This is a genomic window from Pseudomonas sp. BE134, assembly GCF_031456105.1.
Lineage (GTDB): Bacteria > Pseudomonadota > Gammaproteobacteria > Pseudomonadales > Pseudomonadaceae > Aquipseudomonas.
On record NZ_JAVDUA010000014.1, the window covers coordinates 114,763 to 157,082 of the forward strand.

The 42,320-nt window shown below is 57.6% G+C and carries 34 protein-coding genes and 1 pseudogene (1 of these 35 running past the window's edge); 20 read left to right on the forward strand and 15 right to left on the reverse strand.

Annotated elements, in window-relative coordinates:
- Together J2Y56_RS13845 and J2Y56_RS13850 are read right to left on the reverse strand one after the other, a co-directional pair.
- A protein-coding gene (locus J2Y56_RS13845; protein ID WP_007944545.1) for a hypothetical protein crosses the window boundary here: on the reverse strand, positions 1-78 show its 5' end (the start). It extends 627 nt beyond the left edge of the window; the window shows 78 of its 705 coding nt (coding positions 1-78); its start codon is at positions 76-78; its stop codon lies beyond the left edge, outside the window.
- Between the two features lie 312 nt (positions 79-390).
- A complete protein-coding gene (locus J2Y56_RS13850) occupies positions 391-732 on the reverse strand; it encodes a hypothetical protein (RefSeq protein WP_310350715.1) in 342 nt (113 codons plus the stop codon).
- Between the two features lie 177 nt (positions 733-909).
- Between J2Y56_RS13850 and J2Y56_RS13855 the strand changes: the two genes are divergently transcribed.
- The 5 genes from J2Y56_RS13855 to J2Y56_RS13875 all read left to right on the forward strand — a co-directional run bounded on the left by J2Y56_RS13855 (position 910) and on the right by J2Y56_RS13875 (position 5,813).
- The gene (locus J2Y56_RS13855; RefSeq protein ID WP_007944542.1) at positions 910-1,146 is read left to right on the forward strand and encodes a hypothetical protein; all 237 of its coding nucleotides are present in this window, start codon (positions 910-912) and stop codon (positions 1,144-1,146) included.
- Between the two features lie 277 nt (positions 1,147-1,423).
- Positions 1,424-2,275 carry a TIM barrel protein gene (locus J2Y56_RS13860; RefSeq protein ID WP_310350717.1) on the forward strand — a complete coding sequence of 284 codons (852 nt, stop codon included), beginning with the start codon at positions 1,424-1,426 and terminating at the stop codon, positions 2,273-2,275.
- Positions 2,276-2,289: 14 nt separating this feature from the next.
- On the forward strand, positions 2,290-3,360 hold the full coding sequence (locus tag J2Y56_RS13865) for a 2-oxoglutarate and iron-dependent oxygenase domain-containing protein (RefSeq protein WP_310350719.1): 1,071 nt from the start codon (positions 2,290-2,292) through the stop codon (positions 3,358-3,360).
- A gap of 46 nt (positions 3,361-3,406) precedes the next feature.
- Positions 3,407-4,201, forward strand: coding sequence for an ABC transporter substrate-binding protein (locus J2Y56_RS13870; RefSeq protein WP_310350721.1), 795 nt, complete (start codon positions 3,407-3,409; stop codon positions 4,199-4,201).
- Between the two features lie 64 nt (positions 4,202-4,265).
- The gene (locus J2Y56_RS13875; RefSeq protein WP_310350723.1) at positions 4,266-5,813 is read left to right on the forward strand and encodes an amino acid ABC transporter permease/ATP-binding protein; all 1,548 of its coding nucleotides are present in this window, start codon (positions 4,266-4,268) and stop codon (positions 5,811-5,813) included.
- A gap of 233 nt (positions 5,814-6,046) precedes the next feature.
- Here J2Y56_RS13875 and J2Y56_RS13880 read toward each other — a convergent pair whose 3' ends face one another.
- Together J2Y56_RS13880 and J2Y56_RS13885 are read right to left on the reverse strand one after the other, a co-directional pair.
- Positions 6,047-6,172: a hypothetical protein gene (locus tag J2Y56_RS13880; RefSeq protein WP_007944537.1), complete on the reverse strand. Its 126-nt coding sequence runs from the start codon at positions 6,170-6,172 to the stop codon at positions 6,047-6,049.
- 351 nt (positions 6,173-6,523) lie between these two features.
- Positions 6,524-6,934: a VOC family protein gene (locus J2Y56_RS13885; protein WP_310350725.1), complete on the reverse strand. Its 411-nt coding sequence runs from the start codon at positions 6,932-6,934 to the stop codon at positions 6,524-6,526.
- A 118-nt stretch (positions 6,935-7,052) separates the two neighbouring features.
- Here J2Y56_RS13885 and J2Y56_RS13890 point away from each other — a divergent pair, with 118 nt between their 5' ends.
- The 4 genes from J2Y56_RS13890 to J2Y56_RS13905 all read left to right on the forward strand — a co-directional run bounded on the left by J2Y56_RS13890 (position 7,053) and on the right by J2Y56_RS13905 (position 10,156).
- Positions 7,053-8,135: a methylated-DNA--[protein]-cysteine S-methyltransferase gene (locus tag J2Y56_RS13890; RefSeq protein ID WP_310350727.1), complete on the forward strand. Its 1,083-nt coding sequence runs from the start codon at positions 7,053-7,055 to the stop codon at positions 8,133-8,135.
- Positions 8,136-8,166: 31 nt separating this feature from the next.
- Positions 8,167-8,970, forward strand: coding sequence for an isocitrate lyase/phosphoenolpyruvate mutase family protein (locus J2Y56_RS13895; RefSeq protein ID WP_007944534.1), 804 nt, complete (start codon positions 8,167-8,169; stop codon positions 8,968-8,970).
- Between the two features lie 5 nt (positions 8,971-8,975).
- Entirely contained in the window at positions 8,976-9,593 is a 618-nt protein-coding gene (locus J2Y56_RS13900) for a DNA-3-methyladenine glycosylase (RefSeq protein WP_310350729.1), read from the forward strand.
- A gap of 77 nt (positions 9,594-9,670) precedes the next feature.
- Positions 9,671-10,156: a GFA family protein gene (locus J2Y56_RS13905; protein WP_310350730.1), complete on the forward strand. Its 486-nt coding sequence runs from the start codon at positions 9,671-9,673 to the stop codon at positions 10,154-10,156.
- 13 nt (positions 10,157-10,169) lie between these two features.
- Here J2Y56_RS13905 and J2Y56_RS13910 read toward each other — a convergent pair whose 3' ends face one another.
- Positions 10,170-10,778: a tRNA-(ms[2]io[6]A)-hydroxylase gene (locus J2Y56_RS13910; protein WP_007944531.1), complete on the reverse strand. Its 609-nt coding sequence runs from the start codon at positions 10,776-10,778 to the stop codon at positions 10,170-10,172.
- Positions 10,779-10,947: 169 nt separating this feature from the next.
- On the opposite strand from J2Y56_RS13910, the gene J2Y56_RS13915 reads away from it, so the two are divergent.
- Positions 10,948-11,808, forward strand: coding sequence for a universal stress protein (locus J2Y56_RS13915; protein ID WP_007944530.1), 861 nt, complete (start codon positions 10,948-10,950; stop codon positions 11,806-11,808).
- 113 nt (positions 11,809-11,921) lie between these two features.
- Here the strand turns inward: J2Y56_RS13915 and J2Y56_RS13920 are convergent, their stop codons facing one another.
- Complete coding sequence (locus J2Y56_RS13920; protein WP_007944528.1) at positions 11,922-12,392, reverse strand: DUF1289 domain-containing protein; 471 nt, start codon at positions 12,390-12,392, stop codon at positions 11,922-11,924.
- A gap of 406 nt (positions 12,393-12,798) precedes the next feature.
- Between J2Y56_RS13920 and acnB the strand changes: the two genes are divergently transcribed.
- Positions 12,799-15,399, forward strand: a complete 2,601-nt coding sequence (acnB, locus tag J2Y56_RS13925) for a bifunctional aconitate hydratase 2/2-methylisocitrate dehydratase (RefSeq protein WP_310350758.1) — start codon at positions 12,799-12,801, stop codon at positions 15,397-15,399.
- 113 nt (positions 15,400-15,512) lie between these two features.
- Here the strand turns inward: acnB and J2Y56_RS13930 are convergent, their stop codons facing one another.
- Complete coding sequence (locus J2Y56_RS13930; protein WP_310350731.1) at positions 15,513-17,165, reverse strand: SulP family inorganic anion transporter; 1,653 nt, start codon at positions 17,163-17,165, stop codon at positions 15,513-15,515.
- A 94-nt stretch (positions 17,166-17,259) separates the two neighbouring features.
- The gene (locus J2Y56_RS13935; RefSeq protein ID WP_310350733.1) at positions 17,260-18,540 is read right to left on the reverse strand and encodes a serine/threonine transporter; all 1,281 of its coding nucleotides are present in this window, start codon (positions 18,538-18,540) and stop codon (positions 17,260-17,262) included.
- Positions 18,541-19,444: 904 nt separating this feature from the next.
- Between J2Y56_RS13935 and J2Y56_RS13940 the strand changes: the two genes are divergently transcribed.
- The 5 genes from J2Y56_RS13940 (at position 19,445) to J2Y56_RS13960 (ending at position 23,568) form a co-directional block, all read left to right on the forward strand.
- Entirely contained in the window at positions 19,445-19,828 is a 384-nt protein-coding gene (locus J2Y56_RS13940) for a tautomerase family protein (protein ID WP_310350736.1), read from the forward strand.
- A 29-nt stretch (positions 19,829-19,857) separates the two neighbouring features.
- Positions 19,858-20,457 (forward strand): TetR/AcrR family transcriptional regulator, encoded by a 600-nt coding sequence (locus J2Y56_RS13945; protein ID WP_310350739.1) that lies wholly within the window; start codon positions 19,858-19,860, stop codon positions 20,455-20,457.
- Between the two features lie 103 nt (positions 20,458-20,560).
- A complete protein-coding gene (locus J2Y56_RS13950) occupies positions 20,561-21,526 on the forward strand; it encodes a 2-hydroxyacid dehydrogenase (RefSeq protein ID WP_310338063.1) in 966 nt (321 codons plus the stop codon).
- 144 nt (positions 21,527-21,670) lie between these two features.
- Entirely contained in the window at positions 21,671-22,738 is a 1,068-nt protein-coding gene (locus tag J2Y56_RS13955) for a phosphotransferase family protein (RefSeq protein ID WP_310338061.1), read from the forward strand.
- 62 nt (positions 22,739-22,800) lie between these two features.
- Positions 22,801-23,568 carry an SDR family oxidoreductase gene (locus J2Y56_RS13960; protein WP_007948679.1) on the forward strand — a complete coding sequence of 256 codons (768 nt, stop codon included), beginning with the start codon at positions 22,801-22,803 and terminating at the stop codon, positions 23,566-23,568.
- 678 nt (positions 23,569-24,246) lie between these two features.
- Here J2Y56_RS13960 and J2Y56_RS13965 read toward each other — a convergent pair.
- The 6 genes and pseudogenes from J2Y56_RS13965 to J2Y56_RS13990 all read right to left on the reverse strand — a co-directional run bounded on the left by J2Y56_RS13965 (position 24,247) and on the right by J2Y56_RS13990 (position 36,106).
- Positions 24,247-24,498 carry a DUF1652 domain-containing protein gene (locus J2Y56_RS13965; RefSeq protein ID WP_007948688.1) on the reverse strand — a complete coding sequence of 84 codons (252 nt, stop codon included), beginning with the start codon at positions 24,496-24,498 and terminating at the stop codon, positions 24,247-24,249.
- 196 nt (positions 24,499-24,694) lie between these two features.
- Positions 24,695-26,170, reverse strand: a complete 1,476-nt coding sequence (locus J2Y56_RS13970; protein ID WP_007948687.1) for a helix-turn-helix transcriptional regulator — start codon at positions 26,168-26,170, stop codon at positions 24,695-24,697.
- 194 nt (positions 26,171-26,364) lie between these two features.
- Positions 26,365-26,879 (reverse strand): annotated as a pseudogene (locus J2Y56_RS13975) (RNA polymerase subunit sigma-24); the annotation flags it as partial.
- Positions 26,880-26,934: 55 nt separating this feature from the next.
- Positions 26,935-32,784, reverse strand: coding sequence for a DUF3320 domain-containing protein (locus tag J2Y56_RS13980; RefSeq protein WP_310350743.1), 5,850 nt, complete (start codon positions 32,782-32,784; stop codon positions 26,935-26,937).
- Between the two features lie 417 nt (positions 32,785-33,201).
- Entirely contained in the window at positions 33,202-34,485 is a 1,284-nt protein-coding gene (locus J2Y56_RS13985; RefSeq protein WP_310350745.1) for a Zn-dependent hydrolase, read from the reverse strand.
- Between the two features lie 136 nt (positions 34,486-34,621).
- On the reverse strand, positions 34,622-36,106 hold the full coding sequence (locus J2Y56_RS13990; RefSeq protein WP_310350747.1) for an NCS1 family nucleobase:cation symporter-1: 1,485 nt from the start codon (positions 36,104-36,106) through the stop codon (positions 34,622-34,624).
- 540 nt (positions 36,107-36,646) lie between these two features.
- Between J2Y56_RS13990 and hydA the strand changes: the two genes are divergently transcribed.
- From hydA to preA, 3 genes are all read left to right on the forward strand, one after another.
- Positions 36,647-38,086, forward strand: coding sequence for a dihydropyrimidinase (gene hydA, locus J2Y56_RS13995; protein ID WP_007948684.1), 1,440 nt, complete (start codon positions 36,647-36,649; stop codon positions 38,084-38,086).
- A gap of 154 nt (positions 38,087-38,240) precedes the next feature.
- Complete coding sequence (locus J2Y56_RS14000) at positions 38,241-39,608, forward strand: NAD(P)-dependent oxidoreductase (protein ID WP_007948683.1); 1,368 nt, start codon at positions 38,241-38,243, stop codon at positions 39,606-39,608.
- Positions 39,609-40,883: an NAD-dependent dihydropyrimidine dehydrogenase subunit PreA gene (gene preA / locus J2Y56_RS14005; protein ID WP_310338049.1), complete on the forward strand. Its 1,275-nt coding sequence runs from the start codon at positions 39,609-39,611 to the stop codon at positions 40,881-40,883.
- A gap of 106 nt (positions 40,884-40,989) precedes the next feature.
- Here the strand turns inward: preA and J2Y56_RS14010 are convergent, their stop codons facing one another.
- Positions 40,990-41,610, reverse strand: a complete 621-nt coding sequence (locus J2Y56_RS14010) for a TetR/AcrR family transcriptional regulator (protein ID WP_007948681.1) — start codon at positions 41,608-41,610, stop codon at positions 40,990-40,992.
- A 365-nt stretch (positions 41,611-41,975) separates the two neighbouring features.
- Here J2Y56_RS14010 and J2Y56_RS14015 point away from each other — a divergent pair.
- Positions 41,976-42,320, forward strand: a 345-nt coding sequence (locus J2Y56_RS14015) for an OprD family outer membrane porin (protein ID WP_310350752.1), incomplete at its 3' end; no start/stop codon positions are given.

Genomic DNA, 42,320 nt, shown 5'->3' on the forward strand with positions numbered 1-42,320 from the left:
TGGCATTTCAATGTTTAGAGCATCATCAGCATTTGACAACTGGACTACTGATCGCATATTCGATACTGAATTCAGCATGGGATACTCCATCTACTTTTGAAATTGAAACCCATAGGGATGCATTTCAAGTAATCAATCGTTCACGGCACATGTTTAGCGTTAAGGATGAAAACGAGAAGCGGTGAGATGTTACGGGCTGAGCTTGGGCGAATCCTGCGCAAATTATTGGGTCTTCGACAGCCCATCGACCCGGTTTGACCGCACTACTGAAAACATCATTGACAAACTGCCAGCAGAAAAAAAGCCCCGCAACCGAAAGCGGTGCGGGGCAAAAAATTGGTTGGTTGCGGCCAACCAAAGGAGCTCAGTAAAAGCGCTTGCGAGCCGGGGTCAGATGCATTCCTGTGCGGCGCGCTCAAAGGCCGAAGGCAGGAAGTTCGAGGCCAGCAATTGGCGCTCGTAGATGAACACCTTGCCACCCTTCCCGGCCTTGTAGGCTTCCAGTACGTTGTCCGTCGAGACTTTGCTCGGCACCACGATCCGGTAGCTGCGTGAGGTTTGCGAGACAGTCGGGCTCAACGCACTGCCCTGCAATTTAGGCACGACACAGTCGGCGTATTGGGCAGGCGTCTTGCTGGTCTGCAAGGTCAGAGTCGGGTCGTTCGGCGCAGAGGCACAACCGGCGAGCAACACTAAGGCAAATGCCATGGCAGGCACGAATAAAGGGCGCATGCGTTTCATCCAAAAAATAAACGGTCCGGTTCATCAATGGCGGCGATTTTCCGACTATTGTCGATAAAGTAGAAACTGCCTTTCGTAATGGTCACTATTACGCCTAGCAATAGTTGCGCGCCGTGCAGGTGGATAAACACTCAATCACCACCAGAACAGATTGATGAGGATCTCCCCTTGAGAACTTTTGACCTGATCCGTGACGCCGTTTTGCCCGATTTCCGTGACCGGGTGGCCGAGTACCTGGTCGAGTACGAAACCGTACTGATGGGCGAAAACACATCCGACTCGGCACTTGTGCAGGCCACCGCCAATCAGTTGCGCGGTTATTTGCGCGGTTTGAACACCATGCGAGTGCTGGGTATGGCGGACTGGGAGGAACTGGATCGTCGGGTGGTGAATACGTGGCTTTAGCGCCCTGGCGTTGGATGTTGTTTGGATGTATCACAATGATTTCACAATAATGGCACCGCTCGCTGATCGTCAGCGTAGGCGCCTCCTCGCCTATAAAACGCTCCCGCCATCCCAAGATAAATAGCTAGCTATTCGTTGATGAAAGTCTGAAGTATTCATTTGAACTTTCAGATTCTTTCACGCCTCAGCCTGTGCCTAACATCGGCACCACAGCGAACCCGCCACGGCATCGCTGGGTGGGGATCAGGTTGCGCCAGGATTTTATTGAGGATTACCGATGAAGCTGGAAATATTCCGCACGCTGTGGGGTTACACCGCGAGCAAGGCCCAAGCGTTGGAGGAGCTGCTGCAAGCGGGCTTTGATGGCATGGAAGCACGCCTGCCCCTGGACGCCCGTGAGCGCGTTGAGTTCGGCGCCTTCCTCCAGGCCAATCGCCTGGGCTATATCAGCACAGTCTTCACCGCGTACGACGTGTTGCCAGACCAGTCGGCAACGCCTGTCGTTCACCTCATTGACCTTGACCAGAAACTCGCCTGGGCCGCCGAGCTCGGCCCGCGCTTCGTCAACGTGCTGGCGGGCAATGATCGCTGGTCCCTGCCACAACAAGTGGAATTCTTTGGCCAAGCGCTGGAACTGACGCGCAAACATGGCCAGGTCTGCAGTTTCGAAACCCATCGTTCGCGGTCGCTGTTCAACCCGTGGGTGACGCTGGAGTTGATCCGCCAGCTACCCGATCTGTTGTTCACCAGTGACATCAGCCATTGGGTCGTGACCTGCGAGCGCCTGTTGAACGACCCGGCCGATGACCTGAGCGCTTTCATCGAGCGGGTTCACCATATCCAGGCTCGGGTCGGTTACGACCAGGGCCCGCAGGTTCCGCACCCGGCGGCGCCCGAATATGCAAAAGAACTGGCCTTCCATCAGCAGCACTGGGAAAGCATTTGGCGCTCGCAGCAGGACCGCGGTTACCAGGTCAGCACCCTGACCCCGGAATTCGGCGCCGACGGCTACCTGCATCATTTGCCGTTCACCAATGTACCGGTTGCTGACCTGTGGTCATTGAACGTGTGGATGGGCCAGACCGAGCGCAAACACTTCGACCGTTTCCACCACTCAAGCAATCCTTAGGGAGCCGATGCGTCATGCCTGACAATAAAAACAACAGCGCCAGCACTGACACACATAAAGCCAATTTCAACAGCATCCCGGTGGTCAACATCGCCGGTCTGTTCAGCTTTGAGCTGGAACACCGCCTGGCCGTGGCCGAACAATTGGGGCGCGCTGCCAGCGAGGTCGGGTTCCTCTATATCACCGATCACGGTATCGACCCGCAGCTGATCGCCAACCTGCGCAAGGCTGCCAAGGACTTTTTCGACCAGCCCCTCGACACCAAGATGCGGCACTACATCGGCACTTCGCAAACCCACAAGGGCTTTGTACCTGAAGGCGAAGAGGTCTATTCCAAAGGCAAGCCGGACCACAAGGAGGCCTTCGACGTCGGCTTCGAAGTCCCGGCCGATGACCCGCTGGTGCTGGCCAACACTCCATTGCTGGGGCCTAATGACTGGCCACAGCTGGCGGATTTCAAGACATCGGTTCAGGCCTACTATGAAGCGATCTTTGCCTTGGGCCGGCGCCTGTTCGGCGGCTTTGCCCTGACCCTGGGCCTGGAGGAAAACTATTTCGACAGCCTGGTCACCCGTCCGCCCTCCAAGCTGCGCCTGATCCACTACCCCTTCGACGGTGCCGCCCATGACGCACCGGGGCTTGGAGCCCATACTGATTACGAGTGCTTCACCATCCTCCTGGCCGACAAACCAGGCCTTGAGGTGATGAACAATCTTGGGCAATGGATCGATGCCCCACCGATTGCCGATGCCTTTGTGGTCAACATCGGCGACATGCTGGAAGTGATGACAGCAGGCGCATTCGTTGCCACTGCACACCGGGTTCGCAGCGTGCGCGAGGAGCGTTACTCCTTTCCATTGTTTTATGCCTGCGACTACCACACCCAGATCAAACCGCTGCCCGGGTTCGCCCAGCCAGGCAACGTCTACGAAGAAATCACGATCGGCGAACACATGTATGGCCAGGCACTGCAGACGTATCAATATCTGCGCGCGAGGGTGGCCAATGGGGAAGTTCAACTGCCAGGCAAGGCACGCAAGCCCGCCAGTTTCGGACATTTGAAAAATCAGGCTCAACCGTCCTGATTGAAGTTTTCAGCTACCCCCTTACCTACGCCGGAGTCAGTACGAAATGAAAAACAATAAAAAGAACCTGTTGAGCTTGGCTATATTGGCAGCCGGTATGCTCGGTGCCTCGTTGGGCATGGCCGCGTCAGACACGCTCAAGGTCGGCATGGAAATCACCTACCCTCCCTTCGAGTCCTATGACAAGGATAAAAACGTCGTCGGTTCGGACCCCGAGCTGGCCGCCGCATTGGCCAGGCACATGAACGCCAAGGTGGAGTTCGTCGACACCAAGTTCCCGAGCTTGATCCTGGGCCTGAACTCCGGCAAATACGACGCGGTTATTTCCGGCATGTACATCACGCCAGAGCGCCAGACTCAAGCCCAGACCATCGCCTATGCCAACACTGGTGCCGCGGTCATGGTGCCCAAAGGCAGCGAGATCAATGCGAAAAAACCTGAAGACCTGTGTGGCTTGAAACTGGGCCTGGAACAGGGCACGACCTGGGTCAAGGAATTCAGGAAGCTGTCCGATGAATATTGCGTGCCGAACAACAAAGGCGCCATCACCGTCAGCGAATATCCCTCGGCGCCCGAAGTGACCCAGGCCCTGCTGTCCAAGAACATTCAGGCCCAGGTTGAAATCGCCGGTGCCGCAAAACTGATCGCGGAAAAGACCAACGGCCGGGTAGTGATCACCACCGATCACCCGATCTATCAGCAAACCCTGGGCATCTTCGTCAAGAAAGGTAACGAAGAAACCTTCCAGGCGGTGCAAAAGGCCTTCGAGGAGACCAAGAAGAGTGGTGAGTACGCCGCTATTCTCAAGAAATACGCCTTGGAAGAACCGACTGCCAACTAAGAACGTGTCCTTGTAGTCTGGTCATCTGCCGCCCCTGCATCGGGGCGGCAGAGTGAGGTGCCCTATGCAATTCGATTGGTCGTATTTCTTCTCCCTGTTCTCCCTGCCAGACTTCTGGAATGCCTGCGTCACGGTGGTCCAGCTCAGTGCCCTGGCCTGGTTCATCGGCATGCTGCTGGGGTTTCTCCTGGCCACGGCCAAGCTGTCCCAGTCACCCTTGCTGCGCATTCCCGCAGCGGTCTACATTTGGTTCTTCCGCAGCATCCCGTTGCTGGTGCTGGTGGTCTTCGTCTACAACCTGCCGCAATTGTTTCCCGGCAGCGGCCCGATCCTGTCCAACCCCTTCTACTCCGGTTTGCTGGCCCTGGTGGTCACCGAAGCGGCGTACATGGCGGAAATCCACCGTGGCGGTCTGATCTCCGTGGCCAAGGGCCAGAAAGAAGCCGGGCGCGCGTTGGGTGTCGGCCTGTTCGGCATGCAGCGCTTGATCGTGATCCCTCAGGCTTTCCGTATTTCGCTGCCCACGTTGATCAATGAATACATCACGGTGGTCAAACTGACCTCGCTGGTCTCGGTGATCTCGCTCACGGAAATTCTTACGGTCGGCCAGCGCCTCTACGCCACCAACTTCCTGGTCATGGAAACCCTGGCGGCGGTAGGCGTCTACTACGTGTTGATCGTCACCGTGTTTGGTTTTTTCCTGCAGCGCCTGGAGCGCTACCTGGACCTGAACTTCCGCAAGCCGCAAACGCTCGACGCACCCGCCGTAGCCAAGCTCAAGGCCTGCGCCGAAGCCTTGCCCGACAGCACACGCAAAGCAGCGGGCAACAACCTGACGCCTATCCTGCAACTGAAGAACATCCAGAAGAGTTATGGCACGCACAAAGTGCTGTTGGGGATCGACCTGAAGGTCGAATACGGCCAGGTGGTCTCGATCATTGGCCCCTCCGGTTCCGGTAAAACTTCGCTGATCCGCACGGTCAACGGCCTGGAAACCATCGATACCGGCGACATTCTGTTGTTCGGCGAACAATTCATCGAAGCGTCGGACAAACCCAATAGCTCGCGCTTGCGCAAAGGGGTGCGCCACATTGGCATGGTGTTCCAGAACTTCAACCTGTTCCCCCACCGCACCATTCTCGACAACGTCACGCTGGCGCCGCGTTACCACGGCCAGCCGGGCGAACTGAGTGAACATCGCGCTTATGCGCTGCTGGACAAGGTCGGCCTGCTGGCCCATGCCCACAAGTACCCGCATCAACTGTCCGGCGGGCAGCAACAGCGCGTGGCGATTGCGCGGGCCCTGGCGATGGAACCGCAGATCATGCTGTTCGACGAGCCGACTTCGGCCCTCGACCCGGAACTGGTCAACGACGTGCTGAACGTGATTCGTGATCTGGCCAAGGAAGGCATGACCATGCTGATCGTGACCCACGAAATGGACTTCGCCATGTCGATTTCCGACCGGGTGATCTTCATGGAGAACGGCAATATTCAACTCGATGCCGCGCCTGAAACCATACGCTGCGATGCCGAAGGAGAACGAGTGCGGCGCTTTATGGGGATCGATGTTCCATTGCCAAACCGTTCTGCAACGGTGGATCTGGCATGAACAGGCACCCCCTTTCTTTGAGCTTCCCACTTTCAGGAAAACACCGATGAATCTTGGAATTGCGGGACGCTGGTTTGCGCCGCCAGCAAGGGTCTAGGGGGCGTTCTGAATTAGTTTCCCCGCTGCGTTGTCGGCCTTAAAGCGGGCCAGGCAAGGCGCAGGCTGCTGGGAATCGTGTGCCCCTTCCAAGGCAGCGACCGGCCTGCAGTCAACAAGGCAGGTCGCTGGCCGAGTTAGCTCAGGCGGTGCAAAAGTATCCCGTACTCATCCCACCAGAAGACCAGGGACAACAACGCTAACCCGCAGGTGCCGGTCATGACTGTGCGCACCCAATCTGCCACCGTCATTTGGAGATCCATAATCCGTCCTCCTTCTGGGTGGAAGATTTACCAGGACGCTGGGTTGGTTCGACGAGTTTATCGTCGGAACCTTCGGCAAGGACCGAATGTTCTACGCACATATTATTGTTCTCTTCAGGACTGATCGTCATACGGCCTGGCATTGCAAGCTGCCCAATTGCCGGGCTTGCAGCGCACACCATGAGAAGGAGTTTATCGACGGTGGGACTGCCAATCTTTCATTTGGCGACAGCGCGTTGTCATTTCATGACAGCTCATGACCGTTGATCCGGGATGGTTTTAAGCCTTTGGTGCAAGCAAACGCTCAAGCTGACGGAACCTCAATCCAAAGCTCCGTCAGCTACCCCGCTGTTACCTTGACGGCCCTTTGAGCTCGACCTGATTGCCATCCGGATCAAAGCAATAAAGCGACAAGCCATAACCTTCGGCGCCGAAGCGCCTGGCCGCTTTCTCGGGCGTCAGACCAAAGGACCGCAAGTGGCTGATGAGTGCCTCCTCGTCGAAGGGCTCGATGCGCAGGCAGACATGGTCGAGGTTACGCCCCTCTTGCCCGGCGGCGGCACCGCCCTTGCGCCCGAGCTCACCGTCCAGGCTGACCAGGTCGATCATGGAAGTCCCGGCGCGCAGATGCACCAGCCCCAGATTGTCTTGGCGTTTGACCAACTCAGCGCCGAATACCTGCGCGTAGAACGTGATGCTTCGCTCCAGGTCCTTGACGCGCAGCACGATGTGATCGATGTGTTGAATCGTAAACGGTTGCATGAAATCACTCCCTGTTTGACTGCCTGATCAGTAACCCGACCACTGTAGTCCAGAGTCACAAAAATTCATTGTCGATTTTCCGGTGGAGACACTGCCCACAGGGTTTTATGCTCGACCCATGAACATACAGACCGCACTACTGCCGCCCCACGCCGAAATGGTTCGCGCCATGCTCGAACGCGACACTGCCTATGAGGGGGTGTTCTTCACGGCCGTGAAAACCACCGGGATTTTTTGCCGCCCCGGCTGTACGGCACGCTCGCCGAAACCAGAGAACGTCGAGTTCTTTGCGCACGCCGATGAATGCCTGGCGGCGGGTTATCGCGCGTGTCTGCGCTGCAAGCCGCTGGACGCTGCGGCCATCGCGCCCGACTGGGTGCAGAGGTTGCTGAGGTCGGTGAACGCCGATCCCGAGCAACGCTGGACCGACGCCCAGTTGCTGGCCGAAGGCATCGAGCCGTTGAAACTGCGGCGCTGGTTCAAGCAGCATCTGGGCATGACCTTTCACGCCTGGCTGCGCACCCGTCGCCTCGGCATGGCACTGGGCGGGATCAAACAGGGCGATTCCATCGACAGCGCGGCATTCGACTCGGGTTATGAATCCCTCAGTGGTTTTCGTGACGCCTTTCAAAAGTCGTTCCACATCACCCCGGGCCGAGCTGCGCAGAGTGAACCCTTGCTCTTCACTCGGCTGACCACGCCACTGGGGCCGATGATCGCCATGGCCGAGCGCCGTGGGCTGGTACTGCTGGAATTCCTCGACCGTCCGGCGTTGACCTGCGAAGTCGAAGAACTGCAGAACCGGTATGGCTACGCGGTCGCGCCGGGACACAACGCGCATCTGCAACAGATCGAGGTTGAACTGGCACAGTACTTCGCCGGCAAACTCAGCGAATTCAGCGTTGCACTGTACCTGCCCGGCAGTGAGTTTTCCCGGCAGGTCTGGGCCGAATTGGCGAAGATCCCGTACGGCAAGACCAGCACCTACGGCAGCATCGCCAGGCAATTGGGCAAGCCCGGTGCCAGTCGCGCCGTGGGCTTGGCCAACGGGCACAACCGGCTGTCCATCGTGGTGCCCTGCCACCGGGTCATCGGTGCGGATGGCTCGCTGACCGGCTATGGTGGAGGACAACCGCGCAAGGCATTTCTGCTACGGCTGGAAAGCGCGGCATTACAGGTCACCCAACCACTCGCGTTCTGATTACCTCAACTGTCATAAGGAAGGACATTCGATGGACAGACAATTCCACCAATTGCACCACGAAGGCTTGCTGATCCTCACTAACGTCGCGGATGCCACCGGGGCCCGTATCGTCGAGCAACTGGGCTGCAAAGCTGTGGCCACCAGCAGCGCGGCGGTGGCCTGGGCTCATGGTTACGCGGACGGCAACGCCCTGCCCCTCGAACGTCTGGTATCAACCGTCGAATCCATCGCCCGCGTGATTTCGCTGCCGTTGACCGTGGACGTCGAGGCCGGCTATTCCGATGATCTGACGCGGGTTGCCCAAGTGATTGAAGCGGTGATTGCGGCCGGGGCGGTCGGGATCAATATCGAGGACGGCGCTTCTGCGCCCGAGTTGCTGGTGCGCAAGATCGAAGTGGCCCGCAAGGTGGCCGATCAGCGCAATGTGAAGCTGTTCATCAATGCCCGCACCGATGTGTACCTGCGAGGATTGGTACCGGCCGAAGATCGCGTCGCTGAAACCCTCAAGCGTGCTGCTCTGTACCAAGCGGCAGGTGCCGATGGGCTGTTTGCGGCGGGTGTCTCGGCGGAGTATGAAATCGCTGCGCTGTGCCACGGCACGACGTTGCCGGTGAATGTGCTGGGCCTGTCGGGGTTGCCATCGCTTGAAGCATTGAAAGCACTGGGCGTGCGACGTTTGAGTGCCGGTTCGGGCATCGCCGAGTTTTTGTATGGCGCCATGGCCGGGTTGACCCAAAGCTTTCTGGAAACCGGCAAACTCGACAGCAGTCACCTCAAGGCTCTTACTTACGGTGAAGTTAACGCCTTGCTGAAAACAACCGGAAACCCTTAATCGTCATGCCCGATCCCTATCTGCCGGCGACCCGGTTTTTAGCGTCTCTCGACGCAGACTGGGCGCGCCACATCGCCGCCATCGGCCCGTGCCTGCACCAGCCCCATGCGGCTCGCGATCCGTACGAGTCGCTGGTACGGGCGATTGCCTATCAGCAACTGCACGCCAAGGCCGGGGATGCGATTGTCGGGCGATTGCTGGCGTTGTTTCCGTCGGTGGCATTCCCACGACCGGAACAGATTCTGGCGGCAGGGTTCGATCAACTGCGCAGTTGCGGGTTTTCGGCGGGCAAGATCGCAACCATTCAGGGGATTGCCCAAGCCACACTGGACGGCGTGGTGCCGGAGTATGCGACGGCGTTGGCGATGGCGGATGAGGCCCTGATCGAGCGCTTGATCACCTTGCGCGGGGTCGGCCGCTGGACGGTTGAGATGTTGCTGATTTACAGCCTCGAACGCCCGGATATCTTGCCCGCCGATGACTTTGGCGTGCGTGAAGGCTATCGCCGGCTGAAGGGGTTGGAGGTGCAGCCGACGCGTAAGCAGATGGTAGAGATCGGGTTGGCGTGGAGCCCGTATCGGACGGTGGCGGCTTGGTATTTGTGGCGGGTGCCCAGCAAGTAGACCGCGTTATCGTTCATCGCGAGCAGGCTTGCCCGGGCCCTGAAGGCGGAGAAGCCCAATACTTGAGGGAGACAACCATGCAGCTAGAAGGCTCCTGCCATTGTGGCGCGGTATCGTTCAGCCTGAACAGCGCCCACCCCTACCCTTATCAGCGTTGCTACTGCTCGATCTGCCGCAAGACTCAAGGCGGCGGTTATGCGATCAATCTCGGCGGCGATGCCAAGAGCCTCAAGGTGCGCGGTCGCAAGCACATCGCGATTTACCATGCACGCCTCAAGGCTGAAGGCGATAAACGGGCGCACAGCAGCAGCGCCGAACGGCATTTCTGCTCCCTTTGCGGTACGGGACTGTGGCTGTTCAGCCCTGAATGGCCTGAACTGATCCACCCGTTTGCATCCGCCATAGACACCCCGTTACCGGTGCCGCCAGAACACACGCACTTGATGCTCGGTTCAAAAGCGCCATGGGTGGAAGTCGAGGCGCATTCCGGCGATCAGCAATTCGAGGTCTATCCCGAAGAGTCCATCGCCGACTGGCACGAACGCCTCGGCTTGAGCCGCTAAAGCGTTTTAAACGTCAGGCCGCAACGGGCACGCCGCTGTGGAAACGGAATTCCACGTCCGGCGACTCGATCAGCTCCTGCTCGGCCGCGCGCACCTTATCGATCACTTGCGCGATGTCCTTGGCGTCGCCGTACTGGTAAGCCAGTTTCAGGTAACCCTGGAAATGCCGGGCCTCGCTTTTCAGCAGCCCGAAGTAGAACTTGCCCAGTTCTTCATCCAGATGCGGCACCAGCGCCTCGAAACGCTCGCAGCTGCGGGCTTCGATGAAGGCCCCTACCACCAGCGTATCCACCAGTTTCACCGGTTCATGGCTGCGCACCACTTTGCGCAGGCCCGAGGCGTAGCGACCAGCGGACAATTGGCGCAGCTCGATCTTGCGCTTTTTCATCAGGCGCATGACTTGCTCATGGTGCACCAGTTCTTCCCGGGCCAGGCGCGACATCAGGTTGATCAGGTCGACGTGGGAGTGGTACTTGGCAATCAGGCTCAGCGCCGTGCTGGCCGCTTTGAATTCGCAGTTCTTGTGGTCGATCAGCAACGTTTCCTGATCGGCCAGCGCGGCCTGCACCCAGCCGTCAGGGGTACGGCAGCCGAGGAACTCGTGAATTTCGGGAAGGATCATGGGGCTCACGGATAAAGGGTTCAAAATCGAAGGGCGCCGATTATACCGGCCTGCGGGCAGACCACCAGTCGCCAACCGTTGATATGCATCAAGTACCTGGTTGGCGAGCAGCAACTATAGTTGTGCAACGCCGTGCTTTTTTACCCGTTTTTTTATGGAGATCCCGATCATGCAAGCCATTCGCAGCATTCTGGTGGTCATAGAACCGGAACATTCGGAGAGCCTGGCGCTCAAACGGGCCAAATTGATTGCCGGTGTGACCCAGGCCCACCTGCACCTGCTGGTTGGTGATCCCAAGCATGATCACAACGGCATGTTGGGAGTGCTCAAGGCTGCGCTTGTAGCCGACGGCTACAGCGTCACGACCGAGCAAGCCTGGAATCAGAGCCTGCACCAAACCATCATCGACGTGCAGCAAGCCGAGGGCTGCGGGCTGGTGGTCAAGCAGCATTACCAGGACAACCCGCTGAAAAAGGCCTTGCTGACCCCGGATGACTGGAAACTGCTGCGTGAATGCCCGACACCGGTGTTGCTGGTAAAAACGTCCGGCTCCTGGAGAGACAAAGTCATCCTGGCCGCCATCGACGTGGGCAATAGCGATGGCGAACACCGCCACCTGCACAACACCATCATTGATTACGGCTATGACATCGCCAGCCTGGCCAAGGCGCATTTACACGTCATCAGTGCGCATCCGTCGCCGATGCTGTCATCGGCCGACCCGACCTTCCAGCTCAAGGAAACCATCGAGGCGCGCTATCGCGAGCAGTGCCGGGCGTTCCAGGCGGAATTCGACATCGACGATGACCATTTGCATATCGAGGAAGGCCCGGCGGATGTGTTGATTCCATTCATGGTGCACAAACTGCAAGCGGCAGTGACCGTGATCGGCACCGTGGCGCGGTCCGGTTTGTCGGGGGCTTTGATCGGTAATACGGCGGAAGTGGTGCTGGACAAGGTGGAAAGCGATGTACTGGTGCTCAAGCCGCAGGAGATTGAGGATCACCTTGAGGAATTGGCTCAGCATTGAAATCTATGGCGTCTGGTCGGACGCCATCGCGAGCAGGCTCGCTCCCACAGGGGATTTTTTTGAACACTGGAGATCAAGTGTGGGAGCGAGCCTGCTCGCGAAGCTTTTAAGATTTAACCGCCAAAGGCGTCTTTTAAGAAGCCCGGTGCAATGTAACGCTGGTAATGCGCTTCAGACAGCAAGAAAAATTCTCGATCAATGGCATCACGCAATTCCGGCAGGTTCCAGTCGCGAAACTCCGGCATCAGCACCATCCCGTAGGCCTCCAGGTTATTGATCACCCGCGCCCCACGGGCAATCAGCTGATACGCCCAGCAATACTCCGACTGATGCGGCACAAAACGAATTTTGCGTTGCTCCAGTTGCAAACGCAGACGCTGAGGGTCGAAAACCTCCAGCTTGCTGGCCATCACCTGGGACAGCAATAGCTCAAGACGCAGCCATACCGCGCGCTTTTCCTCCTCGTTGTAACCATTCCAGCTGATCACTTCGTGGTGGAAACGCTTGCAGCCACGGCACACCAAGTCACCGTAAACAGTGGAGCAAAGGCCGACGCAGGGGGTCTTGATGGTCTGATTGGGCATAGGTAGGCAAAACACGGAAAAGCAGAACAGGCGCGCATGTTAGCCCTTTGTCTAACATTCATCACCCCTCAAAGTTAAAGGCCTAACTTACCTTTAATTTCTTTTTGCCGTAGAATCAGCCAGCCTTTTAAGGCGCCAATGTCCGTTAGAAGCTGTTTTCAAAGCGTCACGAGCACAGTCGTTCCTTCAGAGCGGTGTTGGCGAAGGGTTTTTCCAGCGGGGAAAAGCTCAGCGCCAACCCTCATCAGCTCCCGTTCTGCAGGCGTAAAACTTTGAAAGCAGCTTCTGTAAGGAATTGTCGGTAATTCTGGCTAAATGGCTCACAACGCCATGCAGCGCATGAGTACGGCAATTCGGGATGAGCGTCCCGGACACCCATTTGGGACCACTGATGAGGGTAATAACTGTGCTTGAAGCCTACCGCAAACATATCGAAGAGCGTGCAGCACTGGGTATCGTTCCCCAGCCGCTTAACGCCGAACAAACTGCAGGCCTGATCGAGCTGCTGAAGAATCCCCCGGCTGGCGAAGAAGCTTTCCTCGTTGACCTGATCACCAATCGCGTTCCACCTGGAGTGGACGAAGCAGCCTATGTAAAGGCCGGCTTCCTGTCCGCCCTCGCCAAAGGCGAAGCCAATTCCCCTCTGATCGACAAGAAGCGCGCAGTTGAACTGCTTGGCACCATGCAGGGCGGCTACAACATCGTCACGCTGGTCAACCTGCTTGACGACGCCGAACTGGCCCCGGTCGCTGCCGAAGAACTCAAGCACACCCTGCTGATGTTCGACGCTTTCCACGACGTCGCTGAACGCGCCAAGAACGGTAACGTTCACGCCAAAGGCGTGCTGCAATCCTGGGCTGACGGCGAGTGGTTCAAAAACCGCCCTGTACTGGCCGACAAGATCAGCCTGCGCGTGTTCAAGGTCACCGGCGAAACCAACACCGACGACCTGTCCCCTGCCCCGGACGCCTGGTCCCGCCCGGACATCCCGCTGCACGCCCTGGCCATGCTGAAAATGGCTCGCGACGGCATCGTGCCTGACGTCCAGGGCGTCACCGGTCCGATGAAGCAGATCGAAGAAATGCGCGGCCAAGGCTTCCCGATCGCTTACGTCGGTGACGTGGTCGGTACCGGTTCTTCGCGTAAATCCGCCACCAACTCGGTGCTGTGGTTCTTCGGCGATGACGTGCCTTACGTGCCGAACAAGCGCGCTGGCGGTTTCTGCTTCGGCAACAAGATTGCTCCGATCTTCTACAACACCATGGAAGATGCCGGCGCACTGCCAATCGAATTCGACGTCACCAACATGAACATGGGCGACGTGATCGACCTGTACCCGCACGCTGGCAAAGTCTGCAAGCACGGTACCGACGAAGTCATCACCACCTTCGAAATGAAGACCCCTGTGCTGTTGGACGAAGTCCGTGCCGGCGGTCGTATCCCGCTGATCATTGGCCGTGGCCTGACCGACAAGGCTCGCGCCGAACTGGGTCTGCCAGCGTTCGACCTGTTCAAGAAACCGGATGCCCCGATCGAAAGCACCAAGGGTTTCACCCTGGCGCAGAAAATGGTCGGCAAGGCGTGCGGCGTAGCCGGTGTGCGTCCAGGCACCTACTGCGAACCGAAGATGACCACCGTCGGTTCCCAGGACACCACCGGTCCGATGACCCGTGACGAACTGAAAGACCTGGCGTGCCTGGGCTTCTCCGCTGATCTGGTGATGCAGTCCTTCTGCCACACCGCGGCTTACCCCAAGCCGATCGACGTGACCACCCACCACACCCTGCCAGACTTCATCATGACCCGCGGCGGCGTTTCCCTGCGTCCGGGCGACGGCATCATCCACAGCTGGCTGAACCGCATGCTGCTGCCGGACACCGTCGGTACCGGTGGTGACTCGCACACCCGTTTCCCGATGGGCATTTCGTTCCCGGCCGGTTCCGGTCTGGTTGCGTTTGCTGCAGCCACCGGCGTTATGCCGCTGGACATGCCGGAATCGATCCTGGTGCGCTTCAAAGGCAAAATGCAACCGGGCGTCACCCTGCGTGACCTGGTTCACGCCATTCCTTACTTCGCGATTCAGGCTGGCCTGTTGACCGTTGAAAAGAAAGGCAAGAAGAACGCCTTCTCCGGCCGCATCCTGGAAATCGAAGGCCTGGACAACCTGAGCATCGAACAGGCTTTCGAGCTGTCCGACGCCTCGGCTGAACGTTCGGCTGCCGGTTGCACCATCAAGCTGTCGAAAGAATCGATCACCGAGTACCTGAGCTCCAACATCACCCTGCTGCGCTGGATGATCGGCGAAGGCTACGGCGATGCGCGCACTCTGGAACGTCGTGCTCAAGCGATGGAAGCCTGGATCGCCAACCCTGAGTTGATGGTTGCCGATGCTGACGCCGAATACGCTGAAATCATCGAAATCGACCTGGCCGACATCAAAGAGCCTGTGCTCTGCGCGCCAAACGATCCGGACGACGCCCGTCTGCTGTCCAGCGTTGCTGGCGAGAAAATCGACGAAGTGTTCATCGGTTCGTGCATGACCAACATCGGTCACTTCCGCGCTGCCGGCAAGTTGCTGGATCAGGTCAAAGGTCAGCTGCCAACCCGTCTGTGGCTGTCGCCGCCGACCAAGATGGACGCTCACCAGCTGACCGAAGAAGGCTACTACGGCATCTACGGCAAAGCCGGCGCACGCATGGAAATGCCGGGCTGCTCGCTGTGCATGGGTAACCAGGCACGTGTAGAGCCGAACTCCACCGTGGTGTCGACGTCGACCCGTAACTTCCCGAACCGTCTGGGTGACGGCGCGAACGTCTACCTGGCCTCGGCCGAGCTGGCGTCTGTTGCTTCCATCCTGGGTCGCCTGCCGACCGTCGAGGAGTACATGGAATACGCGGGCAAGATCGACAGCATGGCGGCCGATGTCTACCGCTACCTGTCCTTCGACCAGATCGCCGAGTTCCGTGAAGCTGCAGCGAACGCCAACATTCCGGTCGTTCAAGCCTAACGTTACAACGCCATAGAAAACGCCGCCCATCGTGAGATGTGCGGCGTTTTTTTATGCCTGCTGAATAGGCATGCACAACACAATCCATGTGGGAGCGGGCTTGCTCCCACAGGTCACTCGTATGCCTTCAAGATCTGCTGTACCGCGCCATCCACGCTCAAGTCGCTGAGGATCACCTGTGTACCCGCCACCTCGGGCAACACCGCCAACGCGCTTTGCGCCGAATCCTTGAGCCGCGCCAGTACCAACTGCGTTCCTCCCCCCCGCACCCGCACAAAAAACTCCTGCAATGCCTCAATGCTGGTGCCATCCAGATCGGGCGATTCTTCCAGGCTGAGAATCACCGAGTGAATCGGCGTTGGCGAATGGCGGATCAAGCGCAACGTACTGCCCAGAATCCGCTCGACGTTGGCAAAGAACAACGCCTCCCCCGGCCGAACAATCAACACCCCAGGCACTGTCTGCGCCGTCGGATGGCGTTGCAGGTCGACAAAGTCATGACCACCATCAATGCGCCCCAGGACCTGAATATCCGCTGCTGACATTTGTTTGAGCATCAGCACCACACTGATCGCCACCGCCACCAGCAGGCCGTCCAGCACCCCCAGCACCAGCACTGCCGCCACCGCGCAGATCACCAGCAACCGGTCGCGCCGCCAGATGAAATACCGTCCCAGCGGTTGCAGGCTCAAGCCTCGCGCCAGGGCATGGATAACGATGGCGGCGAGAATCGGCTCCGGCGTCAGGGCGATATATGGCAATACCGTCAAAACGATGAGCAACACCACCAACGCCGCCACACCACCGGCCAAGCGTGAGGTGGCCCCCGCCGCTTCATTGGCCGACGTTGCCGAGAACCCTGCCCCTGCCGGCATGCCATGAAACAATCCGGATAACAGGTTGGACGCACCCAGCGCCAGCAGATCGCGGCTCGACGAAGTCCGGTCGCCGTGCTTGAGCGCGTAGGAACTGATCGAGCCGTACGACTCCGCGTACAGGATCATCACCATGGCGAAGGCCAATTCGCCCAGCCGTAACCAGTCAGTAAAGGGCAACACCGGCAACCGCGGCACTTCCAGGTTCAAATCGATCACGCCAATCAACTTCACCCCATACGCCGGCAGGTTTAGCCACTGACTGGCAACGATGCCGATCACGACCACCAGCAAGCCGCCCGGCAAGCGTCGATACTTTGAAAAAAGCACTAACAAGGCCAATGCCACGGCGGAGACACTCGCCGCCACCCCGTTCCATTGCGGCAGTTGTTCCAGCAGTTGCGGCAGAAACCGCACCAGATTGCCGTCGCTCAGATGCACGCCGACCACACTGGCGACTTGCTTGAGGATGATGGTCAGTGCCAGGCCAAAGGCAAAACCGCGCAGCACCGGCTTGGCGATGAATGAGGTCACGCTCCCCAGTTTGAACAGCCCCGCCAGCAAGAAGAACGCACCGGTCACCAACACCAGGCCGAAGGCCAGGGTCGAACGCAACTGGGGGTCGCCGTTGGCCAGCGTCGCGGTAGCGGCGGCCAGCACCGCTGCGGACGAAGAGGTAGCCGACACAATGGCAAAACGACTGGTACCGAACAGCCCATAACACAGCAAACCGGCAAACAAGGCGATCACCCCGGCCTGCGGCGCCACGGCGGCAATACTTGAATAGGCGACTGCTTCGGGCAACAACAGACCGGCAATCGACAACCCGGCCAGCAAGTCCCGCCAGGGATTGGGTCGCTCGGTGAGGTTGGGGGGTGAGGCGCTCGGCAATCCGTTGACTCCAGGCGAAAAAAAACCGCTGCACGTATCACGTGCAGCGGCCACTGTAGCTGTCAATTCGGCGCTGCGCGAGCAGGCCGAACGATCACGCGGTCAGCGAGTAGATCAACGCGGTAATAGCCACCAGGCCCACCGCTGTCACGAAGACATTGGACGCCTGCCCGCGATAACGCGCCATCGCCGGCACCTTGCGGATCGCGTACATCGGCATCAGGAACAGAATCGCCGCGATGATCGGGCCACCGAGGGTTTCGATCATCCCCAGAATGCTCGGGTTCAGCGTGGCGACGATCCAGCACACCACCAGCATGAACGCAGCCGTCATACGATCCAGGACCTTCGGCGCCGGGCGTTTGCCGCTTTTGACGATCAGGCCTTTAAGGCCTTCGCTGGCACCGATGTAATGGCCCAGGAATGACTTGGAGATGGCCACGAAAGCAATCAACGGTGCCGCGAAAGCGATGGTCGGGTTGCTGAAGTGGTTGGCCAGGTACGACAGGATCGACAGGTTCTGTGCCTTGGCTTCGGCCAGTTGTGCCGGCGACAGGGTCAGCACGCAACTGAAGACGAAGAACAGAACCATCACCACCATCAACAGGTGAGCGCGGGACAGGATCTGCGAGCTGCGCTCTTCGGCGTGGTCGCCGTAACGACGCTTCTGGTCGACCGCAAACGCCGAAATGATCGGCGAGTGGTTGAACGAAAACACCATCACCGGAATCGCCAGCCACAACGTGTTCAGCAGCGCCGACGGTTCAGGAAGCGTGCTGGCGGTGGTCAGAATGCCGCCGTTCCAGTGCGGAATCAGGAACACCGCCAAAAACAGCAACGCCACGATGAACGGATACACCATCAGGCTCATGGCCTTGACGATCACCTGCTCGCCGCAACGCACCACCGCCAGCAGGCCAAGGATCAGCACCAGCGACAGCACCGCACGCGGTGGCGGTGTGATGTGCAATTGATGCTCCAGGAAACTGCCCACGGTGTTGGTCAGCGCCACGCTGTAGATCAGCAGGATCGGGAAGATCGCAAAGAAGTACAGCAAGGTGATCAGCGCACCGGCCTTGATGCCAAAGTGTTCTTCCACCACTTCAGTGATGTCGGCGCCTTCGCGTCCAGACAGCACGAAGCGGGTCAGACCACGGTGTGCGTAAAAAGTCATGGGAAACGCCAGCACTGCCAGGACCAGTAACGGCCAGAAACCGCCGAGCCCTGCGTTGATCGGCAAAAACAGCGTGCCGGCCCCGATGGCGGTGCCAAACAGGCCCAGCATCCAGGTGGTGTCATGACGATTCCAGTTCGAAAGAGTCGCTGGTGCCGCCGCTACATAGCGCTTGTCGACGCTATTGGCCTGATCATTCATCCGGTGGGATCTCCACATTCCGGTCAGTTGCTACCCGGTCAGGACGAGTCGGAAAAACCCGACAGGCAGCGCCCTGGCCGAAACAGGGGCGCGATTGTCCGGGATTAATGAATAAAAGCAAATACTTAGCTGAGGAGTGGTGGTGCGGATCAGAGGTTTTCAGGACGGCGATTGACGCTTTCCTGATCGAACAGGGTGCATCACAGACTGATGCGCCGTTGTCACTGAAACCCAGATCATCGCCAAAGTGCCGATTAAAATGCTCGGCTTATGCTCCCGAAACACACCAATCTGCTCCAGGCTCGAGGACATCGTGAGTGATCCAAGGGCACAGGCTGCGACCAGGCCCGTCATTGACGTGGCGATGATCACCCCATGAGTCAGGTCTGCTTTTTGTTTGTAGTACCAGCACAGTCCCAGATAGATGGCGATGCAAAGAATGCTGCTGATAATCGAGCAGTTGAATTGATCCGGCGCCGTAGGGCCCTATCCTTGATATGAGGCCGATTTTGTAGCTCGAAAACCAAAAATTGCGCCTAGAACAGCACCCACCAGGGTACTTCCAAGACCAGGGAAAATCATATTCGCGAACGAGGCACTGCCCACTGTCGTCGAAATTATTGTGACGTCCATGACTCGACTGATAGGCAAGCGTGTTTCCTTACGACAAATTTTCTTGGCTGGCATGTGTTCGCCTCCTCCTGGATGGGCCGCTCTGGGCGCCTGCGTACGAAAAACATGCCGTGGATTATGTGTGAGGCACGTACGGCGGGCAAACACCAATAGGTAACTGAAAGCATCCGAAACCGTGGGTGTGTGATCATCGCCGCACAGCGGCTTTCGCTTGATAAAGGACCTCCGTCATGTATTTTCAATTGACCGGCCTTCTATCTGGAGACATCCCATGCCACTGGTTCGTGTCGACATCAAAAAGAATCAGGATCCCACCTTCGCCAAACGCGTCGGCCAGCTCATCTACGCCGCCATGCACAGCGCCATCGCCGTGCCGGAAAACGATAATTTCCAGATACTGATGGAGCACGATGAACACCATTTCATCTTCGACCCCCAATACCTGGGCATCAAACGCACCGACAATCTGGTGATCATCCAGATCACGTTGAGCGAAGGCCGTTCGGACGAGAAGAAAAAACTGCTCTACAAAACCATCGCCGAAAGTCTGAATCGTGAACTGGCGGTGCGTCTGGAGGATGTTTTCATTAATCTGGTGGAAGTGAAAAAAGAGAACTGGTCGTTCGGCAACGGGATTGCCCAGTACGCGCTTTGATCCCCACCTTTGATACCTGTGAGCCACTGATGCCCCGAGTTTCCCGCAAGCAAGCTGACCTCAACCGCGAAATCATCGTCGAGGCTGCCACGCGCCTGTTTCGCGAGCGGGGCTTGCACGGCATCAGTGTCGTCGACGTCATGGCGGCAGCAGGTCTCACCCATGGCGGCTTCTACGGGCATTTCGAGTCCAGGGAAGCGTTGGCGCAGGAGGCCAGCGGCCGGGCGTTCGACCAATCGGCAGAAAGCTGGCAGGAGCGGATCGCCGCCCATGTCGACGACAATGACGCCGCCCGCCGTGCGCTGATCGAGCCTTACCTGTCGCAAGCCAGCCGCGATAACCCGGGTGAAAGTTGCCCGGTGGTCGCCTTCGCCGGGGACATGTGCCACGAAGCGACAGACAGTGGATTGCGCCAGACCTTCATGGAAGGGCTCAACCGGCTGCTGAAATCCTACGGCTCGCTGCTCAATTCAGGCGATGTCGATGCGGATCGGCAACAGGCGCTGGTGGAGTATTCGCTGATGGTCGGTGCCCTGACCCTCGCCCGCGCCAGCCACGGCGATGCGCTGTCGGATGAGATTCTTGACGCGGCATGCACGTTCCTGACCTCGAAGGGTTCATCCAACTGATCAGCCCCGTGTAAGACCTTTGGCCATTGCCAAACTGATCGGGAATCAGCAATCTGAAGCGACGTTCGAGCCCCCGACATTCCTATGCTCACAGGAGCGCAGCATGCCTGCAACCGTTCTGGTACTGGTTGAAACCATCAATGATTATTTGCCGATTCTGGAACATCAGGGTTTTCACCTGATTCTTGCCCCAACCCCTGCCGAGCGCGCGGCGGCCATTGCCCGCAATGGCGTTCAGATCGATGCGGTGCTGACCCGTGGCCCATTGGGTCTGAACGCCGATGAAATCGCCGCCCTGCCCAACCTCAAGATCATCTGCGTCATCGGTGCCGGTTACGAACACGTTGACCTGCAAGCCGCCGCCGACCGTGGTATCACGGTCACCAACGGTGCCGGGGTGAATGCGTCGTCGGTCGCCGACCATGCCATGGCGATGCTGCTCGCGCTGGTGCGTGACATTCCCCGCTGCGATGCGGCGGTGCGTCGGGGTGAGTGGCCGAAGATCATGCGCCCTTCCCTCGCCGGCAAGCGCCTGGGCATTCTCGGCCTCGGTGCCGTCGGCATGGCCATCGCCAAACGCGCCGCCAATGGCTTCGACATGACGGTGAATTACCACAACCGTCAGCATCGCAGCGATGCGCCCTACACCTTTTGCTCCACGCCTACCGAATTGGCCCGTGCCTCGGATTTTCTGATCATCGCGACCCCGGGCGGTATTGGCACCAGGCACTTGATCAACAAACATGTGCTAGACGCCTTGGGGCGCGACGGGTTCCTGATCAACATCGCCCGCGCCAGCGTGATCGTCACCGCCGACCTGGTCAGCGCGCTTGAACAACGACGCATTGCCGGCGCCGCGCTGGACGTGTTCGATGCCGAGCCGCAGGTGCCGCAGGCACTCAAATCGTTGAGCAACGTGATCCTGACGCCGCATGTGGCGGGATTGTCCCCTGAGGCGACTCAAGGCACCGTCGAGTTGGTGGGACGCAATCTGGCGGCGTTTTTCTCCGGCAACCCGGTTTTGACGCCCATTGCCTTGCCGTCCGCGCAGAGCAGCGCCGCAGTTTGAGGTTTATTCAAACAGGTGTATCAAAAACAATGATTGGCCGGCAACACGCTCACCTATAAGGGGCGTTGAAGGTTGTGGGTGCCGGAAGCGCGGATTAGATTAGTCAATAGTCGCAGGACTCCAAAATAAGCAGAAGGGATAAGCATGGCGCTTACTGACCAGTCCACCCGTATCCGCTCCGGCGAAGAGCTCGACGCCAGCCTGATCGATCCATACCTCAAGGCGCACATTGCAGGCCTGAGCGGTTTACCGCAGATCAGCCAGTTCCCGGGCGGCGCGTCGAATCTGACGTACCTGCTCGAATACCCCGAGCAGGAATTCGTCCTGCGTCGGCCGCCGTTTGGTCACAAGGCCAAATCCGCCCACGACATGGGCCGCGAATTTCGCATTCTCAACCAGCTCAAGGACGGCTTTCCGTACTGCCCCAAAGCCTACGTGCACTGCACCGACGAATCGGTGATCGGCGCCGAGTTCTATGTGATGGAGCGGGTCAACGGGATCATCCTGCGTTCCGAACTGCCGCCGGAACTGGGCCTGGATTCGGCGAAAACCGAAGCGCTGTGCAAAAGCTTCATCGACAAGTTCGTTGAACTGCACCGTGTCGACTACAACGCTTACGGCCTGGGCGACCTCGGTAAACCCGAAGGTTATGTCGCTCGGCAAATCAAAGGCTGGAGCGATCGCTACGAGAAAGCCCTGACCCCGGACGCGCCACAGTGGCAAGCGGTCAAAGCCTGGCTCAACGACAAGATGCCGGCCGACCACCCGACTTCCAGCATCGTCCACAACGACTATCGTTTCGACAACGTGATCCTCGATCCGCAAAACCCGATGCAAATCATCGGCGTATTGGACTGGGAACTGACCACCCTCGGCGACCCGCTGATGGATCTGGGCAACACCCTCGCCTACTGGATCGAAGCCGGCGACCCGCCACCGGTGCAACTGATGCGCCGCCAGCCAAGCCACGCGCCGGGCATGCTGACCCGCCGTGAATTCGTCGACTACTACGCCGAGCGCGCGGGCATCCGGATCGACAATTTCGACTTCTACTACACCTATGGCCTGTTCCGTCTGGCTGGCATCGTGCAGCAGATCTACTACCGCTTCTTCCATGGTCAGACGCAGGACAAACGCTTCGCGCAGTTCATTCACATGAACAAGATGCTGGAGCAAATGAGCCTGCAAGTCATTTCGAAATCCAGCCTCTGATCCGTCTGGCGCGCTTCTCGCAAAGCAGGCCCCAATAACAAGACTTTTTAGAAGAGAATCCCATGTCCAAGACTCAGTTGTTCGACCTCGACGGTAAAATCGCTTTCGTCTCCGGCGCCAGTCGCGGCATCGGTGAAGCCATCGCCAAATTGCTGGCCCAGCAAGGCGCCCACGTCATCGTCTCAAGCCGCAAGCTCGACGGCTGCCAGCATGTCGCCGACGCGATCATCGCCGCTGGCGGCAAGGCCACTGCCGTCGCTTGCCACATCGGTGAAATGGAACAGATCAGCCAGGTCTTCGCCGGCATCAAGGAACAGTTTGGCCGCCTCGACATTCTGGTCAACAACGCGGCGACCAACCCCCAGTTCTGCAACGTGCTGGACACCGACCTTAGCGCCTTCCAGAAAACCGTCGACGTCAACATCCGCGGCTACTTCTTCATGTCGGTGGAAGCCGGCAAGATCATGCGCGAAAACGGTGGTGGCAGCATCATCAACGTCGCCTCGATCAACGGCGTCTCGCCAGGCATTTTCCAGGGCATCTACTCGGTGACCAAGGCCGCCGTGATCAACATGACCAAAGTGTTCGCCAAGGAATGCGCGCAGTTCGGCATCCGTTGCAACGCCCTGCTGCCGGGGCTGACCGACACCAAATTTGCTTCGGCACTGGTGAAGAACGACGCGATCCTGAAGACTGCGCTGCAGCAAATTCCACTCAAGCGCGTGGCTGATCCGAGTGAAATGGCGGGCGCCGTGTTGTATCTGGCGAGTGATGCGTCGAGCTACACCACTGGGGTTTCGTTGAATGTGGACGGCGGATTCCTGTCCTGAATCAAATCGCCAGATAAGCAAAAGGCAGCCTTTGGGCTAATGCCGATCAGTTAAGCCATTACGCGATCCGTAGCAGCTGGCGAAGCCTGCGTTCGGCTGCGCAGCAGTCGTAAAACCTGAGTCTGCGGTGTTCCTGAAACACCGCATCGTCTGATTGCACGACTGCTTCGCAGCCGAACGCAGGCTTCGCCAGCTGCTACAAAGTGCGGTTTGGCTTAACTGACTGGCATTAGCCTTTGGACTGCCTTTTTTGTTGTGCACAGGATCGTTCTCAACGCTTCACGCGCCCAAGGTTATTGAGTTACGCATCGAGTAGTCGTGGTGACCCGTGTCACTTCACCGGCTCCACTTGCGTTACCTGTAACATTGGTGTCGTCTACGGTTTCGCAGGTTTTTTCTACGGGTGGTAGAGGGGGTGGCGGAGGTGGTGGACTGGAGCAACCAGTGAGGATCGCAACGCAAAAGGCGAGCGACAGCGGCGAAAAAGCACGTTTTCCAAGACTGTTCATAAGCTGACCCGCGGTAAGTAATGGATGCTTTCCGCGACACGACGACAACACCGCGAAGCCGCGGACCGGTCACAGAAAAATTTACCTTCCCGTTTCTTATAGACCAGTCACCGGCCAATGCCAGCAAATAAGGTGTTCAGGCTGATTTGACCGCGAAAAACGACAGCCTCTACTCGTCCCCGCCCGGGCGATGCAACCTGTTGCTCTGCAGTTCGTAACGCAGCTCTTCGATCAACGACGCCACCGCTTGCGGCGAGTTGAGGCTCGTCACCTTCAATCCACTGACCACCAGGTCGACCTCACCTGACGCCGGGTGATACAGCTTCACCGTCACCGAATTATCGCCCGACACACTGCATTCACAGGCACGGGGAGAAAAGTGCTGTTCAAGCAACGCACGCAATTGCGCCAAGTGAATCATGGCGATTCACCCATCGGCTGACGGGCAACCTCGTCAATGGAGAGGGTGTTGAGTGGGCGATGCATGTGGCGGTTCCTTGGGCTCTTTCGTCGTGGACACAAAGCGGTCAAAGACTCGTTTCGCATCCTGACAGCCTATTCGCCGGTGCCTGGTACCAACACCTCCATTTGCACTGACTGCACTAGTGCATTTGCACCTATTGCCGGGAGAACAATCCTCGCTCACGCGCCCAGACAATCGCCTCGCTGCGACTGTGAACGCCCAGTTTTGAGTACACCATCGAGACGTGATTACGCACCGTGTTGGGCGCCAGTTTCAGACGCACGGCGATTTCTTTGTCGGCCAAACCTTCGCAGATCAGGCCGAGCACATCACGCTCGCGGGCAGTCAGCTCGGTGAAGGACGCGCCGGGCAACGTCGGCGCGTTAACGCTTTTCACATTGGCCAGTTTTTCGATCAGCGTGCGGCTGAACCAAGAGGCGTCTTTCATGACTTCCTCGATCGCCGCGACCAGCTCAAGCTCGGTGCGCTTGCGTTCGGTGATGTTCATCAGCACCAGCAGGTAGCAGGTACTGCCTTGAATGTTCACGGTGTCGGCCGACACCGTGCAATCGATCACTTCCCCGGTTTTTTTACGGACTCTGATATCGACACGGTCCAGGCTTGCGGCCTTCTCGAGTGCCGAAAACAAGCGCGTGCCTGCGCCCGAGTCGGCGAAGAAATCAATCTGCACCACGGTTTTGCCGAGCACTTCTTCACTGGGATACGCGAGTGTGACGAGGAAGGCTTCGTTGGCATCGAGCACCCTTTGATCCTCGGCACTGCACACCAGCGTCGGCACCGGTGTCAGGCGAAAGGCCTTGGCAAAGCGCTCCTCGCTCTGGCGCAGCGCGATTTCGGCTTTGTGCCGAGGCTCCATGTCGACGAACGAAAACAGCATGCAGTCTTCTTCGTTCAACTCCAACGGTTGCCCCGCGACGATCACCTGTTTGCTGCCCCCGTCAGGCAATCGCAATTCAGCCTGCATCTGTGGAATCGTGGCGTGCTCGCGCAAACGCTCAATCGCCAGGCCTTTGTTTTCTGCGCCTTGCAGCACGTCCAGTTCGTACGTCGACACCCCAATCACCTGATCACGGGTATAACCAGTCATTTCCAGAAAACCGCTGTTGACCTTGATATAACGCAAATCGCTGAGGCGACAAATCACGGCCGGAGCCGGGTTAGCGTTGAACGTCTTTTCGAATCGCTGCTCGGCGCTGGCCCACTCGGTGACGTCGTCCATGATCAGCACCAGTGACTCGGGTTCACCGGCGCTGTCCGCCAGCACCATGCTACGCACCCTGTGCACCCAGGTGCGTTCTTCATCGTCGGCAGGCGTCACTTCAACCAGCACATCGTCGAACGTTTCGCCCTGGGCGACGCGGCTGATCGGGTATTTAGCCTTTGGCACCGGGTGATGATTGCGATAGCGCAAGGCGAAGCGCTTGGCGTACTCCCTGGCATTGGCGCCCAGTTCGCGCAGCTGCCCGACACCGTGCATGGCCAGTGCCGCGTCATTGGCCCAAATAATCGTCTGGTCGAGCTCCAGCAGAATCACGCCGTCGGACAAACCCGCAATGATCTGCTGCAACTGGCGACGATTGGTGTCGGTGCTCAGGACGTCCTGGCTCATGGGTACTCCGTCAGTAAAACGGGGCTTTTAGAACCCCGTGAAGAGTACGACCGCGCAGGGATTAGATCGTGCGAAGGACCTGTGAGCGAGCCTGCTCGCGATAGCGGATGATCAGGCGACATCAATGTTTATGACCCACCGCCATCGCGAGCAAGCTCGCTCCCACGGGTTTTTGGGAGTTCGCCAGAGTCGGGTTACTGCATATCCAACGAATCCCGCAGCGTGGCCAACTTGTCCGGGTTACGCATGATAAAAATCCGCCTCACACGCCCTGCTTCATCAAATCCAAAGGTCAACGACGCCGTAATGATCCCGCCAGCGAGAAACGACTGACCAATGAAATCGAGTACGCGGGCAATCCCCGACAATGTTTCACGGATAACCGATGCCTTGCCGCAACGGTCGGCGCAGAGCTCGACGTCTTCGCTCAACATCGCAGTCAACAGGTGGTCGAGCCGCTGGCGATGGCGCTGTGGAAAGCGCTCAACAGCTAATCCTGACGTGCAGGCGCCGGTTGGTAGCGGGCTCGCCCGACGCCGAGGCTGGATTTGGCGCGGGACACCAGTATTCGACACTCCGCTTCCTGGACGCCTACCGCGTCCGCGACTTGCGCGTAATCCATGTCGAAAATTTCGCAGAGCAGATAGGCCGCGTTTGAGGGGCTCAACAGGATGACGATTGAGGATCTGGTTTGTGATGTGCGCTGATGTTTTCAGCGCACGTCAGTTGCTGACGGCCGCGGATTGCCTACTGGCAATCGCTGCCTAGAAACCTATTCCTGACTTCATTGCCAACTCTATTCGCTCACGTGCCCCACTCGTCAAACGCTTTACACCGAATGCCTTGGCGATTTCGAGCGGTCTATCACCTGCCGAGATCAATGACGCGACGACTAGCAATTCTTCAACTGCTATCTCTTCTACTGACCGAACATCATCCAATGCTCCTGCAATCCGATAACTATTCCAGCTAGCAACGTCGCTTTCAGAATGCCAGACGAATAGACCGTCGACAGGGTCGCTTCTCAGGTGATGATTTTTCTCCGTAAGATCCAGTACCCGTTCACGAATCAGACGTCCAGAGCGCTGAAATCCATGAGCTCTGGCAATTCGCTGTACCAACAACGAATCAAGAATCGGAGCTTCCTGCACCAACACATGAGCAATCAAATCTGAGAGAACAGCGTCGTACTCTTCAGAGTAAAAGGCGTCGGCCTTAATCCGATCACTCACATTCGTGAAGTCTGTGGCGCGATATTCTCCCTTCATTGCAGGCTTGGATTGAGCAACAAACGCGCCTGCGATCTTGAGTTCTGCCGTCTCATCAACGAGCCGATCCTGCATAGAAGGACTGACCAATGCATCTGCCTGATCAACGGTAGTTACTGCCGACGGAGTCTGCACCAGTACCAGATGGGGAACAGGTAGATCTTGAGGCTTCGTTACCGCAGGTACTGCGCGCGACTCACTCAACAAAGTTTCGAGTGACGCATGCAAACGATCAAGCGCACCAGACTTATCAATCCACCATTCGGTGGACCATAGGCGAACCAGTTTCCATCCCAGCCCTTTAAGGATTGCGCTACGAACCTTGTCACGATCTCTCGCTGTCGCTGCACTGTGATAAGTCGCGCCATCGCATTCGACACCAACGAGATAGTCTCCCGGTCTATCCGGATGGACGATCCCCAAGTCAATTCGGAAACGAGATACACCAATTTGAGGCACTACCTGCCAGCCCTTTCGCCTCAGGCCTTGAGCAACAGCCTCTTCAAATGGCGAATCATAGCCACCTACAGATCCCTGCACCGCCTCAGCAAGCGCCCTTGGGCCACGTTGAGCAAATTCGATAAAGTGCTTCAGATCGCGTACCGCCCGGGCATTGGTACGGTTCAAATCGACCATTGACGAATCGAACGAAGAAAAGACCAACATTTCCCTACGCGCACGAGTAATCGCGACATTCAAGCGGCGCCACCCACCTTCTTTGTTCAAGGGGCCGAAGTTCATCGACATGACCTGAGCACCTGGTTCGGTCGGCCCGTACCCAATACCCAACATGATCAAATCTCGCTCATCGCCTTGCACAGTCTCCAGATTTTTTACAACTACAGGTTCGGCGATATCATCCTGAAAAAACGACTCAATCTGCGGAAACTGCTGCCGCGCCCTGTCCAACAGATCGGTAATAAGTCTCTGCTGATCACTGTTAAGCGTGATGATCCCGATGGTATGACCAGCAGCGACAAAGGCTGGGTCCAACAAACGCTTCACGGTTTCGGTAACGATAGCCTCGGCTTCTGCCTGATTGTGTCGACCTTTACCTTTCGCATAAACGCCATCGACACGCCGCCACTCCACAGCGCTTGCGCGGGTTTCAGCCGCAGGGAAAGTAATCAAGTTACTGTCGTAGTAACGGTGGTTTGAAAATGCAATCAAACTTTCATGTCGACTACGGTAGTGCCAGCTGAGGCTATGGCTAGGAATACCCGCACCGAGGCACTCATCCAGAATGCTCTCCATATCCTCCGACGTATCATCCTCTGAGGCAGACGCAGCTCGATTGAAAAAGTTCGTAGGGGGCATTTGTCGTGGATCACCCGCAATTACAACCTGCTTGCCTCTTGCAATCGAACCAATGGCATCCCAAGGCGCAATTTGCGAAGCCTCATCGAAAATAACCAAATCGAAAAGAGCCAGGTCCGTCGGTAGATATTGTGCAATCGAAAGCGGACTCATCAGCATACATGGAGCAAGTTTGGACATGGCATCACCCATCTCGACGGCCAGTTGTCGCACTGGTTTGTGGCGTCGGGATTTCTGCAATTCATGCTTCAAAATGCCAAAGCCGCCCTGCTTGCCTATCTCATTTTTCGATGGAATCAAACCACAGAGCTTCGCTCGTATGTACCGCACTGTGAGTTTGGACAAATCCTCATCAAGACGAACAAACGCCTCAATATCGCTTGTGTGCTCCGCAGGTACGAAATTTCGCAGCAACGGCTCTGCATCAATCATCACCGTCGCAAACCAGCGAGCGTAGGCAGTTTCGAAAACACTGACAGTGCCACCTTCGGGTATTGCGTTCGACGCCAACGCATCACTTAAGGGTTGAAGCCCCGAAGCCACCGCCTCCTCTCTTACTCGACACCAATCACACCAGGCTTTTAGCTTTGATTCCTGGCGGATTATTGCATTGGAAGCCTCCAGCAAAGATTCAATTGTTAGTTTTGCCTCAAATGGCCGGTTGCCCAAGTCGTTGAATCGTTTGGCGGTTTCATTGAAGTTAGCGAGTGCATCTTTCAATTGATGCAATGCCGAAGCAATGAAACCTCCGCCGCCCAGTAATTCATTGGCTTTTACGACAAGCTTTTCAGTAGCTCCGCGCAAAGAAATCAAATCTTCGGGAGATTCGGCGCTCGAGCTGATCATCGCCCTCAGACGTTCGCCCAACTCGCAGGCTGCAGCCATGGTTGGCGCATCACTGGACACACCGTTCCATCCAGGAACGGAGCTCACATCTGCAGATAGGCCGTCCAGAGCTGTAAGCAAGTTACGCAGTTCGTTGAGTTTGAACAGGTCCGACTCAACGTTGGGGAGTCCGACGGCGCCCCCTGTGCTTGCCAGATTTCTAGCTACCTTCTTTTTACCCAAAGTAGCCAGGAACCAGAATTTAGCCTTCGCCGTATCCCAATCATTTTTCACCTGTTCAAGGTTAATAGTGCGGCATGCGTCTAGGGCATATCGCAGGGACAGCGATTGTTCGATCTCTCGATATTCTGAGAGTAGCTGAACAGCTTTTTTGGCAGCACCTATCTTTGCACTCGAATTCAGCGTAAAGACGAATGAAAAATCAATGCCGTGAGCATCAATTAGAACAGCGACAAACTGCGCCAGTTGTTCGTAATCCTCGCTACTTGCGACCGCAAGTGGAAGGTCGGTTGCTTTCAGTAAACTGGTGCTAGCAACTTTAAGTCGCTCGATAGCGCCCGGGAGATCCCTCGCTGCAGCAACAATCCCTTCCTGCCATCCGTTTGACCAATTCGTAGGGGCCAACAGTGAAAAACCAGCAGAAAGCTCACGTGCAGCTTGGCTATTCAGATCAAGGCGTCTAGCTACATCCTGGAGCTGAGCGTAAGTGTGCGCGTCGTGAGTTGTGCCTTCTGGCCATCCGATACGCGGTATTGACGCATTTCCATCTCTCACAACCCGGCCAATGGCCTGATGCACAGATAATCCATTAGGTGAGCGGCGATGCAACAGCTCAACAACTTCATTCAGTCGATTTCTCAGCCTATGCAGCTTCGCAGACTCAGCTGTCCACTCTTCAGCAGTCAGCGCATCACGAACGTCCCACGCTCGCTCGAGTTGCTTGAGCACATCTACTTTCGACGTCTTGCTTGAGTGAAGTTCAAGACAGAATTCGCCTAACCCCTTTTCTTCAAGTCGACGATAAACCACGTCTAGCGCCGCCATTTTCTCTGCGACGAACAAGACCCTACGACCTAAGGCAAGGTTGTGCGCAATCATGTTTGCAATGGTTTGGGATTTACCGGTACCAGGAGGCCCGTCGAGTACAAAGTCACAACCACTGGCCGAAGCAACGACGGCCGCCAGTTGAGAAGAATCCGCCGGTAAAGGAGTAAAAAGATCGGCCGGGTTGATTTTCTTGTCTAGTTCGTTCGGTTGAGGAAAGTCACCCGCAGTCGAATAACCGTCACCACCAATGCTCCTTTCCAACAGGTGCTTGACCATAGGGCTTTTCAAAAGCTGTTCTGAACGAGCCGCTAGGTCCTGCCACATCAAGTATTTCGCAAAGGAAAAAGTCCCCAGCACGAGTTCCGTGGTGACTTCAAATCCCGGCACATCCCTGATCGCACGTCGGACGGTATTCCAGATGCCCGCTACATCGATACCGCTTTCATCGCTCGGAAGCTCCCCTTCCAATCCCGGAATTGCTAAATCGAAATCGTGTCGCAACAACTCAAGCAATGTCAGGTTAAAGCGAGGCTCATCCTCAAGCAAAGTCATGGTCACGCCCGACAACGCGCTTTTACGATCAAGCTTCACTGGCAGCAAAATCAAGGGAGCTGAATAGGTTTTCGGATCGTCTGCCGACTTTTTCCATTTAAGAAAGCCGAGAGCAAGGAACAGCGTATTTGCGCCACCTTCATCAAGATCGCTCCGGGCTTTGCGATAGAGATCGATCAACGCGACTTCAAGCTTGCTCTTTTCGAGGGAGGCCAGTACTTCGCCTCGAGACAGAGCCGTCCTGGCATACTCATCGCGCAAACTTTCACGGTTCTGTTGCTCATACAGAGCACCATCTCGCCCTCCCGCTTCGAGATCTGGCACAGGGACAATACGAATACGCTTGCCGCTGGCGAGCTGATCCTCCAATTCCGCCGGATCAGGACAAATCAGTCGGACACCCTTTGCGCTATCCGGCAAGTGAAGGAGCCGGTTGCGCGTGGTGAGGTCCAGAAGTTTGCGTTGCCAAAGCGTTAACTTCCCAGCAGGGGAATCTGCATCGGTAGATATCTCAATGTCGAAGTCGGGCAAAGAAGGTGCTGCTTCCAAAGACTCGAATTCTTCTTTTGGCCCCTCAGCGGGACCGGACTTAGGCAGATGTACCGAGGTTGCCAAAGGTCGGATGCGCTGCATACGCGCCCGATGTATATCAATGGCCATGATGAAGTCTTCATCATTGATTTGTCGCTCTGCATTGCTTATCGCATGGCTGAAGCCCGGCACAGGAAATTGGGTTGCGAGCGTAGTTTCAAATACGAGCAGCTCTTTCAAGTCGATACGCTTGCGTACCGCGGAAGCTTCGTCGGTAATCAGCTGAGAGAACTCTTGTGGTTGAAGCCAAACACCTACAAACGCGTGCCCTGTGGTCATAATCAACAGAGCATTTAGCCCGGCCTGCTCCAGAGCTGCCGCAAAAAGCAGTGCGGTATCCAGGCATGTTGCAACACCTCCCTCCAGAATAAGGCCTGGCGTTCGAACCTTTTGCCCATGGGTTTCAAAGCTTGCAGGGGGTAACGCATAACTCAGCCTTAGCCCGCAAACAGCCGACCATATCGCGGAGGACAGTTCCCATGTCCTGGTTCTGGATTTGCTTTCGTATCCGTCAACGCCATCTGCTTTTCCTGCGCGGCGCAAAACGTCCGATGCAGACTTCAGAATTCGATCGACCGCAGGGTCATTGGGCATGACGAACGCGGGTAGCAGCTCTGGCATGGAGTGAACTCCACCCCATTCATTCTTTGCCAGAAGCTCAATCGGAAAAGATTGGGTGTAGAGAATTTCATCCTTGCAGCGAAGACGCAAAACGACGGTTGCAGTAAGACTTTCTGCAAGGTCGGCAAGATAGCCGGCATTAAGCGCCAAATTGCGCTCAGAAATATGAAGCGTCGAACCTTTGCTCAGACGGTCCAGTCGCCACGTTTTACCTTCGAGAAAGGGCGGATCCGCCACAAGCTCCAGTTCAAGACCGTTGAAATCTGCCTCACCGTCATTGTGTACCGTCAGCTCTCGCAGAACTGGCACAGCATTTTGGTGGGAAGCGAAGCCGATTTTGCTGGCTATCACACCCTCGATCCTGATGGTCATAAACCATTACTCCACGGTGAACTTGACGACATAACTATGAGTACATGCACAAATGGCGGGCATACTCGCCGACATACAGGCTTTTTGAAACTGCTTTTTTGGAATAAATGCGTGGTTTCGAATATTGCTACGCACAAAGCGGGACGTTCATGACAAGAATCAACATCGCGAACGTATTCGCGAAAAGTGTTCGATCAAATAATTGTAAAAAACTTTCGTGCTATCGCGATTTATTATCTCAACTTGAGCGTTCATCTGTACGACTAATTCCCATCAGAACGGAGTGTTGCAACGCTCCGACAAACCTCCTCGCCACAGATACAATGCCTAATCGTAATTTGTTCTCCCGCATAAAAAAAACGGCCCACAGGCCGTTTCTTTAACTGAAGCACTTACACACTCAATAGTGTTAATCCACTACCTAACCAATTGCCCACTGGCAATCGCCGCCGACGCCGCCAGCATCGCCCGCAGCAACACCGCGCACCCCGCCGCCAGATCGTCCGGCGCGGCGTTTTCGATTTCGTTGTGGCTGATACCGCCCTCGCACGGTACGAAAATCATCCCGGCCGGGCCGAGTTCGGCGAGGAAAATTGCGTCGTGCCCTGCTCCGCTGACGATGTCCATGTGCGACAACCCCAAACCTTGGGCCGCGTTACGCACCGCTTGGACACAGCCCTGGTCGAAGTACAGCGGCGGGAAATCTGCCGTCGGGGTGAGTTCGAAGGTCAGGCCGTGTTCATCGCAGGTGGTTTCGATCACTTGTCGAACTTCGGCGATCATCGAGTCCAGGCGTGCCGGCTCCAGATGCCGGAAGTCGAGGGTCATGCGCACTTCGCCGGGGATGACGTTGCGGGAGCCGGGATAGGCTTGCAGGCAGCCGACGGTGCCGCAGGCGTGGGGTTGATGGCCCAGCGCGGCGCGGTTGACTGCACCGACGATCACCGCTGCGCCGACCAGCGCGTCCTTGCGCAGGTGCATGGGGGTCGGGCCGGCGTGGGCTTCGACGCCGCGCAGCTTGAGGTCGAACCATTTCTGGCCGAGCGCGCCCATTACCACGCCGATGGTTTTGTGTTCGTCTTCAAGGATCGGGCCTTGCTCGATGTGTGCTTCAAAATAAGCGCCCACCGCATGCCCACTGACCTGACGCGGACCGGCGTAGCCGATGGCGTTCAGCGCCTGGCCCACGGTGATGCCTTCTGCATCGACTTTGGCGAGGGTTTCTTCGAGGGTGAATTTTTCGGCGAAGACGCCGGAACCCATCATGCACGGGGCGAAGCGCGAGCCTTCTTCGTTGGTCCAGACCACGACTTCGAGTGGCGCTTCGGTTTCGATTTTCAGGTCGTTGAGGGTGCGCAGTACTTCGACACCGGCCAGTACGCCAAAGCAGCCATCGAACTTGCCACCAGTGGGCTGGGTGTCGATGTGGCTGCCGGTCATGACCGGTGGCAGGTTCGGGTTACGGCCCGGACGGCGGGCGAAGATGTTGCCGACGGCGTCGACGCTGACGGTGCAGCCGGCGTCTTTACACCAGTTGACGAAGATGTCGCGGGCCTGACGATCGAGGTCCGTCAGGGCCAGGCGACAGACGCCGCCCTTGACCGTGGCGCCGAGTCTGGCCAGTTCCATGAGGGATTGCCACAGGCGGTCGCGGTTGATGTGCTGATGGGTGGATTGCAGAACGTCTACGGCAGCGTTCATGGTGATCTCCTCAGGCTTTCTACTGATAGTTCCCACGCTATGCGTGGGAATTCATCCATGGACGCTCCGCGTCCGCATTTGGGACGCAGAGCGTCCCGAGCTGCATTCCCACGCAGAGCGTGGGAACGAACATCTTTCACACCGCCGATTTCGCGACAGACGGGCTAGGTCGCAACGAGCACAACCCGTAATAAATCACCCCACCCAACGCCGAGCCGGTAAACCAGCCATAGCTGTAAAACCAGCTGAACGCATCGCTGCCCAGTGACAGCAGGGTCAACACCACCGGCACTCCAAACGCGATAAATCCGAACCAGTTCCAGGCCGGATAAACGTCATCGCGATAGAGCCCGGCCAAGTCCAGTTGCTGTTTCTTGATCAGGAAATAGTCCACCACCATGATCCCGGCGATTGGCCCGAGCAGGCTGGAATAGCCCAGCAGCCAGTTCGAGTAGACCGTTTCCAGGCTCAGGTCAGAGACGATCAGCCCGAGTTTTTTCAGCAACTCATGCCCCATCAGTAACAGCCCCACCACCCCGGTGAGCAACACCGCTTTGGTGCGGTTGATCAACTTGGGCGCGACATTCTGGAAATCGTTTGTCGGCGAAACGATGTTGGCGGCGGTGTTGGTCGACAGCGTGGCGATGATGATCAGCGCCATGGCCAGCGCGACCCAGACCGGGCTCTGGATATGCCCGATCAGCGTTACTGGATCGGAGACGGTCACGCCCACCAGTTTCACCGAGGCGGCAGTCATCACCACGCCCAGCGACGCAAACAGAAACATGGTCAACGGCAGGCCGATAATCTGCCCGACGATCTGGTCTTTCTGGCTTCTGGCGTAGCGGCTGAAGTCGGGAATATTCAACGACAAGGTGGCCCAGAAACCGACCATCGCGGTCAGCCCTGCGGCAAAATAACCCGCCACGCTCGCCCCTTCGGGACGCTTGGCGGGGATCGCCAGCAACTCGGTCATCGACACATTCGGCAGCGCCCAGAACAGCAAGCCCACTCCGACCAATATCAACAGCGGCGCGGACAGGGTTTCCAGCCATTTGATCGACTCGGCGCCGCGAATCACCACCCACAGGTTCAGCGCCCAGAACACCATGAAACCGATGACTTCGCCGGTGCCGCCCAACGACTTCCAGCCCTCGAACACCGAACCGAGAAACAAGTGAATGGCCAATCCGCCGAACATCGTCTGAATCCCGAACCAGCCACACGCCACCAGGGCGCGGATCAGACAAGGAATGTTGGAGCCGAGAATGCCGAAGCTCGAACGCAGCAACACCGGAAACGGAATGCCGTACTTGGTGCCGGGGAAGGCGTTCAGCGTCAGGGGAATCAGCACGATGATGTTGGCAAACAGGATCGCCAACAGCGCCTCACCCACCGTCAACCCGAAGTACGCGGTCAGTACGCCGCCCAGGGTGTAGGTCGGCACGCAGATAGCCATGCCGATCCACAGCGCAGTGATGTGCCATTTGTTCCAGGTGCGTTCATGCAGCTTGGTGGGTGCCATATCGTGGTTGTAACGGGGACTGTCGAGGACGTCGCTGCCGGCTTCGAGCTCAAACAAGCCTTCGCGCTCGGTCACTTGCGATCTGATCTGTTGCATGGCCGCTCCACTGTTCTTTGAATTATTTTTTGCTCATCAGGTGCCGGGCCATCAATAAACGTGCCGGGCAACCCGATTGAGCATCGGGCAGTTCCACAAAACGTTACAACCAACTGTTTTTATTCATATATCCAGCGAATCTTCGGTGACCTGTCCGTTCACTCAGGCCGAGTGCCAGGCAAGTTGTCCGAACCGTCAGGACTCAATCTGGTGCATCACACTTTTTCTCACCGTCGCGCATCAACCATAGACCATCCTCAAGCGGCTGATTTCACATAGGAAATCTTGTCTATTTTTAGAACCTGTCAAGTGCGTCAAAATGGTGAACAGCCTCACCATTTTGGTGATTTTCGTTTTTATTCTTTATTTATCAATACGTTAAAACAGCCATAAGCTTATATAAATTATTCTTGCTGATTTCTTTAACTAAGACTAGCTTCAATTCCTGACAGAGTTGGCAGGAATACACCTGTTAACGGCAGATTGATATAAAACACTTAGAACCGGCATAAGCCGGTCATTGCCTGCGAGGAACTCGGAATGTCTCTGTTGATCCGTGGCGCCACCGTTATTACCCATGATGAAAGTTATCGCGCCGACGTCTATTGCGCCGACGGCGTGATTAAAGCCATTGGCGAAAACCTTGATGTTCCGGCGGGTGCCGAAGTGCTCGACGGCAGCGGCCAGTACCTGATGCCCGGCGGCATCGATCCGCACACGCACATGCAGCTGCCCTTCATGGGCACCGTGGCCAGTGAAGACTTTTTCAGTGGCACCGCAGCGGGACTGGCCGGTGGCACCACGTCGATCATCGACTTCGTGATTCCCAATCCCCAGCAATCGCTGATGGAGGCGTTTCACCAGTGGCGCGGCTGGGCCGAGAAGTCGGCGTCGGATTACGGCTTCCATGTGGCGATCACCTGGTGGAGCGAACAGGTGCGCGAAGAGATGGCTGAGTTGGTCAGCCAGCATGGCGTCAACAGCTTCAAGCACTTCATGGCCTACAAGAACGCGATCATGGCGGCGGACGACACGCTGGTGGCGAGTTTCGAGCGCTGCCTGGAGCTCGGCGCGGTGCCGACCGTGCATGCGGAAAATGGCGAGCTGGTCTATCACCTGCAACGCAAATTGATGGCCCAGGGCATCACCGGCCCGGAAGCGCATCCACTGTCGCGGCCTTCGCAGGTTGAAGGCGAAGCGGCCAGTCGGGCGATCCGAATTGCCGAGACGTTGGGCACCCCACTGTATCTGGTGCATGTCTCGACCAAAGAAGCCCTCGACGAAATCACCTATGCCCGCAGCAAAGGTCAACAGGTCTACGGCGAAGTGCTGGCCGGGCATCTGTTGCTGGACGACAGCGTCTATCAACACCCGGACTGGCAGACCGCCGCCGGTTACGTGATGAGCCCGCCCTTCCGTCCTCGCGGCCATCAAGAGGCACTGTGGCACGGCCTGCAATCCGGCAACTTGCACACCACCGCGACTGACCACTGTTGTTTCTGCGCCGAGCAGAAAGCCGCTGGCCGCGACGACTTCAGCAAAATCCCCAACGGTACCGCCGGTATCGAAGACCGCATGGCGGTGCTCTGGGATGAAGGGGTGAACACCGGGCGTTTGTCGATGCAGCACTTCGTGGCGCTGACCTCCACCAACACCGCGAAGATCTTCAACCTCTACCCGCGCAAAGGGGCGATTCGTGTCGGGGCCGATGCGGACCTGGTGCTGTGGGACCCGCAAGGCACTCGGACCATTTCAGCGAAAACCCATCACCAGCAGGTCGACTTCAACATCTTTGAAGGCAAGACCGTGCGCGGCGTGCCAAGTCACACCATCAGCCAGGGCCGCGTGGTCTGGGCCGATGGCGATTTGCGGGCCGAGCGCGGCGCGGGGCGCTATGTCGAACGGCCGGCGTATCCGGCGGTGTTTGATTTGCTGAGCAAGCGGGCTGCACTGCACCAGCCAAAAGCTGTGAACCGCTGAGATCGAGGCCTTCGGCCTTCGCGAGCAGGCTCGCTCCCACATTTGAAATGCATTCCCCTGTGGGAGCGAGCCTGCTCGCGAAGGGGTCAGAACAGACAACACAAAAACCAATGCCCACCAGAGGCAGCACCTCAATCACCGTGAGGCCACTACCGTGATCAAGACTTTGAACCACCTCCCGCATCCTTATGAGAATGGCGCCGCCCTCGCCGGCCATTTCACCGATTTGGCGCCGCCGCTGAATGATCGTCAGGCTCACCTGGAAGCTTCACGCTGTCTGTATTGCTACGATGCCCCGTGCGTCAACGCTTGTCCCAGCGAGATCGATATTCCGTCTTTCATTCGCAATATCCATCAGGAAAACGTTCAGGGCGCAGCGCAGAAAATCCTCTCGGCGAATATCCTCGGCGGCAGTTGCGCGAGAGTGTGCCCGACGGAAATCCTCTGCCAGCAAGCCTGCGTGCGTAACAACGACCATGAATGCGCCCCGGTCCTGATCGGCTTGCTGCAACGCTATGCCGTAGACAACGCTCACTTCAGTGAACATCCTTTCCCGCGTGCAGCATCAACCGGCAAACGCATCGCCGTAGTCGGTGCCGGCCCGGCCGGTTTGTCCTGCGCTCACCGCAGTGCGATGCACGGCCACGACGTGGTGATTTTCGAAGCCCGGGAAAAGGCCGGTGGCCTCAACGAATACGGAATCGCCAAGTACAAACTGGTGGACGATTACGCGCAAAAGGAACTGGAGTTCCTGCTGCAAATCGGCGGCATTGAAATCCGTCACGGGCAAAAACTCGGCGACAACCTGACCCTCAGCGACTTGCATCAGCAATTCGACGCGGTGTTTCTCGGCCTGGGCCTGAGTGCCAGCAAACAACTCGGCCTGGCCCACGAAGAAGCGCCCGGCTTGCTCGCCGCCACTGATTTCATTCGCGAACTGCGCCAGGCCGATGACTTGACTCAACTGCCGCTGGCCGATCATTGCATCGTCCTCGGCGCCGGCAACACCGCCATCGACATGGCCGTGCAGATGGCCCGCCTCGGTGCTCGCGATGTGAATCTGGTGTACCGCCGTGGCGTTGAAGACATGGGCGCCACCGGTCACGAGCAGGACATCGCCAAGGCCAATCAAGTGCGCTTGCTGACCTGGGCGCAACCGGAAGAAGTGCTGCTCGATGACCAAGGCCAGGTGCGCGGCATGCGTTTCGCCCGCACGCACCTGGTTGACGGACACCTGCAAACCACTGGGCAAACCTTCGAGCTGGTCGCCGACGCCATTTTCAAGGCCATCGGCCAGGCCTTTGACGGCAGCGCCCTCGCCGACCCGCTGGCCCGCGAACTCAAGCGTCAGGGCGAACGGATTCTGGTGGACGAGCAACTGCGCACCAGCATCCCCGGCGTTTATGCCGGCGGCGACTGCACCAGCCTCGATCAAGACCTCACCGTGCAAGCCGTGCAACACGGCAAACGCGCCGCCGAGGCCATCAACGCTCAACTGACGCTCAACGTGGAGGCTGCGTAAATGGCCGATCTCTCGATTGTCTTTGCCGGCATCAAAGCGCCCAATCCGTTCTGGCTGGCCTCCGCGCCGCCCACCGACAAGGCTTACAACGTGGTCCGCGCCTTCGAGGCCGGTTGGGGCGGCGTGGTCTGGAAAACCCTGGGTGAAGACCCGGCGGCGGTCAATGTGTCCTCGCGCTACTCGGCACATTTCGGTGCGAACCGAGAGGTGGTGGGTTTCAACAATATCGAGCTGATCACCGACCGCTCGCTGGAGATCAACCTGCGGGAAATCACCCAGGTCAAAAAGGACTGGCCGGACCGCGCGCTGATCGTGTCGCTGATGGTGCCCTGCGTCGAAGAGTCGTGGAAATTCATCCTGCCGCTGGTGGAAGCCACCGGCGCCGACGGCATCGAACTGAATTTCGGCTGCCCCCACGGCATGCCGGAGCGCGGCATGGGCGCAGCAGTCGGCCAGGTGCCGGAGTACGTCGAACAGGTCACCCGCTGGTGCAAGACGTATTGCTCGCTGCCGGTGATCGTCAAGCTCACGCCAAACATCACCGACATCCGCGTCGCCGCCCGTGCGGCCCATCGCGGCGGCGCGGATGCGGTGTCGTTGATCAACACGATCAACTCGATCACCAGCGTCAACCTGGAGCGCATGGTCGCCAACCCGGCCGTGGGCAGCCAAAGCACCCACGGCGGTTATTGCGGTTCGGCGGTGAAGCCGATTGCGCTGAACATGGTCGCCGAAATCGCCCGTGATCCGCAGACTCAAGGCCTGCCGATCTCCGGCATTGGCGGCATCGGCAGCTGGCGCGACGCGGCGGAGTTTATTGCGCTGGGCAGCGGTTCCGTGCAGGTGTGCACGGCGGCGATGCTGCATGGTTTCAGGATCGTCGAGGAGATGAAGGACGGTTTGTCACGCTGGATGGACAGTCAGGGTTACGCCAGTGTGTCGGAGTTTTCCGGGCGCGCGGTGGGCAACACCACGGACTGGAAGTACCTCGACATCAACTATCAGGTGATCGCGAAGATTGACCAGGAGGCGTGCATTGGTTGCGGGCGCTGTCACATCGCTTGCGAGGATACCTCGCACCAGGCGATTGCCAGTCTGAAGCAGGCGGACGGGACGCATCAATATTCAGTGATTGAGGATGAGTGCGTGGGCTGCAATCTGTGCCAGATCACCTGCCCGGTGCAGGACTGTATCGAGATGGTGCCGATGGACACGGGCAAGCCGTTTCTGGATTGGAATCATGATCCGAGAAATCCCTATCATGTTGCCTTCTGATCACTGAAGATCCAGAAATCGCAGCCTCGTTTCACTCGACAGCTCCTACAGGGGGTGCATTTCTCTGTAGCAGCTGTCGAGTGAAACGAGGCTGCGATTTTTGGGTTTATGGCTCCAACCCGATCCCCCGCAAAATCACACTGGTCACTGTCTGCACCGCGCGCTCGAACTGCATGTCCGACAACGGCTGATGGTCATTCAGAATATTCACCTGATGATCAAAGTCGGCGTAGTGCTGGGTCGAGGCCCAGATCATGTACAGCAGGCTCGAAGGCTCCACCGGCAAGATGCGTTTATCGTCCACCCACTGGCGAATTTTCGCTTCCTTCATCTTCGCCCAGTCATACAGGCTGGCGTCTAGCGCCTCACCCAATGTCGGCGCACCGTGGATGATCTCGTTGGCCCAGACTTTCGACCCGTAAGGCCGGCTGCGGGAGTGGTTCATCTTGGCGCGGATGTAACTGCTGAGCACCACGCGCGGATCGTCGAACAGCTCGAAGCACAGCGCGTCCTGCTTCCAGACTTCCAGCAGATCGAACAATACCGCGCTGTACAGCTCGGTCTTGGTGCTGAAGTAGTAATGCAGGTTGGAGCGCGGCAGTTGCACCTCGGCGGCGATGTCGGCCATGGCGGTGCCGCCAAAGCCTTTTTCGGCGAAGACTTTCTCCGCCCCGAGCAGAATTTTCTCGACGTTATTGCGACGAATCCCGATCTTGTGATTGCCCATGAGGGCTCCCTGACACCAGCGTTGACCAAGACTAGCATTCGCCCCTACGTCGCGGCGACAGGCTGAACCGAATCTTCGACACTCAGCGTGCAGCGGGTAAACTGGCCCCCTTCGATCCTGCCCCAGAGGTACTCACGACGCTCAAGAAAGCCCTGACCACGGCGGCCCTCCTCGGCTCCCTGCCTCCCATGATTTCGGCCTTATAACCCAATCTCCCACAGGTTCTGCTGGACTTGCCGATCCGCTCACAAGGTCATCGCATAACTTCTGATTGACAAGCCCTCAGACCCTCGCAAATAATCCCCGCCAATGTTGTACGACGACGTATAACGAATAAAAACAAAAAGAAACAAGGGAGCGTCATAGTGAGCAAGCTCGTCCGCAATTCCTCCGCCTGCACCCCACGCCAGATTTTCAAACGCCGTCATACCCTGAGCCTCATTGGTTGCAGCGGCCTGTTCCTGGCCCTGCCGATGACCGGCCACGCCGAAGGTTTCACCGACGACGCCAAGGCCACGCTCAACCTGCGTAACTTCTACATCAACCGTAATTTCACCAATCCGACCAACCCGCAAGGCAAGGCCGAGGAGTGGACGCAGAGCTTCATCCTCGACACCAAGTCCGGGTTCACCCAGGGCCCGGTCGGTTTTGGCGTCGATGCGCTGGGCCTGTTGTCGATCAAACTCGATGGCGGTAAAGGCACGCGCGGC

What these genes read in the sequence shown, in the direction of transcription:
- J2Y56_RS13985 (WP_310350745.1), bottom strand. Translation starts at nt 34,485, where the DNA reads ATGAACGCTGCCGTAGACGTTCTGCAATCCACCCATCAGCACATCAAC.
- hydA (WP_007948684.1), top strand. Translation starts at nt 36,647, where the DNA reads ATGTCTCTGTTGATCCGTGGCGCCACCGTTATTACCCATGATGAAAGT.
- J2Y56_RS13895 (WP_007944534.1), top strand. Translation starts at nt 8,167, where the DNA reads ATGGACAGACAATTCCACCAATTGCACCACGAAGGCTTGCTGATCCTC.
- J2Y56_RS13865 (WP_310350719.1), top strand. Translation starts at nt 2,290, where the DNA reads ATGCCTGACAATAAAAACAACAGCGCCAGCACTGACACACATAAAGCC.
- J2Y56_RS13970 (WP_007948687.1), bottom strand. Translation starts at nt 26,170, where the DNA reads ATGAGCCAGGACGTCCTGAGCACCGACACCAATCGTCGCCAGTTGCAG.
- J2Y56_RS13920 (WP_007944528.1), bottom strand. Translation starts at nt 12,392, where the DNA reads ATGCCCAATCAGACCATCAAGACCCCCTGCGTCGGCCTTTGCTCCACT.
- J2Y56_RS13915 (WP_007944530.1), top strand. Translation starts at nt 10,948, where the DNA reads ATGCAAGCCATTCGCAGCATTCTGGTGGTCATAGAACCGGAACATTCG.
- J2Y56_RS13955 (WP_310338061.1), top strand. Translation starts at nt 21,671, where the DNA reads ATGGCGCTTACTGACCAGTCCACCCGTATCCGCTCCGGCGAAGAGCTC.
- J2Y56_RS13945 (WP_310350739.1), top strand. Translation starts at nt 19,858, where the DNA reads ATGCCCCGAGTTTCCCGCAAGCAAGCTGACCTCAACCGCGAAATCATC.
- J2Y56_RS13990 (WP_310350747.1), bottom strand. Translation starts at nt 36,106, where the DNA reads ATGCAACAGATCAGATCGCAAGTGACCGAGCGCGAAGGCTTGTTTGAG.
- J2Y56_RS13850 (WP_310350715.1), bottom strand. Translation starts at nt 732, where the DNA reads ATGCGCCCTTTATTCGTGCCTGCCATGGCATTTGCCTTAGTGTTGCTC.
- J2Y56_RS13905 (WP_310350730.1), top strand. Translation starts at nt 9,671, where the DNA reads ATGCAGCTAGAAGGCTCCTGCCATTGTGGCGCGGTATCGTTCAGCCTG.
- J2Y56_RS13890 (WP_310350727.1), top strand. Translation starts at nt 7,053, where the DNA reads ATGAACATACAGACCGCACTACTGCCGCCCCACGCCGAAATGGTTCGC.
- J2Y56_RS13885 (WP_310350725.1), bottom strand. Translation starts at nt 6,934, where the DNA reads ATGCAACCGTTTACGATTCAACACATCGATCACATCGTGCTGCGCGTC.
- J2Y56_RS13980 (WP_310350743.1), bottom strand. Translation starts at nt 32,784, where the DNA reads ATGACCATCAGGATCGAGGGTGTGATAGCCAGCAAAATCGGCTTCGCT.
- J2Y56_RS14010 (WP_007948681.1), bottom strand. Translation starts at nt 41,610, where the DNA reads ATGGGCAATCACAAGATCGGGATTCGTCGCAATAACGTCGAGAAAATT.
- J2Y56_RS13875 (WP_310350723.1), top strand. Translation starts at nt 4,266, where the DNA reads ATGCAATTCGATTGGTCGTATTTCTTCTCCCTGTTCTCCCTGCCAGAC.
- J2Y56_RS13950 (WP_310338063.1), top strand. Translation starts at nt 20,561, where the DNA reads ATGCCTGCAACCGTTCTGGTACTGGTTGAAACCATCAATGATTATTTG.
- J2Y56_RS13940 (WP_310350736.1), top strand. Translation starts at nt 19,445, where the DNA reads ATGCCACTGGTTCGTGTCGACATCAAAAAGAATCAGGATCCCACCTTC.
- preA (WP_310338049.1), top strand. Translation starts at nt 39,609, where the DNA reads ATGGCCGATCTCTCGATTGTCTTTGCCGGCATCAAAGCGCCCAATCCG.
- J2Y56_RS13935 (WP_310350733.1), bottom strand. Translation starts at nt 18,540, where the DNA reads ATGAATGATCAGGCCAATAGCGTCGACAAGCGCTATGTAGCGGCGGCA.
- J2Y56_RS13910 (WP_007944531.1), bottom strand. Translation starts at nt 10,778, where the DNA reads ATGATCCTTCCCGAAATTCACGAGTTCCTCGGCTGCCGTACCCCTGAC.
- J2Y56_RS13860 (WP_310350717.1), top strand. Translation starts at nt 1,424, where the DNA reads ATGAAGCTGGAAATATTCCGCACGCTGTGGGGTTACACCGCGAGCAAG.
- J2Y56_RS13900 (WP_310350729.1), top strand. Translation starts at nt 8,976, where the DNA reads ATGCCCGATCCCTATCTGCCGGCGACCCGGTTTTTAGCGTCTCTCGAC.
- J2Y56_RS13880 (WP_007944537.1), bottom strand. Translation starts at nt 6,172, where the DNA reads ATGGATCTCCAAATGACGGTGGCAGATTGGGTGCGCACAGTCATGACC.
- J2Y56_RS13965 (WP_007948688.1), bottom strand. Translation starts at nt 24,498, where the DNA reads ATGATTCACTTGGCGCAATTGCGTGCGTTGCTTGAACAGCACTTTTCT.
- J2Y56_RS13960 (WP_007948679.1), top strand. Translation starts at nt 22,801, where the DNA reads ATGTCCAAGACTCAGTTGTTCGACCTCGACGGTAAAATCGCTTTCGTC.
- J2Y56_RS13870 (WP_310350721.1), top strand. Translation starts at nt 3,407, where the DNA reads ATGAAAAACAATAAAAAGAACCTGTTGAGCTTGGCTATATTGGCAGCC.